Here is a 56,858-nt window from a genome sequence, read left to right on the forward strand (position 1 = left end):
CTCGTAATCCAGCGGCACGTCCAGCGCCGGGGCCGGCAGGTAGGCCCCCAGCGGGCCGCCGGCCTGCACCGCGCGCACCGGCCGCCCGGAGGCAGTGCCGCCGCCGAGCTCGTCGATGACGTGGGCCAGCGACACCCCGAACGGCACCTCGTAGAGCCCGGGGCGGCGGACGTTGCCGCACAGCTGTACGGTGAGGGTGCCGCGGGACTTGCCGTGGCCGAGGGCGGCGTAGGCCTCGGCGCCGTCGGCGAGGATCGCCGGCACGGTGGCCAGGGTAATGACGTTGTTCACCACCGTGGGTACACCGAAGGCGCCCTGCACCGCCGGCAGTGGCGGCTTGAAGCGGATCACCCCGCGCCGGCCCTCGAGGCTCTCCAGCAGCGAGGTCTCCTCGCCGCAGATGTAGGCCCCGGCACCCATGCGCAGGGCGATATCGAAGCGGCGTCCGGAGCCGAGCAGGTCCGCGCCGAGCAGGCCGTTGTCGTAGGCGATCCCGATCGCCCGCTCCAGGGCCTCGCGGGCGTGGGGGTATTCGGAGCGCAGGTAGATGTAGCCCTCCTCCGCCCCCACCGCGACGGCGGCGATGGCCATGCCCTCGATGAGGGCGAGGGGATCGCCCTCCATGAGCATGCGGTCGGCGAAGGTGCCGCTGTCGCCCTCGTCGGCGTTGCAGACCACGACCTTGCGCGGGGCGGTCGCCTCGTGGGTGGTGCGCCACTTCACGCCGGTGGGGAAGCCGGCACCGCCGCGGCCGCGCAGCCCGGAGGCGGTTACCGCCTCCACCACGTCCGCCGGCGCCATCTCCAGCGCGGCCCGCAGGCCCCGGGTACCGCCGGTGACCACGTAATCCTCCCAGGACGCCGGGTCGACGACGCCGCAGCGCCGGAAGTTGATCCGGCGCTGCCCCTGGGCGGCAAGCAGCTCCTCGATGCGGCCCAGATGGAGGGGGTGGGTACCGCCATCGGCCAGCGCGGCGACGAGCCCGGGGACGTCCGCGGGGGTGACCGGGCCGAAGCCCTCGCGCCGGCCGTCGCGCTCGATCTCGATCATGGGCTCGAGCCAGAACAGCCCGCGCGAGCCCGTGCGCACCAGCTCCAGCGGCTCACCGCGCTCCGCCGCCACCCGGGCCAGGGCACGGGCGACGGCCTCGGCACCGATGGACTGCGCGCTGCTGTCCCGGGAGAGGAAGACCTTCATGCCGGCACCTCCCCGTCCGTGCCTGCGACCAGCCGGGTCACCCGCTCGGTGTCGAGCCGCCCCAGGGTCTCGCCGTCCACCTGGCCGGCGGGACTGCAGGCGCAGTTGCCCAGGCAGTAGACCGCCTCCACCTCCACCGTACCGCCGGCGGCCTCGGCGGCGGCGACCGCGGCGCGGTAGACCTCGCGACCACCCACGGCCTGGCAGGCCTCGGCGCGGCAGACCTTCACCACCCGCGCGGGGGCCGGTTCGCGGCGGAAGTCGGTATAGAACCCCACCACCCCGTCGACCTCGGCGCGGGTGAGGTTGAGCCGTTCGGCGACGCCGGCAACGGCATCCCCCGGGATATGGCCGAGGCGCTCCTGCACCTCGTGGAGGATAGGCAGCAACGCACCGGGTGCGTCGGCATGGCGTCGGCAGATCGCATCGAGGATCGCCGCGCGTGATTCGCTGTATTCCGGCATGCATCTCCTCCACACCGTGCCCCGTCCACAGGGGCGGGCACCCTGTCTCCGGCCGGGGGCGTATAGTTTGATCAGAACGCTAGTTCCGGGGCGGATAAGCGTCAAATCGCTGATTTCAATGACTTCATCGCCGCCCCCTATGGTGCGGCGCAGCTTGGCACCGGCGAGGTTACGACCCCGCGACCGCGCCCGCCGGAAGGAACGGGCGACGGCGTTCGCCGGTCTGCCCGGAAAAGGGGGCGGACATTCACTCACGACGTGTCACGACAAGGAGAACGAATGACCTCGACAGCCGGGGACGACACACCCCAACAGAAACCCACGCGTACCAAGGCCTATACCGGTCGCGCGCATACACCGAAGACGGTCGTCGGCGGGACCATCGGCAATGTCATGGAGTGGTACGATTTCGCCCTCTACGGCTTCTTCGCGCCGGTGATCTCCCAGCTCTTCTTCCCGTCGGACAACCACCTGGCGTCGCTGATCGCGACCTTCGGCGTATTCGCCGCGGGGTTCGTGATGCGGCCCATCGGCGGCGTGGTGTTCGGCTACGTGGGCGACCGTCTCGGCCGGGCGGCGGTGCTGAAGATCTCCATCATCACGATGGGCACGGCCACCACCCTGCTCGGGCTGCTGCCCACCCATGCCAGCGCCGGGCTGTGGGCGGCGGTGCTGCTGGTCGGGGTGCGCCTGCTGCAGGGACTGTCCGTGGGCGGCGAATTCAGCGGCTCGGTGACCTACATGGTGGAGACCTCGCCGTTGCACCGGCGCGGCTTCTCCGGCAGCTGGGCGAACTTCGGCAGCCTGGCCGGGACCCTGGTGGGCTCGGGGCTGGCCGCGCTGGTGAGCACGCTACTGCCGCAGGGCGCCGTCGACGCCTGGGGCTGGCGGGTACCGTTCATCCTCGGCGGCGTGTTCGCGCTGCTGGCCTATCTCTATGTACGCGACCTCCACTCCTCGCCGCACATGACACACCATCAGGCGCAACACGAGGACGACTCGCCGCTGCACGAGGCGCTGACACAGAACCTGCGGGAGACGGTACTGGCGGTGATCTTCGCCTCGGGCTACGGCATCGTGTTCTACATCCCGCTGGTCTACCTGCCCACCTATGCCAGCGAGATCGGGGGCATCGGCAACGACGTGGCGCTGCAGGTGAACTCGCTGGGTCTGGCGCTCGCCATGCCGATCATCCCCCTGAGCGGCTGGCTCACCGACCATGTCATGCGGCGACGCACCCTGCTGGTCGGTGCGTTCGTACTGGTCGCGCTGTGCGGCTGGGCCCTGGTGGTGCTGGCCGCCCGGGGGCTGCCGGACCTGATCGCCGCGCAGGTGATCCTGGCACTGCTGATCGCGCTGCCGCTGGGCTCCGCGCCGGCGATGCTGGTGGAGCTGTTCCCGGTGGCGGACCGGCTCACCGGCTACTCCCTGGCCTACAACCTGGGGCTCGGCGTCGCCGGCGGTACCGCACCGATGATGGCGAGCTGGCTGATGTCGGCCACCGGCTACCAGGGGGCGCCGGGACTCTATCTCGTCGTCGCCGCACTCGTCGCCGCCGCTGCACTGTGGCTGATGCAGGACCGCAGCCGCGAACCCCTGCGCTGAGCCTGGCCCGGCGGGCTCACTGCCCGGCGGTGGTCGCCTCCGGTGAGAGCGCGGCGAGGATGCCGCACTGATCGATGGGGTGACGGCCGTTGCAGGCCGCCTGAAGCCGTTCCAGCCGCGCCTGCAGGGCGGTGAGCTGCTCGATGCGCTCGCGTACCGCGGCGAGCTGGCCGGCGATCTTCTCGTCCACGGCCTGGCACGGCTGGTCGTGATGCGCGGCGAGCGCCAGAAGCTCGCCGATATCGCTCAGCCCGAAGCCGAGCTCACGGGCGCGGACCACGAACGCCAGGCGCTCGACGTCCGCCCCGGTATAATAGCGGTAACCGTTCGTCCCCCGGGCCGGCTGCGGCAGCAGCCCGATACGCTCGTAGTAACGGATGGTCACGGCCGGGCACCCGGCCCGACGCCCCGCCTCGCTGATGGTGTAGTGCACGGTACGGCCTCCCGGGCTTTACCTTATAGGTACTATAAGGTCTAGGCTTTGGATTATGAACCATGCCCAGCGGCAAATCGCGACCACCTGGCGCCGGCCCCTCGCGGCGCTGGTGGCCGCGCTCGCGCTCTCACTGGCCGCACACGCCGCCGATATCGGTCCGCATCCCCCGAGCGCGGACGATCATGGCCACCCGGAGGTGGTCACCGCGACGCCGGTGTGTCACATCGCGAGCCACGTCCCCGCACTGCCGGTACGCGCCGCACCGGCGAGATCCCCGAACACCGTTCACCCACCACCGACGGACACGCCGGTACCGGTGCGTCTCGTCACCGCACCGCCCACGCCCCCACCCCGCGGCTGAGCCGGTCCGCTTGTGCGGCTCACATGCGTCAATCCATCAGCGACGGGGAACAGGCTCTGAAATGACCGACACGACCCACGATCACACGCACGACCATGACCACGGGCATGGTCACGGACACGATCACGACCACACCCCATCAAGCGGCCGGGCGTTGCTCATCGGGCTCGTGCTTACCGGCGGCTTCGCCCTGGTGGAGCTGGTCGCCGGCTGGTTGTCCGGCTCGCTGGCGCTCATCGGCGACGCCGGGCACATGGTGACGGACTCCCTCGCCCTGGGGCTCGGCGCCCTCGCCTCGCGCCTCAGCCAGCGACCACCAAGCGAGCGCCATAGTTTCGGGTTCCAGCGCGCCGAGATCGTCGGCGCCCTGGTGAACGCGGGCTTCATGCTGGTGGTGGTCGCCTGGATCGCCTACGAGGCCGTCCAGCGGCTGATCCACCCGGTCGAGGTCCAGGGCGGCATGGTCCTGGTGGTGGCGGCCATCGGGCTCGCCATGAACGTCGTGGTGCTGCGCGTGCTACACGGCGGCGAGCAGAACCTCAACACCCAGGGCGCCATCCTGCACGTGCTCGGCGACCTGCTCGGTTCCGTCGCCGCGCTGGCGAGCGGACTGGTGATCGCCCTTACCGGCTGGTTCCCCATCGACCCGCTTCTCTCGCTGGTGATCTCGGCACTGATCCTGATCTCCACCTCGCGGCTGCTGCGCGACGCGATCCACGTGGTGATGGAGGGCGTGCCGCGACACATCGACCTCGAGCGGGTCGGCCATCAGCTGCAGGCGGTGGACGGCGTCGAGAGCGTCCACGACCTGCACGTGTGGACGATCGCCTCCGGGCACTACGCCATCGCGGCCCACGTGCGCATCCGCGACCTCGAGCACTGGCCCCTGCAGCTCGACGGCATGAAGCGGCTGCTGCGCGAACGCTTCAGTATCGAACACGTCACCCTGCAACCGGAGCCGCTCTACGACGTCGCCGTGATCCCGCTCACCGGCCGCGAACGCGCCCGCGACGAGCACTAGCACGCCCCCCTGATTAAGGCCGGTGTAAGGACGGCGCCGGATACTGCCGGACAGGTCCCCGGGGGCGGGACCGCCGTCCGGGTCATCGGCCCGTGACTCCACCCCCCGGGTCAAACGGTACGGGCGGCGCCGGGGGCAGGCTCCCGGCCCGGGGAGGAGTCTGGAATGGAACGCATGCAGCTACCCGGCGTCCGGGAACGCCTCTGGCAACTGGCCTACCTGCTCAAGCACACCTTCGCTGTCGTAGGGCGCCACCCCGGGATTGTCCGGCCGTGGGTGTACATGGCGGTTTACGCGGCGGTCATGGTGTCCGTGTTCTTCGCCGGCATCGCCGCGATCGCGGTGGACCGCGGCGGGACGGGGACGCTGCTCCTCGTGCTCGCGGTCGTGCTCTTCTTCTACAAGTTCTTCTTCTACAACCGCCTGGAGATCCAGCAGAGCTGGCTGGTGGCGGAGGCGGTCCAGGGCCGGTCCCCCGAGTCCACCGAGGCCCGGGCCCATGCCCGTAGTTGCCGACACGGCTACCGCCGGCTGGCGCTGCTGGACATGGTCTTCGGCTTCGTCGCCTCCCGCCGCAACAGCAACAGCGAGAAGTCCGGGCTGATCTCGGGGCTGGTAACGGCCATGCTTGCCGGTCTCACCGAGGTCTGGGACCTGGTCAACCACTACCTGCTGCCCGCCATCGCGGTGGACGGCGTGGGCGTGCGCGAGGGTATCTCGCAGATGCGTGACCTCCGCGACCGCGTACCGGAGAGCCTGGTGGGCGTGTTCGGCATCGATCTCGCCGCGCGCGCAGCGGGCACGCTGGTGGCGCCGCTCTACCTCCTCGCCGCCGTGGTGGCCGTACTCTGGGGGCTGTGGATCGGTGACGGGATGTCCGCGTTCTACGCCGGCTCGCTGCGTGCCGCGCTGGGTGACTTCGGGGCCGGCTGGCTGCCGGATGGGCCGCTGCACTTCAACTGGCTGCCGGCGCTGGTGGCGATATGGCTGTGCAAGGGGTTCAGCGCCATGTTCGAACGCCTGGTGACGTCGGTGAAGGTGGTCTACTTCACCGTGTTCTACATGCGCATCACTCACCCCGGGGATCTCGACCCGGCGGTACGCGACGAGCTCGAGGCCTACCTCCGGCTGGAAGGCAACGGAGATTCGGCACAGCCGGCGACCGAGCCCCGGTGACCCCCTCCCCGGGGCCGGCGCGGCAACCCCCGCCGGCCCCGGCATCCCATCCGTTTTCCGGGACAGGGCGCTTGACCGTCCCCGCCGCCACGGCTATGTTGCTTCGCCAAACCGCGCTGTGAGGTAGTCGACATCCCGCAGACGCATGGTCACGCATCAGGGACGACCCATGGCCTCCGGTTACCTGCTCAGGCTCTTCATCGCCGGCCATACGCCACGCTCCCGGCGCGCGATCGCCGATCTGCGCCAGATCTGCCAGGAGGACCTGGGCGGCCGCTACGCGCTCGAGGTCATCGACGTGATCGAAAACCCGGAGGCCGCGGAGCACGAGCACGTGGTGGCGACCCCCACCCTCATCAAGGAGCTCCCGCCGCCGGTGCGCCGAATCATCGGCGATCTCTCCGATCACGACCAGGTCCTCCATAGCCTGGCCCTCATTCCCGTGGGCCGGGGACACGCGTAAGCGTGGCATAACGCACCGGCGCAGCAGGCGCCGCCGGCATCCCGGGGGCCCCCGGGAGACAGCGGAGAACAAGCAATGCCGAACTGCCAGATCCCGACAGGCCACTCACCGTCGCGGCGCCCGGTTCCCGGTCTGCCGCCGGCGCTGGGCATCGACGGGGGGCCGCCGGTCATCGCCGGCCCCGACGACGGCGGCCCGGAGCTGCTGCACCGCGTCGTCGAGCACAGCAGCGACGCGCTGGTGGTGATCGACCCCGACGGGATCATCCGCTATGCCAACCCCGCGGCGCTTCGTCTGTTCGGCCGTGGTCACAACGAACTCGTGCACTCGCCATTCGGCTTTCCCCTGACCGCCGCCCGCACGGAGATCGACGTCCTGCCGCCGGAACGGCCGCCCCGGGTCGCGGAAATGGCGGTAGCCGGCATTCCCTGGCAGGGACGGACGGGCTATCTCGCAAGCCTGCGCGACATCACCGAACGCAAACGCCTCGAGCACGACCTGCGCCTGTCGGACCGCATCTTCGAGAACGCCGCCGAGGGCCTGCTGATCACCGGCGCGGACAACCGTGTCCTGCGCGCCAACGCCGCGGTCACGGAGATCACCGGTATCGGGGCCGGCGAGCTGCTCGGCAGCGACATCCTCGGGGCCCTCGCCCCCGCACGGAGCGAAGCGCTCGCCGGCGAGGTGCACCGGGCGCTGGCAGCGGGCCGGCGCTGGCAGGGCGAGATCGCCTCGCAGCGCCCGGACGGCAGCACCTTCGTCGCCTGGGTGAATGTCATCGGCGTCCGCGACAGTGAAGCACCGAACATCCGTAACAACATCGTCACCATTACCGACGTCACCCGCTGGAAAGCCGCCGAGCAACGCCTGGATTACCTGGCACACTTCGACCCGCTCACCGGGGTACCCAACCGCGCCGCGCTGGAGGAACACCTGGCACTGAGTCTCGCTCGCCGGCGCACGGACCGGATGCTGGCGGTACTGTTCCTGGACATCGACGGCTTCAAGCGCGTGAACGACGCCTACGGTCACGACACCGGCGACCGCCTGCTCGCCCACTTCGCCACCACCCTGCGCAACACCCTGCGCGACGGGGACTTCGTCGCCCGGCTGGGCGGCGACGAGTTCACGATCGTGCTGGAGGACATCCGCGAGCTCCGGCACGCGGTGACGGTGGCCGAGAAGCTGCTCTACGCCATGGACTCCCCCGTGACAGTGAACGGCCATACCTTCCGCGTGGGCACCAGTATCGGTATCGCGCTGGCTCCCGGGGACGGCGAGGACGGGCATAACCTCATCCGTGCCGCGGACATGGCGATGTATCGCGCCAAGAGCGCCTCGGGCGACACCTACGCGATCTCGGCCCACCGCCATTGAGCCCGCTCCGGCGGGATCGCCGGTGGTGTTCAGACCGGCCTTTAAAAGGTATATTTGATACATCTTAAAACGTGTCGGTGATCCCATGCCCCGCTCCCATCTACTGGCCTATCCGTTCCGGATCTTCTTTCTCCTGACGGCGCTGTTCGCGGTCGTGGTCATCGCCGTATGGCTCGGTGTGCTCACCGGATCGATCCGGCTGCCGGCAGCGACCTCGCCACTGTGGTGGCACGCCCACGAGATGCTTTACGGGCTGGTGCCGGGCGCGGTCGCCGGCTTCCTGCTCACGGCGATGGCGAACTGGACGGGGGCTCCGCCGCCCACCGGGGCCCGGCTGCTCGGCCTCGCGGCGCTGTGGCTCGCCGGCCGGCTGGCGATGGCGCTGTACGGCGGCGTCATACCCGTGGTCCCGGCGGCCATCATCGACCTCGCCTTCCTGCCGGCCCTGGCCCTGGTGGCACTGCGCACGCTTTGGCGGCACGGCAACCGGCGCAACCTGCCGCTGGTGGCCGTGCTGGCCGTGTTCGCCCTCGGCAACCTGTGCCTGCACCTCGCCATGGCCGGGGTCGCTCCGGGACTGGCGCGCACCGGGGAGTACCTCGCTCTTGATCTCACCGCCATCCTCATGGCCGTGATCGGCGGGCGGATCATACCGGCATTCTCCGGCAACTGGCTGCGGCGTCAGGGACGGGACCCTGAGCTCATACGCCGCCAGCCCCGGCTCGACCGGGCGGCCCTGCTGGCGCTGGTCGCCGTGCTCGCTGCCGACGCCCTCGCCCCCGGCAGCCGCGTGACCGCGGTGCTCGCCCTCGTCGCAGCGGCGCTGCACGCGGCCCGGGTGATCGGCTGGCGGGGCTGGCACACCGTCGGCGATCCGCTGATGTGGATCCTCCACTTGGGCTACGCCTGGATCCCGGTGGCGCTGCTGCTCAAGGGCCTGACCCCGTTCGTCCCCGCCGTGCCGCCGGCGGCCTGGATCCACGCCCTGGGCGTCGGCGCCATCGGCACGCTCATCCTCGGGGTGATGACGCGGGTGGCCGTCGCCCACACCGCCCGGGGGCTGCTGCTGCGCCCGGGGGGACGCGCGATCTACGCGCTGATCACGCTGGCGGTGCTCGCCCGACTCACCTCCGCCGCCACTGGTGCCACCGGCGCCCTGCACCTGGCGGGGGCGGCCTGGATCGCCTCCTTCGGGATCTTCGTCGTCGCCTATGCCCCGGTGCTGAACGCGCCGCGGGCGGACGGCCAGCCGGGATAGCATGCGCCCGTATCGCCGGGTGGCAGCCGCGGGGCAACCCCGGCGGGCTAGGCGAAATCCCGGCTGCGGGTGACCAGCCGCCCGAGGAGCCGGGAGTGATCCTCGATGCGCCCGGCGACGAGGTGCATGACCTCGCCCCGGCGCTCCCAGGTGCCGATCACGCCGAGCAGCCGCCCGCCGACCACGGCGCGACGGAAACGCTCGGCGGTGGCCTGCCAGACGACGACGTTCACCACGCCGGTCTCGTCCTCCAGGGTAAGAAAGGTCACCCCACCGGCGGAGCCGGGCCGCTGGCGGGTAATGACGAGACCGGCCCCCCGCACCAGCCGGCCGTGGCCGACCTCCCGCAGCGCGGCGGCGGTGCGGAAGCGCCGCCGGGCGAGGTGCGGGCGCAGCAGGGCCAGGGGATGGCGGCCCAGGCTCACGCCGGTACTGGCGTAGTCCGCCACCAGGGTCTCGCCCTCGCCGGGGGGCGCCAGCGCCGGGGCCGGCTCCTCGATCGCCGTGCCCCGCAGCACCGGCAGCTCCGGCTCCACACCGAGGACCGCCCAGCGGGCCCGGCGGCGGTGACCGGCCAGCCCGGCCAGGGCCCCCGCCGCGGCCAGGGCCTTGAGATCCCGGCGTTCCAGCGAGGCACGCCGGGCGAGATCCGTGACGTCATCGAAGGCACACCCGCGCCGGGCCGTGAGCAGCTGCTCGATACCGCCCGCGGACAACCCCCGCACCAGGCTCAGCCCGAGTTGCAGCGCCGGCCCGTCGTCCGGCGACGGCTCCAGGGTACAGGCGGCCTCGCTGACGGCCACGTCCACCGGGCGCACGCCCACGCCGTGCTCCCGGGCGTCACGCACGAGCTGGGCGGGGCCGTAGAACCCCATGGGCTGGCTGTTGAGCAGCGCCGCGGTGAACGCCGCGGGGTAGTGGTGCTTGAGCCAGGCGGAGACATAGACCAGCAGCGCGAAGCTCGCCGCATGGCTCTCCGGGAAGCCGTACTCGCCGAAGCCCAGGATCTGCTGGAACACCCGCTCGGCGAAGTCAACGTCATACCCCCTCTCGCGCATGCCCTCCACCAGCCGCTCGCGGAACGGCCCGAGCCCACCCTTGCGGCGCCAGGCGGCCATGGACCGGCGCAGTCCGTCCGCCTCGCCGGGGGTGAAGCCGGCGGCCACCACCGCAAGCTGCATGACCTGCTCCTGGAAGATGGGCACGCCGTAGGTACGTTCGAGCACCTCGCGCACCGCCTCGCTGGGGTAGTCCACCGGCTCCAGCCCCTCGCGACGGCGCAGATAGGGATGGACCATGTCGCCCTGGATGGGACCCGGCCGGACGATGGAGATCTCCACCACCAGGTCGTAGAAGGTCTGCGGCCGCATGCGGGGGAGCATCGCCATCTGCGCCCGGGACTCCACCTGGAACACCCCCACCGTGTCCGCCCGGCCGATCATGTCGTAGACCGCCGGGTCGCCCTCCGGGATGTCGCCCAGGCCCAGGGACCGGCCGTGGTGGCGCGCGACGAGCTCGAAGCAGCGCCGGATCGCGGTGAGCATGCCCAGCGACAGGCAGTCCACCTTGAGCAGTCCCAGGGCCTCCAGGTCGTCCTTGTCCCACTGGATCACGGAGCGCCCGGCCATGGCGGCGTTCTCCGTGGGCACCAGCTCCGCCAGCGGCCCGCGGGAGATCACGAACCCGCCCACGTGCTGGGAGAGGTGACGGGGGAAACCCAGCAGCTCGCGGGCGAGCACGATCAGCCGGTGCACCACCGGGCTCTCGGGGTCCAGGCCGGCCTCGCGCACACGCTCGTCGCCGATGGTGCCCCCGTCCCACCACTGCATGGCACCGGCCAGCCGCTCGAGCTGGTCCTGGCCCAGACCGAGCGCACGGCCCACGTCGCGCAGGGCGCTGCGCGGGCGGTAGGTGATCACCGTGGCGGCCAGCGCCGCGCGCTCGCGACCGTAGCGGCGGTAGATGTACTGGATCACCTCCTCGCGGCGCTCGTGCTCGAAGTCCACGTCGATGTCCGGCGGCTCGCCCCGCTCGGGGGAGATGAAACGCTCGAATAACAGCTGCTGACGGGTGGGGTTCACGGCGGTGATGCCGAGGCAGTAGCAGACCACGGAGTTCGCCGCCGAGCCCCGCCCCTGGCAGAGGATGCCGCGGCGGCGGGCGAATTCCACCACGTCGTGGACCGTGAGGAAGTACGGCTCATAGCCCATGCCGGCGATGACCGAGAGCTCGTGCTCCACCTGCCGGCGCACCTCCCCGGGCACGCCGTCTTTCCAGTGATCCGCCAGTCCGGCCTCCACCAGCGCGCGCAGCCGTTCACCGGGCGTCGCGTATTCCCCTGTCAGCTCGTCGGGGTACTCGTAGCGCAGCTCCGTGAGCGAGAAGCGGCAGCGCGCCGCCACCCGGACCCCCTCCTCCAGCAGGGGCCGCGGGAACAGCCGCGCGAGCTCGCGGCGGGAACGCAGGTGGCGCTCGCCGTTACCGGCCAGGGCCGTGCCGAGCTCGGCCAGCGGACGGCCGAGGCGGATCGCGGTGAGCGTGTCCTGGAGGGCTCGCCGGCCACGGCGATGCATCAGCACCCCGCCGCAGGCGAGTCGCGGTACCCCGGTGGCCGCGGACAGCCGGGCGCTGACACGCAGCCGTTCGGCGTCCGAGCCGTCGCGCAGGGCCCCCACGCCGAGCCAGCCCCGGCCGGGGAAGCATCCGGCAAACCACGCCGCCGTCTCCTCCGTCAGCGCCGGGGTCACCCACAGGATGGCGAGGCAGTCCGGCAGCGCCCCGGCCAGCTCCGCGCGCCCCAGGCGGTAGGCCCCCTTCGGGGCCAGGCTCCGCGCCAGGCTGATGAGCGCGCACAGCTGGCCGTAGGCACGGCGGTCGGGGGCGAGCACCACCAGCGTGGTGCCGTCCTCGAGCACGAACTCGCTGCCGACGATCAGCGCCAGCCCCGTCTCCCGGGCGGCCATGTGCGCCCGCACCACGCCGGCGACGGAGCACTCGTCGGTCACCGCCAGGGCCGTGTACCCCAGCTCGGCGGCGCGCGTCATCAGCTCGCCGGGATGGGAGGCCCCGCGGCGGAAGCTGAAGTTGCTCAGGCAGTAGAGCTCGGCGTAGGCGGCGGTCTCGTCGTCCATCACGGGGTTTCGCGGATTGCTGTATATATTTACAGTATTCCCATGAATGCCCGGTACTCAACCGGGCTTGCCAGCCGGCGAAGATACTGTATATTTATACAGTAACCGGAGGATGCATGAACGAACTGACCCCCCGACAGGCCGAGATACTGGCGCTGATCCGCCGCTGCATCGCGGAGACGGGCTACCCGCCGACGCGCAGCGAGATCGCCCGCGCCTGCGGCTTCCGCTCGCCCAACGCCGCGGAGCAGCACCTGCGGGCACTCGCGCGCAAGGGGGTCATCGAGATGCGCCGGGGGGCCTCCCGGGGCATCCGCCTGATCGGTATGGAGACCGATGAAGGCGACGCAGGCGACGACACCGGCGAGGGCCTGCCGGTGGTCGGCCGGGTCGCCGCCGGCAGCCCGATCCTGGCGGAGGAGCACATCGAGCGGCGCTACGCGATCACCGAGGCGCTGTTCGACCGGCGTCCGGACTACCTGCTGGTGGTCCGGGGCGCGAGCATGCAGGACGCGGGGATCCTGGACGGCGATCTCCTGGCGGTGCAGCGCACCGAAGAGGCAAGGGACGGCCAGATCGTGGTGGCACGCCTGCACGACGAGGTCACGGTGAAGCGCTTCCGCCGCCGTGGCCCCCACGTGGAGCTGCTGCCCGAAAACGACGCATTCCGCCCCATCGAGGTGGATCTGCGAGTCGAATCCCTTGCCATCGAGGGCATCGGGGTGGGTGTCATCCGCCCCGCGCTCTGAGGAGAGTCAGCCATGAGCGAAGCGGTCGAGGAGCTGCTCCGTCAGCCCGGTATCTGGCGGGCCGGCGCCACGGGCGACGGGCCGGACGGGCGTCATGTCACCACCGGCCACCCGGCCCTGGACGCAGTGCTGCCCGGGGGCGGCTGGCCCCGGGGCGCGCTCACCGAGGTCCTCCACGAGCACCACGGCATCGGCGAGCTCCGGCTGCTGATGCCCGCGCTGGCGGAGATCGCGCGCCAGGGGCGCTGGGTGGCCTTCATCGCCCCGCCCTTCGTCCCCTACGCACCGGCGCTCACCGCCCAGGGACTCGATCTGGGCCGGCTGCTGCTGATCCACCCCCGCAGCGGGACCGACGCCCTGTGGGCCGTGGAACAGGCCCTGCGCGCCGGCACCTGCGGGGCCGTGCTCGCCTGGCCGCGGCAGGTGGACACCGCGAGCCTGCGCCGCCTGCAGCTCGCCGCCGAGGCCGGCGACAGCCTCGGGCTGATCTTCCGCCGCGAGAGCAACCGCAGCAGCGCCTCGCCGGCGGCCCTGCGGCTGCACCTGGACCGGGACGACCGCGGCCTGCGCATGGAGCTGCTCAAGTGCCGCGGCGGCGGCCGGCGCCGGGTCCTCTACCCGGAGACTGAGGCCGCCCCGGCGGTGCCCGCCGCGGTCAGCGCACCACCGGCGGCACGCGAGGCGGCCGGACCGGCCCCGGTACGCAATGCCGCGACACCGCGCCCGGCACCGCACCGCCGTGGCGGCGGCCGGCCGCGGGCTGCACAGATCGAGCTGGGGCTGGTGCCCCGGGGCTGAGCGCCGGATGCCGGCGGAGAATGGCCCCATGACGCTGTGGCTGTGCCTGCGGGTGCCGGAGCTGGCGCTGGAGGTCTTCCAGCGGGCCGGAGGCGACGACGATGCCCGCGTGGTCGCCGAAGGCGGTACGGTATCGGCGGCCAACCGGCCGGCCCGCCGCGCCGGGGTGGCACCGGGCCAGCGCGTCAGCGCCGCCCGGGCCCTGGTGCCCCGGCTGCTCTGCCACGAACGCGATCCGGCCGCGGAGGCTCGGGCCCTGCGTCAGCTCGCCGCCTGGTCGCTGCAGTTCACCCCGGTGGTAAGCCCCCAGCGCCCGGACGCCCTGCTGCTGGAGATCGGCGGCAGCCTGCGCTACTTCGGCGGACTGGAGCGGCTGCGCACGACGATCGCCGACGGCGTGGCGGGGCTCGGCTACCGGCCGCTGACCAGCCTCGCCCCGACCCCTACCGCCGCCTGGCTGCTTGCGCGCGCCGGCGACACGACGGCCGCGACGACGCAGACCGAGAGCGATGCGGCACTGACCCAGTTGCCCGTGGCGGTCCTCGCGCTGGAACAGCCCCGCCACCATGAAGAGCTCACCGGCCTCGGCTGCGAGACCCTGGGCGACGTCCTCGCCCTGCCCCGGGACGGCCTCGCCCGGCGCTTCGGCCATACCCTGCTGCGCCAGCTCGACCGCGCCCACGGCCGTCACGCCGACCCGCGCCACCCCTGGCAGCCCCCGCCGCGCTACCGCGCCGAGATCACCCTGCCCCGGGAAAGCGGCGACCGGGAGCTGATCGCCAGGGGCCTGGAACGACTGCTCGGCGAGCTCTGCGGCTACCTGAGCGGGCTCGGCCGGGGGGTCCAGCGCCTGGAGCTGCGGCTCCACCACGTCCCCCGCGGGGCGAGCACCGCCCGCGTCGGCCTGCTCGCCCCGAGCCGCGATGCCGCACACCTGCTCACCCTCGCCCGCGAACGCCTGGAACGCCTGGCCCTGTCCGGCCCCGTGCAGTCACTCACCCTGCTGGCCGGCGACCTCCAGCCACTGGCCCCGGAATCGCCGGCACTCCTGCCCGGCGCCCGGGAAGAGACGCCGTGGCACGGCCTGGTGGAACGGCTCTCCACGCGCCTGGGCGAGGAGACGGTCAACGGCCTGCACACCCGCAGCGAGCATCGACCCGAGCGTGCCTGGCATTACGTCGCCCCCGGCCGCGGCGGCGGGACGCCGGCCCCCAACCCCGCACGCCCGCTGTGGCTGCTGGACCCGCCCCGGGCACTGACCGTGAGCGCCGAGACGCCCGCATGGCACGGCCCCCTCACCCTCCACGACGGGCCGGAGCGCATCGAGTCCGGCTGGTGGGACGGCCAGGACGTGGCCCGCGACTACTACGTGGCCAGCAACCCCGGCGGGGAACGGCTGTGGGTCTACCGCGAAAGGGGCCATGCCCGCGGCTGGTTCCTCCACGGGCTGTTCGCCTGAGCCGCCCTATCCCGTCTCCGCGCTCTGGAAGCCACGGACCAGGTAGTCGAACAGCAGCCCGTAGGCGAGCCCCAGCGGGATCGCCACGATCGCCGTCGCCGCCATCAGCGAAGGCCAGAAGTAGACATCGCCGCGGATCAGCTCCGTGGGCACGCCGGCGCTGAGGTTGCGCGAGGCGCTCTCGCTGATGAAGGTCACGGAGTAGATATAATTCGACAGCGACAGCGAGAACGCGAACACCATGCATGCCCCGATGCCCGGCAGGGCCTGGGGCAGCACGACCTTGCGGAACGCGGTGAAGCGCGAGCAGCCGTCCAGCAGCGCCGCCTCGTCGAGCTCCCGGGGCACCGAGCGGAAGAAGCCCAGCAGCAGCCACGTACAGAAGGGCACCGTGATGGTGGGCAGGACCACCACCAGCGACCAGATGCTGTTCGCCAGCCCCAGCCACACCACGATGCGGAACAGCGGGATGAACAGCAGCGTCGGCGGGATGAGGTAGACGAGGAAAATCGCCATGCCCGAGCTCTCGCCCCAGCGCCCGGTGAGCCGCGCGAGGGCGTAGGCCGCCGGCACCGCCAGCACCACCGTGATCGCGACCACGAACACCCCGATCACCAGCGAGTTCCACAGGAAGGTGGGGAACGGCGTGCCCGTGAACAGGAACACCAGGTGCTTGAGGGTCGCGCCCTGCTCGTAGAGGAACGGGTTCGACCCCGGGTCGAAGAGCTCCGACTCCTTCTTGAAGATCGTGAGCACGGCATAGGCGATCGGCAGTATCGAGAACAGTACCAGCAGCACGACCGCCGTGTAGAACCCGGTTTTTCTCGCCTGCCTGCGCATGCCCGTCACCTCAGTCGCGGTGCAGCCGTGCGGCGAAACGCAGCGCCACGATCGCCGCCGCCGCGAGCACGGGGAAGAGAAACAGCGACACGGCGGCCCCCTGGGCGAGGTCGCCGCTCTCGATGCCCTTGAGATAGGCCCAGTAGGGCAGGATCTGGCCCGAGTGCCCCGGCCCGCCCCGGGTGAGCAGTGCCACCGTGGACATCTCGCCGATGACCAGCAGCGCAGTGAACAGGATGGCCACGATGAGCACCGGCGCCAGTGCCGGAATAATGATGCGCAGGAGCACCCGGAAGAATCCGGCGCCGTCGATCTGGGCCTGCTCCAGCCGCTCCCGGGGGATGGACAGCCGGCCGGCGAGGACAATGATCGTCGCCAGCGGCAGGGTGCGCCAGATATCGACGAACACCACCGAACCCAGCCCCAGCCACTCCCGGCCGAGGTAATAGAGGTGCTTTGCCGGCCCCAGCGGTGTGCCCGGCCCGAGCAGGCCGAGCTGTACCAGCAGCCAGTCTATCGGGCTGAACTGCGAGTCCAGCAGCCACAGCCAGGTGATGGCCGCGAGCGCCACCGGCATCGCCCAGGGCAGCATGAACAGCACCTGCACGAGCCGCCGGCCGGGGAATTCCCGCGCCAGGATCTCCACGGCGATAGTCGCCAGCACCACGATGCCCACGACGGTAGCGACGGTGACGATGATGCTGTTGCGCAGCGCGCTCATGAACGCTTCCTGCTGCATCACCGCACGGAAATTCTCCAGGCCGACAAAGCTGCTGATCGTGGGATCGCCGACGGTGGCATCGCTGAAACTCAGCGCGATGGCGATGCAGAACGGCACCGCCACGAAGGCGACGATATAGAGCACCGCCGGCGCGAGCATGACGGTGCCGAGGACCCGTGGCCGCTCCAGGGCGTCCCCCGCGCGGGCGAACCAGCCGCCCTGCGCCGCGGCACTCATGCCGCCACCCCCGACGGGGCAGACCGGCGCTCGCCGCTCTCGGCATCGAAGTAGCGCGCGTTCGCCCGGCGCACGACCAGGGTCCGGCGCTGACCGGTCTCCATGCTCGGCGGCTCCGCCTGCCGCAGCCGCGCGATCACCCGCGGACGCCGCCGCCCGGTCTCGGGGACGCCGGCGCACACGGCAGCGTAGATCAGCCACTCCGCACCGAGGAACTCCAGGTGCTCCAGCTCGACCTCGAGGCGCAGCGCCACCTCCCCGGGGTCCTCCTCGCCGTGCTCGAGAAGCAGGTGCTCCGGGCGCACACCGAGGATGACGTTGTCACCGAGATCGAGACGGTTCATGGGTGGATCACCGATAAAGCCGGCCACGAAGAGGTTGCCGGGATCCTCGTAGAGCGTTCGCGGTGTGCCCAGCTGCTGGATGCAGCCGTTGTGCACCACCGCCACCCGGTCCGCGAGCCCGAGGGCCTCGAGCTGATCGTGGGTGACGTAGAGCGTGGTGATCTGCGTACGGTCGTGGAGCTCGCGCAGCTCCCCGCGTGCCTGGCTCCGGATCTGGGCGTCCAGCGAGGACAGCGGCTCGTCGAAGACGAATAGCTCCGGGTCGCGCACCAGCGCCCGGGCCAGCGCCACCCGCTGCATCTGCCCGCCGGACAGCCGGGTGGGCCGGCGTTCGAGCAGATCGCCGATATCCAGGATACCGGTCACCCAGTCGATCTTCTCACGCTGCTCCGCGGCGGGTACCCGGCGCGCCACCAGCGGGAAACGGATGTTCTCCAGCACGCTCATGTGCGGATACAGCGCGAAGCTCTGGAAGACCATGGCGACGTTGCGCCGCTTGGGCGGGATGCCAACGATGGAGCGTCCGTCCACCAGGATGTCGCCGGCACTCGGCTCCTCGAGCCCGGCAACCATGCGCATCAGCGTGCTCTTGCCGGAGCCGGACGGTCCGAGGATGGCGAGGAGCTCGCCGTCCGTGGACGTGAGGTCGATGCCGTCCACCGCGCGGATGCGGCCGAAGTGCTTCTTGAGGCCACGAGTCTCGAGTACCGCCATGTCGCCGTTCGCCCCGTTAATACAATCATGGATCATCGCCCGCCGCACCGGAACGGGCCGGCGCAGCGGGACTCATTTCGGGGGAGCCGGCCCGCCCCGGCCGGGGGCGGGCCATGGACATCGGCGCTGCTCAGCCGCCGCCCACGTAGCCGCGTTCGCGCCACTTCTCGAAGATGGCGCGAATCTCCCCGGCAGTGTCCTCCACCGCCTGCTCCGGGGTTTTCACGCCACGGGCGACGTCTGCCATCATGCTGGAGATCAGGTGCGACTGGTACACCTCGCTGACAGCAGGGTTGGCATAGCCCGGGTAGCCCAGCCACGCGGTCCAGTCCTCGGCGGTCTTCAACAGACCGAGCTTGTCCGGGGGCTCCGCGCCCCACGGATCGTCGTTCAGCCAGCTGTCATCACCGAAGAGCTGCGGCACCTGGGAGGTAAAGGCCGGGAAATTGTAGAACTTGGAGTAGTAGCTCGCGGACGGATAGTTGTGCTCGAGATCGAGCATGAACTTCTTCGCCGCCTGGATCTTGGTCTCGTCGGTGACGTACTCCGGCATGGTGTGGATGAACCACACGTGGGCCGGCATCTTCACGTCACCCCGCGGTCCCTTCAGGCCCGGCCGGAAGCCGGTGTCTGCGGCCACGTCCGGCGAGCTCTCCTGGGCACTGCGGTAGAAGGAGATGGAGTTCTGGATATATGAGGCGGAACCGCCGATGAAAGTCTGGTTATTGGAGGCGGCGTTCCACGCGAAGACCTCCGGGGTCATCGCGTTCTCGAAGAGCTGCTTCTGGAACTTCACGGCCTCGACGACCTCCGGCGAGTCGAAGGTGACATTGCCGTTCTCGTCCTGGATCGAGCCGCCGAAGGACCAGATCAGCGCGCGGGCATAAAACTCGGAGTCGATCTCCGGCGACATCCCCACGGCAACCGGCGTGCCGGTCTTCTGGAAGATCTTGCCGCCGCCCTCGAGCAGGTCCGCGTAGGTCTGCGGGCCATCGGGGTAACCGGCGTCCTTCCACAGAGAGCGACGGTAGTCACCCGGGTCCGGCACCCAGCCGTGGCAGAAGCCGTACCACATGTCCTTCGCCGGCAGGTAACTGGAACGCTCGCAGGTGCCGGCACGCTCGCCGAACTCCGTCGCGGCGGCCTTGTTGACGTCGTTCAGCGGCTTGAGCCCGTCGATGAACGCGGTCGGCGGGGCCACCATCTCGAACAGCGTCGCCCCCTCGCCGGCGGAGATCGACGCGGACAGGGTCGAGGCCAGATCGGCGATGTTGATGAAATTCACCGTGACGTCGACGTTATGCGCGTCACCCCATTCCTGGGCGTACTGCTTGAACCACTGGTCATAGCGGGGCACGAAGTGGCTCCACTGGGTGATGCTGATGCTCGTGCCGTCGGGGAACTGCTCGGGGAAGCTCATGTCCCCGTACTGGGTCTTGGAGAAGTCGGGGGCCGGCGGTTCGCCGGCGGCCCATGCGGTGCCCGTCACCAGGCAGGCGGCGAGGAGCGCAGTGGCACAACGCCGCGGGAAAGAGGCGGATTCACGGGGATAGTTGGACATTTTTGTGTCCTCCTTCGCGAAACGAGGAGTACACTGTGAGTCTAGAATCGCGTGGTGCGCTGTCAACGAACGGCGGAGACAGCGCGAACATGCCATCCCCGGAAACCGTCTTTCCCGGCAATATGCGATGAACCAAAAAAAGGGGCCTTACGGCCCCTTTTTCGCATGTTTCAGAAACCGGCGCCCGTCAGGCGTCGGCCTCCTCCACCGCCTTGATGCTCAGCCGGATCCGGCCCTGGCGGTCCACCTCCAGGACCTTCACGCGCACCACCTGTCCCTCGGAGAGCTCGTCGGCGACGCTCTCGACACGGCGGTTGGAGATCTGGGAGATGTGCACCAGCCCGTCGCGACCCGGCAGTATGTTCACGAACGCGCCGAAGTCCATGAGCTTGATCACCCGGCCCTCGTAGATGCGGCCGACCTCGACGTCCGCGGTGAGCAGCTCGATGCGCCGGCGCGCCTCGTTGGCGGCAGCGGCGTCCGTGGAGGCCACGGTAACCACGCCGTCATCCGAGATGTCGATGCTCGTGCCGGTTTCCTCGGTGAGCTGGCGGATGGTGCTGCCGCCCTTGCCGATGACGTCACGGATCTTCTCGGGGTCGATGCGCAGGGTAAGCAGCCGCGGCGCGTGCTCGGACATCTCCTGGCGGGGCTCGGCGATCACCTCGTTCATCTTGCCGAGGATGTGCATGCGGCCTTCGCGGGCGCGCTCCAGCGCCTTCTCCATGATCTCGCGGGTGATCCCGTTGATCTTGATGTCCATCTGCAGCGCGGTGACGCCATCCTCGGAGCCGGCGACCTTGAAGTCCATGTCGCCGAGGTGATCCTCGTCGCCGAGGATATCGGTGAGCACGGCGAAGTCGTCGCCTTCCTTGATCAGACCCATGGCGATACCCGCCACCGGCGCCTTGATCGGCACGCCCGCGTCCATGAGCGAGAGGCTGGTGCCACAGACACTGGCCATGGAGCTGGAGCCATTGGACTCGGTGATCTCCGAGACCACGCGGATCACGTAGGGACACTCCTCGCTGCTCGGCATCACGGCCTGGATGCCGCGCTTGGCGAGCTTGCCGTGACCGATCTCACGGCGCTTGGGGCTGCCCATGAAGCCGGTCTCGCCCACGCAGTACGGCGGGAAGTTATAGTGGAGCATGAACGGCTCCTTGCGCTCGCCCTCGATGGCGTCCACCACCTGGGCATCGCGCCCGGTACCCAGCGTGGTGATGACCATCGCCTGGGTCTCGCCGCGCGTGAACAGCGCCGAGCCGTGGGTACGGGGCAGCGCACCGACCTCGATGGTCAGCGGCCGTACCGTGTTGTTGTCACGCCCGTCGATCCGCGGCTCGCCGCGGATGATGCGCCCGCGCACGATCTGCTTCTCGAGGGACTTGAACGCATCGGCGACCTCGCGCTCGCTCCAGCCCTCCGGATTTTCCTCGGTGGCGGTCAGCTCGGCAACGACGCGGTCACGTACGGCACCGACCGCGGCCTGGCGCTCCTGCTTGTCCACCACCTGATAGGCCTCGGCGAGCTCACCGCCCGCGAGCTCCTGCATGCGCGAGACCAGCCCCTGATCCTTGGCCGGCGCCTCCCAGTCCCAGCGGGGCTTGGCGGCCTCGGCGGCGAGCTCCTTGATCGCGCCGATCGCGGCCTGCATCTGCTCGTGACCGAAGAGCACGGCATCGAGCATGGTCTGCTCGGGGAGGCGGTCCGCCTCCGACTCGACCATCAGCACCGCTTCCTCCGTGCCCGCCACCACCAAGTCGAGGTCGGAGGCCGCGATCTGGCTGAAGGTCGGATTGAGCACGAACTGCCCATCCTGATAGCCGACACGGGCCGCACCGATGGGCCCCTCGAACGGGATGCCGGAGATCGCCAGAGCCGCCGAGGTACCGATCAGCGCCGGGATGTCGGCGTCGACCTCGGGGTTCATCGAGATAACCGTGGCGATGACCTGGACCTCGCTCGTGAAGCCCGCGGGGAACAGCGGCCGGATCGGTCGGTCGATCAGACGGCAGACCAGTGTCTCCTTCTCCGAAGGCCGTCCCTCGCGCTTGAAGAACCCGCCGGGGATCTTGCCCGCGGCATAGGTCCGCTCCTGGTAGTTGACCGTCAGCGGCAGGAAGGGACGGGGCTCGCCATCGTCCTGCTTACCCACGACGGTGACGAGCACCACCGTGTCCGACATGTTGACGAGCACCGCGCCGCTGGCCTGCCGCGCGATGCGTCCGGTCTCGAGCGTTACGGTGTGGTCGCCGTACTGGAACGTCTTCTGGACGGGAGTAGGAATCACAGGCCTATCCATTGTCTGGGCAGCTTTCGTTCGGCCTACTTGCGCAGGCCGAGGCGTTCGATGATCGTCTGATAGCGCTCACGGTTCTTGCGCTTGACGTAGTCCAGCAGCTTGCGACGCTGGTTGACCAGCTTGAGCAGCCCACGGCGGGAGTGGTGATCCTGCTTGTGGGTCTGGAAATGCTCGGTGAGGTGCTGGATGCGCGCGGTCAGCAGCGCGATCTGGACCTCCGGCGAACCCGTGTCGCCCTCGGTGCGCGCGAAATCCTTGACGATTTCGTGTTTCTGCTCGGCAGAAAGAGAAGACATCAACTGCTCCTGGTTATCTCGATGTTCCCGAAAGACGCGTATTCTATCCCCGCGGCGGCCTGAGGAACAACCAAAACCGCGGGGAAACGGATCGTTACGTCACCCACGGGCCTCACCCGGTGGCGACGAGACGCTTGGGCGCGATGCGGCCGTCGTCGAGTACCGTGCCCATGCCGAGGAAGCGCTCGCCCTCGGCGAACAGCCGTACCCAGCCCTGCCCCGGCGCCCGCGGCACCCACACCGGCTGCCCCTGGCGGACGTAGGCCGCCAGATCGCCGCTGAGGTGGATGTCCGGCCAGTCACCGAGGGCCTGCTCCATGGGGATCAGGCGCTGCTCCAGCGCGGCACGCCCCTCGTCCCCGTCGAGCGTTTCCAGCGCCGGAAGGGTGACGAGCGCCGCCTCGTCGCGAAACGGCCCGAGGGCCGTACGGCGCAGGGCGGTGACGTGCGCGCCCGGGCCGACGGCCTCGCCGATATCCTCGACCAGGGTGCGCACGTAGGTGCCCTTGCTGCACGCCACCTCGAGGGTGGCGGTATCGCCGTCGATCGCCAGCAGACGCAGCTCGTGGATCGTCACCGGGCGCGGCGGGCGCTCGACCTCGCGGCCCTCACGGGCCAGCTCGTAGAGCCGCCGTCCCTCGTGCTTGAGCGCCGAGTACATCGGCGGCACCTGCTCGATCGCCCCCTCGAAGCGCACCATCGCCGCCCCCAGGGTATCGCGGTCGAGACCGATGACCGGCCGCTCCGCCACCACCTCGCCCTCGGCGTCACCGGTGTCGGTCACGCAGCCGAACCGGGCGGTGACCCGATAGCGCTTGTCCGCATCGAGGAGAAAGGCGCTGACCTTGGTCGCCTCGCCGAAGCACAGCGGCAGCAAGCCGGTGGCGAGCGGATCGAGGCTGCCGGTGTGGCCGGCCTTGCGCGCATCGAGCAGCCGGCGTACCCGCTGCAGCGCGTGATTGGACGTCACGCCGGCGGGCTTGTCCAGCAGCATGATGCCGTGGACGTTGCGTCCCTTGCGTCTGCGACCCATCAGCTGTCCGGGTTGTCGTCGTCCGTCCCGTCGTCCCGCGCGACGGCCTCGTCAATGAGGCGCGAGACACGGGCACCGCGGTCGAAGGATTCGTCGTACTCGAACACCAGCGCCGGGACCTGGCGCAGCCGCACGCGGCGCGCGAGCTGCGAGCGCAGGAAACCGGCCGCGTGATTGAGCGCCTCGACGGCATCAGCGGAGGCCTCGGCGCTCGCCCCGAGCACGGTGACCAGCACCCGCGCGTGGGCGAAGTCACGGGTCACCGAGACCTCGGAGACCGTGACGGAACCGACGCGCGGGTCGCGCACCTCGTCGCGGATGAGCTCGGCGAGCTCGCGCTGGATCTGCTCGCCGACCCGCCTCGTCCGGGAGAAATCACGTGCCATTAACGTCCCCCGTCCCGGCGATCACAGCTCACGCCGGATCTCGACGCGCTCGTAGCACTCGATCTGGTCGCCGACCTTGACGTCATTGTAGTTCTTCACGCCGATGCCGCACTCGGTGCCGGCACGAACCTCATTGACGTCGTCCTTGTGGCGGCGCAGCGACTCCAGCGCACCCTCGAAGATCACCACGTTGTCACGCAGCACGCGGATCGGGTTGTTGCGCCGGACCACGCCCTCCTCGACCAGGCAGCCAGCGATCTGGCCGAGCTTGGAGGAGCGGAAGACGTCCATGACCGCCGCCTGACCGATGATCTCCTCGCGCACCTCCGGCTCCAGCATACCGCTGATGGCGTTGCGGAGCTGATCGATGGCGTCGTAGATCACGCTGTAGTAGTGGAGCTCGACGTCGTTTTCCTGGGCCGCCTTGCGCGCCTTGCCGTCGGCGCGGACGTTGAAGCCGATGAGCAGTGCCTCGGAGGCCAGCGCCAGGTTGACGTCGCCCTCGTTGATCGCGCCCACTCCGCTGCTGACGACCTTGATCTTGACCTCGTCGTTGGAGAGGTTCTGCAGCGACTGGCCGAGCGCCTCCACGGAGCCCTGCACGTCGCCCTTGATCACGAGGTTGACGGTCTTGACCTCGCCCTCGCCCATCTGGGAGAAGAGCTCGTCCATCTTGGCGGCCTTCTGGGCCTGCAAACGCTTGTCGCGGCTCTTCTCGCGGCGGCCCTCGGCGATCTCGCGGGCCTTGCGCTCGTCCTCGAGCACCAGGACCTCGTCGCCGGCCTCAGGCAGACCGGAGAGACCGAGCACGACCACCGGGGTCGACGGACCGGCGTCGTCGACGCGGTTGCCGCCCTCGTCGAGCATCGCGCGGACGCGCCCGTACTCCGTGCCGGAGAGGATGACGTCACCGGTGTGGAGCACGCCGTTGCGCACCAGCACGGTCGCCACCGGGCCGCGCCCCTTGTCGAGGCTGGACTCGATAACCACGCCGTTCGCCGGGCAGTCCACCACGGCCTTGAGCTCGAGGAGCTCCGACTGGAGCAGCAGCGCCTCGAGGAGCGCGTCGATGCCCTGGCCGGTCACCGCGGAGACGTTCACGAACTGGGTGTCGCCACCCCACTCCTCGGGGATGACCTCGAACTGGGTCAGCTCCTGGCGCACGCGATCCGGGTCGGCGCCGGGCTTGTCGATCTTGTTGACGGCCACGACGATCGGCACTCCGGCCGCGCGGGCGTGCTTGATCGCCTCCTGGGTCTGCGGCATGACGCCGTCGTCCGCCGAGACCACCAGGATGACCACGTCGGTGACCTGCGCACCGCGGGCACGCATGGCGGTGAAGGCCTCGTGCCCGGGGGTGTCCAGGAAGGTCACCATGCCCTGGTCGGTCTTCACGTGATATGCACCGATGTGCTGGGTGATGCCGCCGGCCTCGCCGGACGCCACCTTGGTGCGGCGGATGTGGTCGAGCAGCGAGGTCTTGCCGTGGTCGACATGGCCCATGATGGTGACCACCGGCGCCCGCGGCTCGCGCTCGCCCTCGGGCTCCTCCGCCTGGGCGAGGATCTCTTCCTCGGCGGCGTTCTCGTTGACCACCTTCGGACGGTGCCCCAGCTCCTCGACGAGCAGCACGGCGGTGTCCTGGTCGATGGCCTGGTTGATGGTGGCCATGACACCCTGCTTCATCATCTCCTTGATGAGATCCGCCGCCTTGACGCTCATGCGCTGGGCGAGATCGCCGACGGTGATGCTCTCGGGCACCTCCACCTCGCGGACCACCGGCTGAGTCGGACGCTCGAAGCCGTGCTGCAGCTGCTCGGCGGCGCCACCGGCACGACGCCCCCCCCGGCGACCGCGACCGCCGGCACCCTTGGTCTCGGCGCCCTTCTTGCGCGCCTTGCCCTTGCCCTTGGCTGCCTTGCGCGCGGCCCGCTCCTCGGCCTCACGCTCGCGCTTCGCCTCCGCCTCGAGACGCTTGCGCTCCTTCTCTTCCTCGATTTCCTTCTGGCGCTGGGCCTCGGACTCGTTGGCCTCCTCCGTCTCCTCGGCCTCGTCCGCCGCGGTGGCCTCGTCAACGGGCTCCGGTTCGGCTACGGGCTCGGCCTCCTCCGCGGGAGTCTCCTCGGCGGCGGGCGCCTCCTCGGCCTCCGGCGTCGACTGCTCGCCGGCCTCGGCCTGCTCCGGGACGGACGCCTCGCCGGCCGCTTCGGTGGAGACGGCCGTCTCCGATGCCTGCGGCTGCGGCTCCGGCTGGGCGTCCGGACGCGCCAGGGCGTCGTCGAGTGCCTCCTCGAGGACACGGGCATCGCGCTCGTGCTGCTCCGCCTCGACGACACTTCGCTTGACGTACGTGCGCTTCTTGCGAACCTCGACGTTGACGGTGCGCCCGCCGGTGCTGCCCCGGCTGCCGCGCCCACCGGCACCGCCGGGCACGCGGATCTGGCTGTGACTCTTGCGCTTGAGCGTGATCTGCTTGGGACCGGGACCGGCCTCGCTGTCACCGCGACCCGCGGCCTTGCGCAGGTGCTCGACGAGCGTGGACATGTCCTCGCGGGAGAAGGTGGAACTCGCGTTCCGCCCCTCGATGCCGGCCTCATTGAGCTGGGTCAACAGGCGGTCCACGGGGATGCCAGCGGCCTCCGCGAAATCCTTGATCGTCGTATTCGCCATAAACTTCTACCTCCGGTCCACCTGTTGCCGAGCGCCGTTTCCGAGCGGGTAGCGACGACGCCTCCCGTCGCCGCGGGCCCCGTTCAGGACTCCCCGTCCTGCTGCTCGGCGAACCAGGGCTCGCGCGCCTTCATGATGAGCGCCGCGGCACGCTCCTGGTCCATGCCCTCAACCTCGAGCAGGTCGTCCACCGACTGCTCGGCCAGGTCCTCCATGGTGGTGATGCCCTGCTGCGCCAATGCCTGGGCCAGCGTCTCGTCCATTCCTTCCATGCCGAGCAGGTCCTCCGCCGGCACCTCGCCCGCGGCCTGCGCCCGCTCGGCCTCGCGCTCGGCCAGCACATCCCGTGCCCGCGCACGGAGCGCCTCGACGATATCCTCGTCGAAATCCTCGATCTCGAGCAGCTCCGCGGCGGGCACGTAGGCGATCTCCTCGAGGCTCGAGAAGCCTTCCTCGACCAGCACCGCGGAAATGTCCTCGTCCACGTTCAGCGTGTCGACGAACATCTGCAGCAGCTCCGCGGTCTCCTGTTCGCTCTTCTCGCGGGCCTCGTCGGCGGTCATCACGTTCAGCTCCCAGCCGGTGAGCTGACTGGCGAGGCGGACGTTCTGCCCGCCGCGGCCGATGGCCTGGGAGAGCTGATCCTCCGCCACCGCGATGTCCATGCTGTGACGATCCTCGTCGACGACGATGGACTCGACCTCCGCCGGCGCCATCGCGTTGATCACGAACTGGGCCGGGTTCTCGTCCCACAGGATGATGTCGACCCGCTCGCCGGCGAGCTCGTTGGACACCGCCTGCACGCGCGAGCCACGCATGCCGACACAGGCCCCGACCGGATCGATGCGCGGATCCAGGGCATGTACCGCGATCTTCGCGCGCATGCCCGGATCACGCGCCGCCGCCGGCAGCTCCAGCAGCTCCTGGCCGACCTCGGGGACCTCGAGCTTGAACAGCTCCAGCAGGAATTCCGGCGCGGTGCGGGAGACAAAGAGCTGCGGACCCCGATTCTCGGAACGGACCTCCTTGAGGTAGCCCCGCAGGCGGTCACCGGGGCGCACCGCCTCCCGCGGGATCATCTCCTCGCGGGGGATGAAGGCCTCGGCGTTGCCGCCAAGGTCCAGGTAGATATTGCCCCGTTCGACACGCTTGACAATGCCGGTGATGAGCTCGCCCTCGCGCTCGTGATAGGCCTCGACGACCTTTGCGCGCTCGGCCTCGCGGACCTTCTGCACGATGACCTGCTTGGCCGTCTGGGCGGCGATACGACCGAACTCCACCGACTCCATCGGTTCCTCGATGGTCCCGTCGATCTCGGCCTCCGGATCGCGCTCGCGGGCCTGTTCCAGGGTGAGCTCGCGGTCCGGCTCCTCGAGGGCCTCGTCCTCGACCACCGTCCAGCGCCGGAACGTGCTGTACTCGCCGGTGCGACGGTCCACGCTCACGCGCACATCCATCTCGCCGCCATGGCGCTTGCGCGTCGCCGAGGCGAGCGCCGCCTCGATGGCCTCGAAGATGACCTCCTTGTCCACGCCCTTCTCGTTCGAGATGGCATCGACAACCAACAGGACTTCTTTGCTCATTGATTACTCCAGCTCACCGGCCTTCGGGCTCCAGCTCGAGATTGGCGCGATCGACCACTTCCAGCGGCACGAGCACCTCCTCACCGTCTTCGTCGACCGCGACGGCGTCGTCACGCAGACCGCGCAGCACGCCGCGGACACTGCGCCGGCCGTCGTGGCGGCCGCGAATACGGATACGGATCCGCTCGCCCACGAAGCGGTCGTAGTCCGCGGGCTTGAACAGGGGACGCTCGAGCCCCGGCGAGGAGATCTCGAGGTTGTATTCCGCCGGGATCGGGTCCTCGACGTCGAGCACACCGCTGACCTGATGGCTCACCGCCTCGCAGTCGTCGACGTCGATGCCCTCCGGCGTGTCGATGTAGATCCGCAGCAGCCCGCGCTTGCTGTTCGGGTGGTACTCCAGGCCAACGAACTCGTAGCCCATCGCCTCGACCACCGGCTGCAGGATCTCGGTCAGTCTCTGTGCCGCCGCCATGCCGTCTGTATCGTCCCCACAAACAAAAAATGGGCCACGTCGGCCCATTCTTCGAAAAACCGCTGCGGCGGCGCCGTGGCTGCGCCACCTACAAAAAAAGGCCGCAAGCGGCCTTTTCGAAGATGCCTGGTAGCGGGGGCAGGATTTGAACCTGCGACCTTCGGGTTATGAGCCCGACGAGCTGCCAGACTGCTCCACCCCGCATCTGACAAACAGTATTCTAACCGCGGCGTTGCGCCTTTTGCAAGCCCTCTTGCGAGGATCCCGCGGGGCGTTGACCCCGCCGCGGAGGACGTATGATACGCCTCGCGACGGGCAATGCAACCCTCCCGTGCTACCCGCCGAAGGCCGCGCGACAGACCGCGAACAGCGCACCGGGGAACAGCCCGAGACCGAGGATCGCCACGCCGTTGAGCCCGCAGACCCAGCGCACGGTCGCGGAGGCGGGAATCGCCTCGGCCTCGCCCTCGATACGCTCGAAGTACACGGCCTTGAGCACGCGCAGATAGTAGAAGGCGCTGATCACCGCGAACAGCACCGCGACCACCGCGAGCCAGACATGCCCCGTATCGATCACCGCCTTGAGCACCGCCCACTTGGAGTAGAAGCCCACGGTCCCGGGCACACCGGTCATCGAGAACATCACCACCAGCATGACCAGCGCCATACCGGTGCTGCGATCGTTGAGACCGCGCAGGTCGGCGATCTCGTCGGCCTCGTGGCCCCGGCGCGAGAGCACCATGATCATCCCGAACGCCGCCGCCGACATCAGCGCATAGCTGATCGCGTAGAACAGCGACGCGGCATAGCCCTCTTCCGTGCCGGCAATGAAACCGAGGAAGAGGAAGCCGATGTGGGCCACCGTCGAGTACGCCAGCAGCCGCTTGAAGTTGTCCTGCACCAGCGCGAACAGCGAACCCACGGCCAGCGATGCCACCGCCATGAACGTCGCCATGACCTGCCAGTCGCCGTGCAGCGCGCCGAGCCCCTCCGCGACCAGGCGCAGGAACAGCGGCACGGCGGCGACCTTGGACACGGTGCCGATGAACATCGAGGTCGGGGTCGCCGCGCCCTGGTAGACGTCCGGCACCCACATGTGGAAGGGCACCGCGCCGAACTTGAAGGCCACGCCCACCAGCGCGAAGGTCAGGCCGAAGGCGAGGAGCATGTTGTCCGGGCCGCCCGCCGCCTGCGCCGCGATCTCCGCCAGCTCCAGGCTGCCGCTGCCGCCGTAGATCATCGACATGCCGTAGAGCAGCATGCCCGAAGACAGCGCGCCCAGGACGAAGTATTTCATCGCTGCTTCGGAGGCAATACGGCTGTCCCGGTCAAAGGCCACCATCGCGTACAGCGCCAGCGACATGAGCTCGAGGCCGAGATACAGCGTGAGCATGCTGCCCGACGAGGACATGACGAACCCGCCGAGCACCGCAAACAGCCCGATCAGGTAGAACTCGCCACGCAGGAGGTTGCGCTGGCGCAGATAATCACGGCTGTAGGCGAACGCCAGGAAGGCGAAGCCGGCGATGCTCACCTTCAGCGTCGCGGCCAGACTGTCGGCGACGTAGGTACCGTTGAAGTCAACGGTATCCACGCCCCACTGGCTCTGCACGGCGAACCACATGGCGCCGAGCAGCGCGATCTGGCTGAGATAGAACGCCGGGGCGCTCTCGCGCCCGGTGGCGAACAGATCCGCGACCAGGACCACGCAGATCATGGCGAGCAGCCAGATCTCCGGGAGTGCCAGCGAGAAGTTGGGGATCACGAACGACATAGAGTACCTCGAGCCTATTCCTTTGGACGCGCCGTCCCGTTCAACCTCTGGACACTAGTTGGCCGCCATGACGATATTCGCCAGGTGCGAGAGTGTCGGCTCCATGACCTCCACGAGTGGCTGCGGCCACACGCCGAGGGCCAGCACCGCCAGCGCCAGCACGCCCAGGATCAGGAACTCGCGGCGATTGATATCACGGAGCGCCGCCACACCCTCGTTGGCGACCTCGCCGTAGACCACCCGCTTGATCATCCACAGCGTGTAGCCCGCCGCGAGCACCAGCGTAGTGGCCGCCAGGAACGCGAACCAGAAGTCCGCCTGGAAGGCCGCGAGCACCACCATGAACTCACCGACGAATCCGGATGTGCCCGGCAACCCGGCGTTCGCCATCGCGAACATGACGAAGAAGCCGGCAAACATCGGCATGCGGTTGGCCACCCCGCCGTAGTCGGCAATCCGCCGCGAATGCAGTCGGTCATAAAGCACGCCGACGCACAGGAACATCGCCGCGGAGACGAAACCGTGAGAGATCATCTGCACCGCCGCGCCCTCGAGGGCGAGCACCACGCCGGAACCCGAGACCGCCTCGGAACCGGCGATGCGGAAGATGGCGAAGAACCCCAGGGTGACGAAGCCCATGTGCGCGATGGACGAGTAGGCGATCAGCTTCTTCATGTCACTCTGGACGATCGCCACGAGGCCGATGTAGACCACCGCGATCAGCGACAGCGAGATCATCAGCCAGTCGAGCTGCACGCTCGCCACCGGGGTGATCGGCAGGCTGAACCGCAGGAAACCGTACCCGCCGATCTTGAGCATGATCGCCGCCAGGATCACGGAGCCGCCGGTGGGCGCCTCGACGTGGGCATCCGGCAGCCAGGTATGCACCGGCCACATGGGCACCTTCACCGCAAACGCGGCGAGGAATGCCAGGAAGATCATGGTCTGGATGGCCGGGTCCAGGCCCAGTCCGTAGAAGTCCGGGATCGCGAAGCTGCCCGCCTGATAGCTGAGGTAGATCAGCGCGACCAGCATCAGCACCGAGCCGAGGAACGTATACAGGAAGAACTTCAGCGTGGCGTAGATACGGTTCGGTCCGCCCCAGATACCGATGATCAGGAACATCGGGATGAGCATGGCCTCCCAGAACACGTAGAACAGGATGGCATCCAGAGCGCTGAACACGCCCACCATGATGCCCTCCATCACCAGGAAGGCGGCGAGATACTGCTGCGGCTTGTAGCGGATGACCTCCCAGCCGGCGATCACCACGAGCACCGTGGAGAACGTGGTCAGGATCACCAGGGGCATGGAGATGCCGTCGACGCCGAGGAAGTACTCAATGCCGAAGGTATCGATCCAGGTCGTGCGCTCCACGAACTGCATGGCCGCGGTGCCACTCTCGAAGCCCGCCCACAGGGCGAGACTGAGAACGAAGACCACCACACTGATCGCGAGCGCGAGCCGCCGACTGAAATCGGCCGCCCGCTCGCCAGTCATCAGCACCGCCAACCCGCCGAGAATGGGCAGCCAGATCAGCAGGCTAAGCACAGGCCAACCTTCAAACATTCGCTCATTCCTTGCCGTCGTTGTATCGAGATGCGCCGTGCAGCGCGCCGGTCGCGGCGCGCACTAGGCGAACCAGCCCTGCCAGCCGCCCACGAGCCAGGTGAGCAGGATCAGCAGGCCGATGATCATCGCGAACGCATAGTGATAGAGGTAGCCGGACTGCGCGCCACGCACCAGCGCCGCCACCCGGCCGATGGTCCGCGCCGTGCCGTTGATCAGCACGCCGTCGATGAGCCCGGCATCACCGCCGCGCCAGAGCACCCGGCCGATACCGCGCCCGAGGCCAGCGAAGCCATTGATCCACAGCGCATCGAAGCCGTACTTGCGCTCGAGGATCCCCCCGACCGGCCCGAAGGCGCGCCGCACGCCGGGCAGCAGCCCCGGGCGTGCGATATAGAGCACCCAGGTCACCGCGACACCGGCCACGGTGAGCCAGAAGGCGGGGTTGACCAGCGCGTGCACGCCGAAGGAGACCGGGCCGTGCCAGACCTCCTCCGCCATGTGATGGAGGACGTCATGCGCCTCGGCGACGTGGATGGCACCGCCGAAGTAATCGCCGTAGAGCACGGGACCGGTGGTGAACCAGCCGATGACCACCGAGGGGATCGCGAGCAGGATCAGCGGCACGGTCACCACGCGCGGGGACTCGTGCAGGTGCTCGCGGGTATGGGCGTCCATGCGCTCCTTGCCGTGGAAGACGAGGAAGAACAGCCGGAACGAGTACAGCGCCGTGACGAACACCCCGAGGAGCACACACCAGTAAGCGAACTCGGCCCCCGGCCGGCCCTCGGTGGCGGCGAGATGCACCGCCTCGATGATGGCGTCCTTGGAGTAGTAACCGGAGAAGAACGGCGTGCCGATGAGCGCGAGTGTACCGACCAGCATGGTCCAGTAGGTCACCGGCATGTACTTGCGCAGCCCGCCCATCTCGCGCATGTCCTGCTTGTGGTGCATGGCGATGATGACCGAGCCCGCGCCGAGAAAGAGCAGCGCCTTGAAGAAGGCGTGGGTCATGAGATGGAACACACCCGCCGCGTAGGCGGACGCCCCCAGGGCCACGAACATGTACCCGAGCTGCGAGAGCGTGGAGTACGCGATCACGCGCTTGATGTCGTCCTGAACCAGGCCCACCAGGCCCATGAAGAACGCCGTGATGCCGCCGATGACCAGGATCACCGACAGTGCGGTGACCGACTGCTCGTAGAGCGGCGACATGCGCGCGATCATGAAGATGCCCGCCGTGACCATGGTCGCGGCGTGGATGAGCGCGGAGATCGGCGTGGGACCTTCCATGGAATCCGGCAGCCACACGTGCAACGGCACCTGCGCGGATTTCGCCATCGCGCCAATGAGCAGCAGGATGCAGGCGACGGTCGCGACCAGCGCCTCCCCGCCGAACAGCGTCATGGTCTCGCCCGTGCTCTGCGCAGCCGTGCCGAACACCTGCGCGTAGTCCAGGCTGCCGTAGTACATGAACACCGTGGCGATGCCGAGCACGAAACCGAAGTCACCGACGCGGTTGACCAGGAACGCCTTGAGATTGGCGAAGGTGGCGCTCGGGCGATTAAGCCAGAACCCGATCAGCAGGTAGGAAACCAGGCCGACGCCTTCCCAGCCGAAGAACAGCTGCATGAAGTTGTTCGCCATCACCAGCATGAGCATGGAGAAGGTGAACAGATTGATGTAGCTGAAGAATCGCTGGTAGCTGGCGACACCGGCACCGCTGCCCGCCGGCCAATTGTGCTCGTCGTCCGCCATGTAACCGATGGTGTAGATGTGCACCATCAGCGACACGAAGGTGACGACCACCATCATCATCGCGGTAAGCCGGTCCACCAGGAAGCCGACCTCGACGGTCAGACCCTGGATCGCGGCCCAGGTATAGACCGCCCCGTTGAACGGCTCCGCCGCCCCGGAGAGCTGGCCGAACAGGGTCACGAACGACAGCGCGCAGGAGATCGCGACCGCGCCGATCGCCACCCGATGGGCCCCCACCCGGCCGAGCCGCCGGCCATAAAGGCCGGTGACCGCGGCCCCGATCAGGGGCGCCAGAACGATGAGCAGATATACCGTCTCCATTCGATCAGCCCTTCATGCTGTCAAGGTCGCCGACATTGATGGTGTCGCGGTTGCGGAACAGCACCACGAGGATCGCCAGTCCGATGGCGGACTCGGCAGCAGCCACCGTAAGGATGAAGAACACGAACACCTGTCCGTGGATATCCCCCAGGGCGCTGGAGAAGGCGATGAAGTTGAAATTCACCGCCAGCAGGATCAGCTCGATGGACATCAACAGGATCAACGCGTTCTTGCGGTTGAGAAAGATCCCGGCCACACCGAGGCTGAACAGGATCGCCCCGAGCACCAGATAATGCGACAGTTCCAGCATGCGTTCGTCCCGACCGTCTTGGGGTTTGCGAGGTCTATCTATCAGTCCCGTTTCTCGGGATTCATGCGCACCACGCGCAGCCGTTCGGCCTTCCTGGTGTGCACCTGTTTGGCGATGTCCTGATGCTTCGTGCCCGAGCGCCGGCGCAGCGTGAGCATGATCGCGGCGATAATCGCGAGCATGAGCACCACGGCGGCGACCTCGAACGGATAGACGTAGATCGTGTAGAGCACGTTGCCGATCAGGGCGGTGTTGCTCTGGGCCGTGCCCACACCGCCGAGCGCCTCACTGGCGCCGCCGGCGAGCCCGACCGCCGAGAGCTCGCCGGAGCCCAGCACGAGCAGCATCTCCAGCAGCATCGCCGCGCCCACCAGCACCCCGACGGGCAGATAGCGGGCAAAGCCCTCGCGCAGCGGTGCGACGTTGATGTCGAGCATCATCACCACGAACAGGAACAGCACCATCACCGCGCCCACGTAGACGAGCACCACGGCGATGCCGAGGAACTCCGCCTGCGCCAGCAGCCAGAGCACGCCGCTGTTGAAGAACGCCAGCACCAGGAACAGCGCCGAGTGCACCGGGTTGCGCGCAGTGATGACCATGGTGGCGGCAAAGATCAGCACCGCCGCGAATACGTAGAAGATGATCAGCTCAATCACGTCGCCTTCTTCCTCGTTGGCCTGTGACGCCCGCCGGGCTCACCGGTACACCGCGTCCGCGGCCCGGTCCCGGGCCAGCTGCGCCTCGTACTCATCACCGAACGCCAGCAGCTGCTGCTTGTTCACGATCTGCTCACCGCGCTCCTCGAAGTGGTACTCGAACTCGCGGGTCTCGACGATCGAGTCCACCGGGCAGGATTCCTCGCAGAAGCCACAGTAGATGCACTTGAACAGGTCGATGTCGTAACGCGTGGTCCGCCGCGTACCGTCCTCGCGCGGTTCGGACTCGATGGTGATCGCCAGTGCCGGACAGACCGCCTCGCAGAGCTTGCAGGCGATACAGCGCTCCTCGCCGTTGGGATAGCGGCGCAGAGCGTGCCGCCCGCGGAAACGCGGCGACTGGGGGGCGCGCTCGTCCGGGTACTCGATGGTGTACTTCGCGTCGAACAGATGCCGGCCGGTGAGCTTCAGGCCCTTGAGCAGCTCGACCAGCAGGAAGCTGTTGAAGAAGTCGCGAATCGCTTGCATGGGAGCCTCCAGCTCAGAACCAGGGGCCGAACCCGGTGAGAATGAACACCGACTCGACGACCAGCCAGACCACGGTCACCGGGATCAGCACCTTCCAGCCGAGCCGCATGATCTGGTCGTAGCGATAGCGCGGGAATGTGCCGCGGAACCAGATGTAGCAGAACAGGAAGAACGCCACCTTCAGGCAGAACCAGATCATGCCCGGGACCAGATCGAAGATCGGGCCGAGCACCGGCAGACCGTGAAACGGCGAGTACCAGCCACCGAGGAACATGATCGCCGCGAGCCCGGAGATCAGGATCATGTTGGCGTACTCGGCGAGGAAGAACACGGCGAACGCCATGCCCGAGTATTCCACGTGGAAGCCCGCAACGATCTCCGACTCGCCCTCGGCGACGTCGAACGGCAAACGGTTGGTCTCGGCAACGCCGGAGATCCAGTAGACGATGAACAGCGGCAGCAGCGGCAGCCAGAACCAGTTCCAGATCGGGCCGGCCTGGGCCTCGACGATCTCACTGATATTGAGGCTGCCCGAGGCCATGAGCACGCCCACCAGGGCGAAACCCATGGCGATCTCGTAGGAAACCACCTGGGCGCCGGCGCGCAGCGCGCCGAGAAGCGCGTACTTCGAGTTGGAGGCCCACCCGGCGACGATAACGCCGTAGACACCGAGCGAGGCCATCGCGAGGACATAGAGCAGGCCGGCGTTGACGTCCGCGATCACCAGCCCCTGGCCGACGGGCAGCACCGCCCAGGCCGCGAGCGCCGGCATGATCGAGAGCATGGGGGCGATCACGAACAGGCCGCGGTTCGCGTTCAGCGGCAGCACGATCTCCTTGAGCATGAGCTTGAGCGCGTCCGCGAACGGCTGCAGCAGTCCATAGGCCCCCACGCGGTTGGGGCCGCGGCGCAGCTGGATCCAGCCGATGACCTTGCGTTCGGCATAGGTCATGTACGCCACGGCGATCAACAGCGGCACCAGCAGCACCACGATTTTCGCCAGAATCCATACTAGCTCGAGTATTTCAGCCATGCCTGTCTCGCTTTGCCCTCGATGCAGCCGCGCATGCTCACACGCGCGTGACCGTGACCTCACCCATCAGCGGCCCCAGGGCCTCGCTGCCCTGCAGCCCGGCATCCACCCAGACGGTCTCCGCCGGGACCGCGGCGTCCACCGTCACGGTCAGACGGCTCGTCGCCTCGCCCTGGCGCACCTCAACGGTCTCGCCCTCGTTGATACCCAGCGCCGCGGCGGTCGCCGGGGCCAGCACCGCACTCGCCGGACGCGCCTGCGAGGTCCGCTGCAGGGCCTCGCCGCGGCGCACCAGCGCGTCGGTGCCATAGAGCGCGACGCCGCCGGCACGCATCAGCCCGGAGGGCGAGCGCGGTTCGAGGGTATCGTTTTCCCACGCGAGCATGTCCGGCTCGCCGCCGCGGACCCGCCCGCGCAGATCGGCGTGGATCTCGTCCGGTGCCTGGTAGTCGTAGCCGTCCAGATCCAGCAGGTTGCCGAGCACCCGCAGCAGACGCCAGGCCGGACGGGCCTCGCCCACCGGACGGCCGACGCCCGCGAAGGTCTGCCAGTCACCCTGGGCGTTGACCAGCGTTCCGGCGGTCTCGCCGAAGCTCGCCACCGGCAGGATGACGTCCGCCCAGGCCTTCATGCGCGGCGTCGCCCAGGGGCTGAGCGCCAGCGCGAACTCCGCCTCACCGAGCGCCCGCTCCGCGGCGGCGCCGTTCCAGAAATCGTGTTCCGGCTCCACGCCCAGGGTGATGAATCCGGACATGCCCTCGCGGATCATCGCCCCGGCATCCCGGCCGCGGCCCTGTCCGCCACCAACCTGACGGTGGGGCACGGCGCCCGCGAGCCAGCCGCCGGCACTGTTGCCCCCGGCCGTCAGGACACCGAAGGACGCGCCGGCAGTGCGGGCCACGTAGGCCGCCAGCGCGCGCAGCTCGGCGCCCGCCGGATGGCCCTCGACGAGCCCGCCGGTGAGCACGGCGGCATCCCCGGCATTGGCGAGCGCATCCGCAATGCGGCGGTGCTCGTCCCCGACCGTGGCACCATAGGCGGCGACCCACTGCGGCAGGGACTCGCCCCGGCTCTCTGCCAGCGCGGTCGCGACGGCCGCTGCCGCCTCGACCATGGCACCGGGATGGACCACGTGCTCCAGGGTCGGACGGAAGTTCCAGTCGTGAGCACGCGGGTTGAGGAACATGACGTCACCGCCGCGCAGGCTGGCCTGGCGGAGCCGGTGGTTGAGCAGCGGCACCTCCCAGCGGGGATAGCCACCGACCACGAATGCCGCGTCCACGCTCTCGAAGTCCGCGATGGGCCGCCCCAGCGACGGGCGCTCGGGGGCGTGATCATCGTCCCGGAAATCGGCCTGGCGCAGGCGATGATCGATGCTGTCGCTGCCCAGGTCACGGACCAGACGCGCCAGCAGGTACATCTCTTCGGTGGTGGCCGAGGGCGAGACCAGCGCGCCCAGGGCCTCGCCGCCGTGGCGCGAGACCACGGACTTGAGCGCCGAGACGGTGTGCTCCAGCGCCGTCTCCCAGTCCGTCTCGCGCCACTGGCCGTCGAGCTTGATCATCGGCCGGGCGAGTCGGTCCTCGCTGTAGACACCCTGGTAACCGAAGCGGTCGCGGTCGGCAATCCAGTTCTCGTTGACCGACTCGTTCTCCCGCGGCACGACACGCTTGATCGTCCCGCGCACGTGATGGAGGTTCAGATTGGCGCCGACGGGGTCATGGGGACTCACCGAGGGGTGACTGAGCATCTCCCAGGCACGGGCCCGGAAGCGGAAGGGCTTGTTGGTCAGCGCGCCCACCGGGCAGAGGTCGATGATGTTGCCCGAGAGCTCGGAGTGAACACCATGCCCGACCCAGGTGCCGATCTCCATGTGCTCGCCGCGGTACATGCCGCCGAGCTCCGAGGTCCCGGCGATTTCGTCGAGGAAACGCACACAACGGGTGCAATGAATGCAGCGCGTCATCTCCGTGGCAACGAGTGGGCCCAGGTCCTCGTCCTTGACCGAGCGCTTGCGCTCGACGAAGCGGGAGACACTCCGGCCGTAGCCCATGGAGACGTCCTGGAGCTCGCACTCGCCGCCCTGATCGCAGATCGGGCAGTCCAGCGGATGATTGATCAGGAGGAACTCCATCACGCCGCGCTGCGCCTTGAGCGCGCGCTCGGACTGCGTGGAGACCGTCATCCCGTCACCTACGGCGGTGGCGCAGGCGGGAAGCGGCTTGGGCGCCGGGCGCCCGTTCATCTCCACGTCCACCAGGCACATGCGGCAGTTCGCCGGCACCGAGAGCTTGCGGTGATAGCAAAAGCGCGGGATGTCGATGCCCTGCTCGTCGGCGACCTGGATGATCGTTGCGCCCTTGGGCGCGGCGACCTCGCGGCCGTCGATGGTGACGGTGACGGTGTCCGGCTTCGTTTCCTCGACCTTCGCGTTCATGCTGCCGCCTCAACCATGGAGCGCTTGTGCTCGATGTAGTACTCGAACTCGTGGCGCCAGTATTTGAGCACCCCCTGCACCGGCCACGCCGCCGCCTCGCCGAAGGCACAGATGGTATGCCCGGCGATCTGGCCCGCCGCCGCCTCGAGCAGCTCCAGGTCCTCGGCGCGACCACGACCCTCGTAGATGCGCTTGATCACCCGGTGCATCCAGCCCGTGCCCTCGCGACACGGGGTGCACTGACCGCAGGACTCGGCGTAGTAGAACCGGGAGATGCGCATCAGCATCTTGACCATGTCGGTGGTCTCGTCCATTACCACGACCGCACCCGAGCCCAGGCCGGACCCGGCCTTCTGGATGGAGTCGTAGTCCATGTTCATCTCCATCAGCACGTCGGCCGGGAGAATGGGCATGGACGAGCCTCCGGGGATCGCGGCCTTGAGCTTGCGCCCACCGCGCATGCCGCCGGCCATCTCCAGGAGGTCACTGAACGGCGTGCCCAGCGGGATCTCGAAGTTACCGGGCCGCTCCACATGCCCGGAGACCGAGAAGATCTTGGTGCCGCCGGCATTGGGGATGCCGAGATCCAGGAACCAGTCCGCACCGTTGCGGATCACGGAGGGCACGGAGGCCAGGGTCTCGGTGTTGTTGATCGTCGTCGGCCGGCCATAGACGCCGAACTGCGCCGGGAACGGCGGCTTGTTGCGGGGCTGGCCCTTCTTGCCCTCCAGCGACTCCATCAGGGCCGACTCCTCGCCGCAGATGTAGGCACCCGCGCCGAGGTGGTTGTAGAGCTCGAAGTCGAAGCCGGAACCGAGGATGTCCTCGCCCACGTAGCCCTGCTCGCGCGCCTCCGCCAGTGCCTGCTCCATGCGCTCGAACGGTTCCTTCATGAACTCGCCGCGCAGGTAGTTGTACCCATGGGTCGCGCCCATGGCGTAGCCGGCGATAACCATGCCTTCGATCAGCGCATGGGGGTTATAGCGCAGGATATCGCGATCCTTGCACGTACCCGGCTCCGACTCGTCGGAGTTGCACAGCAGGTACTTCGGCCCCGGGGCATCCTTGGGCATGAAGCTCCACTTCATCCCCGCCGGGAAGCCGGCACCGCCGCGGCCGCGCAGGGAGGACTTCTTGACCTCCTCGATGACGTCGTCCCGCGACATGCCCTCTTTGAGCACACGCTGCAGCGCCTGGTAGCCGCCGACCTTGAGGTAATTCTCGAGCGTCCACGGCTCGTCGAATTGCAGCGTCGCGTAACAGACCTCGTTAGCCATGGCTACTCCAGGTTCTCCAGGATCTCGTCCACTTTCTCCGGCGTGAGGTTCGTGTGATAGACCTCATCGACAAGCATCATGGGCGCGCCCGTGCAACCGGCGAGACACTCATCCTCGTGCTTGAGGGTGACGCGCCCGTCCGCGGTGGTCTCCCCCACCGTGATGCCGAGACGCTCCTCGATATGGGCGAGGAGCTCCTCGCCGCCGCGGAGCATGCACGAGACGTTGGTGCAGACGTTGACCTTGTGGCGGCCCACCGGCGAGGTGTCGAACATCGAGTAGAAGGTGGCGACCTCATAGACCTTGGTCGTGGGCAGCCCCAGGTACTCCGCCACCGCGTCGATGAGCTCCCGGGACAGCCAGCCGCCGTTACCCTCCTGGGCAATGTGCAGCGCCGGGATCACGGCGGAACGCCGCCCCTTGTCGTCGTCCGGGTACTTCGCGAGCCAGTGGTCGATTTCCTCGCGCTGGTGCGCGGTGAGGTACTTTTCCGCCAGTTGCTCCGAACTCACCGGTCGACCTCCCCGAATACGATATCCAGCGTGCCCATGATGGTCACGACGTCAGCGATCATGTGCCCGCTCGCGAGTTCATCCATCGCCGCCATGTGCGGGAACCCGGGGGCACGGAGTTTCACCCGGTAGGGCTTGTTCGCGCCGTCGGAGACGAGGTAGCAGCCAAACTCGCCCTTAGGGGCCTCGACCGCGGCATAGACCTCGCCCGACGGGACGCTGTAACCCTCGGTGAACAGCTTGAAGTGGTGGATGAGGGACTCCATGTCGTCCTTCATCTGCTCACGGGTCGGCGGCGTGACCTTGTGGTCCTCCAGCCGAACCGGACCGTCGTTGCGCCGCAGCCAGTCCACGCACTGCTTGATCAGGCGCACCGACTGGCGCATCTCCTCGATGCGCACCAGGTAGCGGTCATAGCAGTCGCCGTTGGTGCCCACCGGGATATCGAAATCGAGGCGGTCGTAGACCTCGTAGGGCTGCTTCTTGCGCAGGTCCCACTCGATCCCCGAGCCGCGCACCATCGGCCCGGTAAAGCCGAGCTGCAGTGCGCGCTCCGGCGAGACCACGGCAACGTCGACGAGCCGCTGCTTCCAGATCCGGTTGTCGGTGAGGAGGGTCTCGAACTCGTCGATCACCTTCGGATAGCGCTCGCAGAAGGCGTCGAGGAAGTCGAGCATCGACCCCTCGCGATCACGGTTCAGCCGCTTGAGGTCGGCCTCCGAGCGGTGTGGCGAGGGCTCGTAGCGGCTCATCTGCTGCGGCAGGTCACGGTGGACACCGCCCGGGCGGTAGTAGGTCGCGTGCATGCGTGCCCCGCTGACCGCCTCGTAGCAGTCCATGAGCTCCTCGCGCTCACGGAAGGCATAGAGAAAGACCGTCATCGCACCGACGTCCAGTCCATGGGCGCCGATCCACATGAGGTGGTTCAGGATCCGCGTGATCTCGTCGAACATCACGCGGATGTACTGGGCACGGACCGGCGGCTCGATGCCGAGCAGCTTCTCGATGGCCGACACGTATCCGTGCTCGTTGCACATCATCGAAACGTAGTCGAGCCGGTCCATGTAGCCGATACTGTGGTTGAACGGCTTGGTCTCGGCGAGCTTCTCCGTCGCACGGTGCAGCAGGCCGATATGGGGGTCGGCCCGGCGTACGACCTCGCCGTCCAGCTCGAGCACCAGACGCAGCACACCGTGTGCGGCCGGGTGCTGGGGACCGAAGTTGATCGTATAGCTGCTGATCTCAGGCATCAGCGCCACCCTCCTGCTGCGGCGCGGGCTGCGCGTAGCGATTGTCCTCGCGAACCACGCGGGGCACGGTCACCCGCGGCTCGATACTGACGGGCTCGTAGACCACGCGCCCGCGCTCCTCGTCGAAACGGACTTCGACATTGCCGATCAGCGGGAAGTCCTTGCGGAACGGGTGCCCGACAAAGCCGTAATCGGTGAGGATGCGCCGCAGGTCCGGGTGGCCGTCGAAGACGATGCCGTAGAGATCGAAGGCCTCGCGCTCGAACCAGTTCGCACAGCTCCAGATCGGAACCACGGAATCGACGACCGGGAAGTTGTCATCCGCGGCATAGCAGCGCACCCGCACGCGGTGATTGTGGCTGAGCGAGAGCAGCTGGTAGACGGCCGCGAAGCGCCGCCCGGTGCTGGAATGGATCTCCTGCACCCCATAGATGCCGGTAAGGCCGAGCCGCCCGGTGGTAAACCCGTCGACACCACGACTGAAGCCCACCGAAGTGGCCTCCTCCGTTATCCACTCGTCGTCACCGTAGGCGGCGTAATCGACGCCGGCGATGTCGATGAGCTGCTCGAAGCGCAGCGACTCGTGGTCGCGCAGCTCCAGCATCGTCGCGTAGAGATCTTCGGGGCGGACCTCGATGTCCACCTCGTCGCGATCGATAACCAGCTTCGCAATCTTCTGCCCAAGCGCCTGCTCGAGACGCCCGGCGAGCTCTTCCGCGGAAAGGGCCATGAGAACGCGCTCTCCTCAGCGGGCGATGGTGTTGGTGCGGCGGATCTTCTTCTGCAGCTGAATGATGCCGTAGAGCAGCGCCTCCGCCGTGGGGGGGCAGCCGGGCACGTAGATGTCCACGGGCACGATGCGGTCACACCCGCGCACCACCGAATAGGAGTAGTGGTAATAGCCGCCGCCATTGGCGCACGACCCCATCGAGATCACCCAGCGCGGCTCCGCCATCTGGTCGTAGACCTTGCGCAGCGCCGGCGCCATCTTGTTGACGAGGGTACCGGCCACGATCATCACGTCGGACTGGCGCGGCGACGGCCGGAAGATGACACCGAAGCGGTCCATGTCGTAGCGCGCCGCACCGGTATGCATCATTTCCACCGCGCAGCATGCCAGCCCGAAGGTCATGGGCCAGAGCGACCCCGTGCGCGCCCAGTTGATCAGCTTGTCAGCAGAGGTCGTGACGAACCCCTGCTCGAGAACGCCTTCTACTCCCATTCCAGCGCCCCCTTCTTCCACTCGTAGAGAAACCCGACCAGGAGGATGCCGACGAACAGGGCCATGGCGCCGAAGCCGAACAGGCCGACCTTGTCGAGCACGATCGCCCACGGGAAGAGAAAGGCGATCTCCAGGTCGAAGATGATGAACAGAATGGCCACGAGGTAGTAGCGCACATCGAACTTCATGCGCGAGTCCTCGAAGGCCTCGAAGCCGCACTCGTAGGGCGAGAGCTTTTCGTCGTCCGGCCGCCTGGGCCCGAGGATGAACCCGAGCACCGGCAACAGCACGCCCAGCCCTACAGCGAGCACGATAAATACGAGGATCGGTAGATACGATTCAACCATGGACCGCCTGCCCCAACACTCAAGGAAAACGCCCGCGAGGATGGATGTGGGCGCCGGCAAACCGGGAGCAGTGTAGGGCAGGAGTGACGCCGCTGTCAACTTGCGGCCTCGCCTTTTTCCCTTTAAAAACAAGGAGATAGCGCGGGGCATAGGCCCCGCGCTCAAGGCGATGGTTGGTGCGGATGGCCGGACTCGAACCGGCACGGCTTGCGCCACTGCCCCCTCAAGACAGCGTGTCTACCAGTTCCACCACATCCGCTTCAGGAAAGCGTGATCGGCTCACCAGCCGAGGAGCGGGCAATATACCAAAGAGCCCGCCCGCCGACAACGCCTATTCGGACGGTGCCGGGGCCGGCGCCGGCTCCCCGCCGCCCGCTGCGCCCGACGAGCCGGAAGACGACGTTTCGGGCTGGGCCGGGGCCTGCTCCGCCGGCGCGGCCTGGTCGGACTGCATGACGCTACCGACCTCGTCGAAACTGCCGGAGAGCATCGCCAGCACCAGGCTGGTGACGAAAAAGCCGGCCGCCAGAACGGCGGTAACCTTGCTGAGGAACGACGCCGCGCCGCGGGCGCCGAACACCGTGCCCGACGCGCCACTGCCGAAAGCGGCACCGGCGTCGGCCCCCTTGCCGTGCTGCAGCAGCACGACCCCGACCAGCGTCAGGCAGACCAGTACGTGGACGGCAAGAAGGATGCTGTATAAGGACATGCGTTGCGCCCCAAGTTAAACGGGACCCGTCCGGTCGCCCTTGACGGCGGCCCGACAGATCGAAAGAAAATCATCAGCGTTCAGCGACGCCCCGCCGATCAGCCCGCCATCGACGTCATCGAGCGAGAACAGCGCCGCCGCATTACCCGGCTTGACGCTGCCGCCATAGAGCAACCGTACGGCGGCAGTGTCCACCCCGGCCGCGGCGAGATGGCGGCGGATCCCGGCGTGAACCGCCTGGACCGATTCCGGGTCCGCGCTGCGTCCGGTACCTATCGCCCAGACCGGCTCGTAGGCGACGACACCGCGGGCCACCCCTTCGGCGCCCACGGCATCAACAACGGCGTCGATCTGACGGGCGATGACATGCGCCGTCTTACCCGCGTCCCGCTCCGCGAGAGACTCCCCCACGCACAGGATCGGTGTCACCCCGGCCGCCAGGGACGCCCGGAAACGTGCGCCGACCAGGGCGTCGGACTCCCCGTAATGCTCGCGCCGCTCGGAATGGCCTGCGAGGGCGTATCGACAACCGAACTCGGCGAGCATCGACGCGCTCACCTCACCGGTGTACGCCCCCTCGTCCGCGTCGGCGACGTTCTGGGCGCCGACGTCCACGGCAGCCCCCGAGAGAAGCCCGGACACATCGGCGATGTGCACCATCGGCGGCAGCACCGCCACCTCGACGCCCCGGGGAACACCCGCCGCGACCGCATTCGCCAGGGCCCGGGCCCCGGAGCGGTCCCCGTTCATCTTCCAGTTGCCGACCACGAGGGGCTGTCGCATGGAGCCGTCCGAAACGAGGCTGAAAGCGCGCAAGGTTACCCAGCACGCCGGTCAAAATCAATCCGCACCCAGGCGCTCGCCGGCCATCTCCTCCGCCACCCGGTCCGCCAGCCAGCGCGCCGCACGCGCGACCGAGCCGGCGTCGGGGGCCTCCACCATCACGCGAATCAGTGGCTCGGTGCCGGAAGGGCGAAGCAGCACGCGACCAGTCTCTCCCAGAGACGCCTCGACCTCCTCGATCGCCGCCACGATGCCGCCAACCCCCAGGGGGTCACGGCGCTCGGCGATACGGACGTTGACCGTCTCCTGAGGCAGGCGCTCCATGCCGCGGCGCAGCTCCGCCAGCGACCGGCCGGTGCGCACGGCGTAGCCCAGGACCTGGAGCGCGGACACGACGCCGTCCCCCGTGGTGGTCCGGTCGAGGCAGACGATGTGCCCGGAGGACTCGCCGCCCAGGATCCCGCCCGCCTCGAGCAGCCGTTCCAGGACATACCGGTCACCGACCCGGGCACGTTCGAAGGCCACCCCGCGGTCACGCAGCGCCAGCTCCAGCCCCAGGTTGGACATCAGCGTACCCACCACCGGGCCACGGAGCTCGTCCCGCTCCTGGCGCTCGCGGGCGATGATCCAGAGCAGGTCATCACCGTCGAGGAGCTCCCCCTCACCGTCGACCATAATCACCCGGTCACCGTCGCCATCCAGCGCAATACCGGCGTCGGCACCGCGCTCGCGCACCTCGCGGCAGAGCGTTCCGGGGTGCAGCGAGCCGCAGTCGACATTGATGTTCAGCCCGTCCGGCTCGGCACCCAGCGCAGTGACCTCGGCACCGAGCTCCCGGAACACCGCCGGCGCCACTTGATAGCCCGCACCGTTGGCGCAGTCCACTACCAGGCGCAACCCGGAAAGGTCGCGATCCGCGCGCAGGGTGTGCTTGCAGAATTCGATATAGCGCCCGGGCGCGTCGACCAGCCGGTAGGCCTTGCCAAGACCCGCCGAGTCCACCGTCTCCAGAGGACGCTCCAGGTAGTCCTCGATGCGCGCCTCGGTGGCGTCGTCGAGCTTGCGCCCCTCTGCGGAGAAGAACTTGATGCCATTGTCGTAGTGCGGGTTGTGGGAGGCACTAATGACGATGCCCGCGTTCGCCTGCAACGTACGCGTTAGGTAGGCGATCGCCGGTGTCGGCATCGGGCCGAGGAGCTGGATGTTCACGCCCGCCGCCGACAGGCCCGCCTCCAGGGCCGATTCGAACATATAGTTCGACAACCGGGTGTCCTTGCCGATGACCACCTGGTTGTTCGCGCCGCGCCCGGCAAGCACACGCCCGGCCGCCCAGCCCAGCTTGAGCATGAAGTCCGCGGTAATGGGATATTCACCGACACGGCCCCGGATGCCGTCGGTCCCGAAGTAACGCCTGCTGTCCTCGCTCATGGGAGCACGCCCTCCGTAGGGTTCACCGCGCGGCCCTACCCGGCCGCCCTGAACGACGCGCCCCGCGACGCCGGATCAGCCATTCGCCGCCTCCGGCACCCCATCATCCGGAGCGGCGACACTGTTGACCACCTTAAGCGCGTCCACCGTGGCTGCGACGTCGTGGACACGAATGATGCGCGCGCCGGCAGCGGCGGCCAGCACCGCAGCGGCGATACTGCCGGCAACCCGCTCCTTGGGCGGGCGGTCGACGAGCTCGCCGATGAAGGACTTGCGCGAGAGACCGACAAGCACCGGGAGGTCCCCGCCGGTCAGCTCCGCGAGACGACGCAGCAGCCCGGCGTTGTGCTCATGGCGTTTACCGAACCCGAACCCGGGATCCAGGATCAGCCGCTCCCGCGGCACACCGCCGGCCACGCACCCGTCGACGCGCTCGCGCAGGAACCGGGCGACGTCGTCGACGATGTCGTCATAGTGGGGATCGCGCTGCATGTTCCGCGGCGTGCCCTGCATGTGCATCAGGCATACCGGCAACCCGGTGTCCGCGGCGGCCACCACTGCGCCGGGCCGCTGCAACGCCATCACGTCGTTGATCAATCCGGCGCCGGCGCCAGCCACGGCGCGCATGACCTCCGGCTTGGTCGTATCCACCGACAGCGGCACCGGCAGCTCGCCGGCCAGCGCCTCGACCACCGGGACGACCCGGGCCAGCTCCTCGTCCACCGGCACGTCCTCGGCCCCAGGGCGCGTGGACTCGCCGCCGATATCGATAATGTCGGCGCCCTCGGCGACCATCGCCCGCGCCCGGGCGAGCGCGTCGTCCCGGGCAACGAAATCACCCCCGTCCGAGAACGAATCGGGGGTGATATTGAGAATCCCCATGACCGCCGGCCGGGAGATATCCAGCGGCCGGCCGCCACAGTCGATGACCCGTCGTGTCATGTCCGTAGTTGCAATCCCCTTGGTGCGAACCACGGCACCGGGCGCGCTCGCCCGGTGCCGCCTACTGCTTCAGTGCTCGCTGGCCGGGCGCCCGACCTTGCCGGAGTCGGACTCCGACTCGCCGGCGCCCTCGCCGCCCGTGCTCGGCTGCGCCGGCCCCTGGGTATCCTCCGGGGGCCGCGGCGGGCGACCGTTCATGATGTCCTGGATCTGCTCATGGTCGATGGTCTCGTACTTCATGAGCGCATCGGCCATCGCGTGCAGCTTCTCCATGTTCTGCTCGAGCAGGTTCTTGGCGTGACGGTAGTTCTCGTCGATGATCCGTCGCACCTCCTCGTCGATCGCATGGGTCGTCTCGTCGGAGACCTGCTTGTGCTGCGTGACCTGATGGCCGAGGAAGACCTCGCCCTCGTCCTCGCCGTAGGACTGCGGCCCCATGCGGTCCGACAGACCCCACTTGGTCACCATGTTCCGGGAGATCTCCGTCGCGCGCTGGATGTCGTTCTGGGCGCCCGTGGTCACCCGGTCCGCGCCGAAGATGATCTCCTCGGCCAGCCGGCCGCCGAACAGGCTGGCGATCTGGCTGTTGAGACGGCGCTTGGTGTAGCTGTAACGGTCCTCCTCGGGGAGGAACATGGTCACGCCGAGCGCCCGCCCGCGCGGGATGATGGTGACCTTGTGCACCGGATCGTGCTCCGGGGAGAGCAGGCCCACGATGGCGTGGCCGGACTCGTGATAGGCGGTCAGGCGCTTCTCGTCCTCGGTCATGACCATCGACTTGCGCTCCGCGCCCATCATGATCTTGTCCTTGGCGTCCTCGAAATCGTGCTGGTCCACCACCCGCTTGTTGCGGCGCGCGGCGAACAGCGACGCCTCGTTGACGAGGTTCGCCAGGTCGGCACCGGAGAAACCGGGCGTGCCCCGGGCGATGATCCGCGCGTCCACGTCGTCGGCCACCGGCACCTTGCTGATGTGCACCTTGAGGATGTGCTCGCGACCGCGCACATCGGGCAGCGGCACCACCACCTGACGGTCGAAGCGGCCCGGGCGCAGCAGCGCCGGATCGAGCACGTCCGGACGGTTGGTGGCGGCGATGACGATCACGCCCTCATTGCCCTCGAAGCCGTCCATCTCGACGAGCATCTGATTGAGCGTCTGCTCGCGCTCGTCGTGACCGCCGCCGAGGCCCGCGCCGCGCTGGCGGCCCACCGCGTCGAGCTCGTCGATGAAGATGATGCACGGCGCGTGCTTTTTGGCCTGGGCGAACATGTCGCGCACGCGGGAGGCACCGACGCCGACGAACATCTCGACGAAGTCCGACCCGGAGATGCTGAAGAACGGCACCCGGGCCTCACCGGCGATGGCCTTGGCGAGCAGCGTCTTGCCCGTGCCGGGCGGACCGACCATGAGCACGCCGCGCGGGATCTGGCCGCCCAGGCGCTGGAACTTGGAGGGATCACGCAGGAACTCCACAAGCTCCATGACGTCCTGCTTGGCCTCCTCGACGCCGGCGACGTCGGCGAACGTGACCTTCACCTGTTCCTCGGACATCATACGCGCCCGGCTCTTGCCGAACGACATGGCACCGCGGCCACCGCCGCCGCCCTGCATCTGGCGCATGAAATAGATCCACACGCCGATGAGCAGCAGGAACGGGAACCAGGAGATGAGGATCTGCAGCAGGATGCTGCGCCCCTCCTGCGGCTCGGCGTTCACGGTCACGCCGTTGTCGAGCAGCGTACCGATCAGCGCCCCGTTATCCGTCTCCGGGCTGTACGTGGTGAACTGCTGACCGTTGCCCTGCTGACCGCGGATGACGGGGCCCTTGATGGTTACCCGCTCGATGTTCCCCTGCTTCACGTCGGAGAGGAACTGGGAGTACGGGATCTCCCCCGGGCTCATGCTGTTGCCCTGGAAATTGCTGAACACGGACATCAGCACAATGGCGATGACCACCCAGAGGATTAGATTTTTCGCCATGTCGTTCAAGGCTCGTCACCTCGATCTGGTGCCATGCGCATGCCGCGCAAGGCACAAAATGTCTGCCACCGGCCCGCACGCCGGGCCGCCTTCGGCGTTGCCGCAACGTTACTACGAGTGTAACTGACGCGCCAACAGAAAGACCTCCCGGCTGCGCCCCCTGGAGGCGCCGGGCTTACGTGTCGCCACGCTCGAGAAGGAGCGCCGCAGCTCACCGAGGAAGGCATCGAACCCCTCCCCCTGGAAGGTCTTGACCAGGAAGTCGCCACCCGGTTCCAGATTGTCCGTCGCGAACGCCAGCGCCAGCTCCGCGAGGTACATCGCCCGGGGCTGGTCCACGGCCTTCTGCCCGGAGATATTGGGGGCCATATCCGAGAGCACAAGGGAGACCGGTTCGCCGGCCAGTGCCTCATCCAGTGCCGCGAGGGCCTCGTCCTCGGTGAAATCCGCCTGGATGAAGGTGACATCCGGCAGCGGATCCATCGGCAGGATGTCCAGCGCGACCACCCGGCCGCGCCCCCGGAGGCGATGGGCGCAGTACTGTGCCCAGCCGCCGGGCGCCGCCCCCAGGTCGACGATATTCCGTCCGGGCCGCACCAGGCGGTCCCTGCCGTCGATCTCGGCGAGCTTGAACGCCGCCCGCGAGCGCCAGCCCTCCTTCTGGGCTCGCTGCACGTAGGCGTCGTCGAAATGCTCGCGCAGCCAGCGCCGGCTACTCTTGGTGCGTGCCATCGCCCGTCTCCGCCTGTTCGTCGGCCAGCGCCCGCTGCTCCGCGAGCCGAACCCGCACGGCGATCCAGCCCCCGGCGCCGAACCCCACCACGGCGAGCAGGACCAGCTCGACCCAGCGCCCGAGGTCCAGACCGACGATCAGCAGCGCCGCCACGACACCAAAGATCATGACCACGCCCAGCTCGTAGCGCAGACCGGCGAACGCCGCCGGTCGGCGATCGCCGTCGTCGCGTGCTACCATCTCGTCACCGCGCTTTCCGGACATCGGGATCAATCACCAGCATGCAGTCTCTTACCGAAACCCAGCGCCGCTATCTGCGCCGCATGGGCCATGACCTCAAACCCGTCGTTCGCACCGGCAGCGCCGGACTGACCGAGGGTGTGCTTACCGAGCTCGAGCGCGCCCTGCACGACCACGAGCTGGTCAAGGTCAAGCTCGTCGCCGACGACCGCGCCCAGCGTCGTGCGTTCATCGAGCGCATCGTCGAGGCCACCGGCGCCGTCGAGGTTCAGGCCATCGGCCACGTCGCGCTGTTCTACCGCCGCAACCCCGAGCGGCGCGAGCCCATCGCGCTGCCCTGAGGCGGCGGCCCCGCCGCCGCGGGGCGGCGTCCGCTCACTCGTAGCGCACCGCCACGATCTCGTAGCTGCGGGTCCCGCCCGGGGCCTGCACCTCGGCGATGTCGCCCTCCTCCTTGCCGATCAGGGCGCGGGCGATCGGCGACTGGATGGAGATCAGGCCCTGCTTGATGTCGGCCTCGTCCTCGCCGACGATCTGATAGGTCTTCTCCTCGCCGGTGTCCTCGTCGGCGAGATCGACGGTCACGCCGAAGACCACCTTCCCGTTGGCCGGCAGGCTCGCGACGTCGATCACCTGGGCGTTGGCGAGCTTGCCCTCGATATCGGCGATCCGGCCCTCGATGAAACCCTGCTGTTCGCGGGCGGCATGGTACTCGGCGTTCTCCTTGAGATCGCCGTGCTCGCGCGCTTCCGCGATGGCCTGGATGACCCGCGGGCGATCCTCGTGCTTGAGGCGGTCGAGCTCGGCGCGGAGCTTCTCCGCGCCCTTGACCGTCAGCGGCGTCTTGCTCATGCGCTCGCCTCCTTATAGAGGTCCTGAAGGGCGTTCACGTCGCCGTGCTCGGAGTAGCCCAGTGCCTGGACGGTGGCGCGGGCACCCGACAGGGTCGTGGTGTAGCAGACCTTGTGGTGCAGCGCCTCGCGCCGGATCGAGAACGAATCGGCGATGGCCTGACGCCCCTCGGTGGTATTGATGATCAGCGCGATCTCGTCGTTCTTGATCGCATCGACAATGTGCGGCCGACCTTCCGTGACCTTGTTGATCACCTCACAGTCGATCCCGGCCTCCCGGAGCACCCCGGCGGTGCCCTGGGTGGCGACGATGGTGAAGTCGCGGCGGAGCAGATCGCGGGCCACCGCGACCACGGCCCCCTTGTCCGCATCGCGGACGCTGACGAACGCCTTGCCCCCGTCGCGGGGCAGCACCACGCCGGCGCCGACCTGGGACTTCGCGTAGGCCTCGCCGAAATCCCGGCCCACGCCCATGACCTCGCCGGTGGACTTCATCTCGGGGCCGAGGATCGGGTCGACCCCCGGGAACTTGATGAACGGGAAGACCGCTTCCTTCACGCTATAGTAGGCCGGAACCGCCTCCCGCGTGTAGCCCTGCTCCGCCAGGCCGCGGCCGGCCATGCAGCGCGCGGCGATCTTCGCCAGCGGCACGCCCGTCGCCTTGGAGACGAACGGCACGGTGCGCGAGGCCCGCGGATTGACCTCCAGGACGAAGATCTCCGGCCCCTTGATTGCGAACTGCGTGTTCATCAGCCCGACCACGCCGAGCGCCCGGGCCATCGCCCGGATCTGCTCGCGCAGGCGGTCGATGGTCTCCGGCGCCAGCGTGTACGGCGGCAGCGAGCATGCGGAGTCGCCGGAGTGCACGCCGGCCTGCTCGATGTGCTCCATGATGCCGCCGATGAGCACGTCCTCGCCGTCACAGATGGCGTCGACGTCCACCTCGACGGCATCGTCGAGGAAGCGGTCGAGCAGCACCGGCGACTCGTTGGAGACCTTTACCGCCTCGTTCATGTACTGCACGAGCTCGGACTCTTCGTAAACGATCTCCATGGCCCGGCCACCGAGCACGTAGGAGGGCCGCACCACCAGCGGATAGCCGATCTCGGCGGCCAGCCGCAGGGCCTCGTCGGCGCTGCGGGCGGTGCGGTTCGGCGGCTGCTGCAACCCGAGCTCGCCAATCATGCGCTGGAAGCGCTCGCGGTCCTCGGCGAGGTCGATGGAGTCCGGCGTCGTGCCGATGATGGGTGCCCCGAAACGCTCCAGGTCACGGGCGAGCTTGAGCGGCGTCTGCCCACCGTACTGGATGATGATGCCCTCCGGGCGCTCCGTCTCCACGATCTCGAGCACGTCCTCGAGGGTCAGCGGCTCGAAGTACAGCCGGTCGGAGGTGTCGTAGTCGGTGGACACCGTCTCCGGGTTGCAGTTGACCATGATGGTCTCATAGCCATCGTCGCGCATGGCGAGTGCGGCGTGGACGCAGCAGTAGTCGAACTCGATGCCCTGGCCGATGCGGTTGGGACCGCCGCCGAGCACCATGATCTTGGCCCGGTCCGACGGCGCGGCCTCGTCCTCCTCCTCGTAAGTGGAGTACATGTAGGCCGTGGCCGTAGCGAACTCGGCGGCACAGGAGTCGACCCGCTTGTAGACCGGGCGGATGCCCAGCCGGCGGCGGTGGGCTCGCACCTCGTGCTCGTTCCAGCCCACCAGGCGCGCGATCCGCGCATCGGAGAAACCTCGGCGCTTGAGCTGGAACAGCCGCCGGGCATCGAGGGCGTCGGCGCCCTGCTCGGCGATATGCCCCTCCCAGGCCATCAGCTCCTCGAGCTGGGCCAGGAACCAGCGATCCACCCAGGTGTGCTGGTAGACCGCCTCCAGCTCGAAGCCGGCGCGGAAGGCGTCGGCGAGCCAGAGCATGCGCTCGGGCCCGGGCAGGCGCAGCTCCTGGGTAATGCGCTGGGCGGCGTCGTCGCGGCCCGCCTCGATGCGCGGGTCGAGCCCCTCCAGGCCGTTCTCCAAGCCGCGCATCGCCTTCTGCAGCGATTCCTGGAAGGTCCGGCCGATGGCCATGACCTCGCCCACCGACTTCATCTGGGTGGTGAGCACCGGCTTGGTCCGGATGAACTTCTCGAACGTGAACCGCGGGATCTTGGTGACCACGTAGTCGATGCTCGGCTCGAACGAGGCCGGCGTCCGGCCGCCGGTGATCTCGTTGCGCAGCTCGTCGAGGGTATACCCCACCGCGAGCTTGGCCGCGACCTTGGCGATCGGGAAGCCGGTGGCCTTGGAGGCCAGCGCGGAGGAACGCGACACCCGCGGGTTCATCTCGATGACCACCATGCGCCCGGTCTCCGGGTCGATGGCGAACTGCACGTTGGAGCCACCGGTCTCGACGCCGATCTCGCGCAGCACCGCCAGCGAGGCGTCGCGCATGATCTGGTACTCCTTGTCCGTGAGCGTCTGCGCCGGCGCCACGGTGATGGAGTCGCCGGTGTGCACGCCCATGGGATCGACGTTCTCGATCGCGCAGACGATGATGCAGTTATCCGCCTTGTCGCGGACGACCTCCATCTCGAACTCCTTCCACCCCAGAACCGACTCCTCGATGAGCAGCTCGTTGGTGGGCGAGAGGTCGAGGCCGCGCTCGCAGATGTCGACGAACTCCTCCTTGTTGTAGGCGATGCCGCCCCCGGAGCCGCCGAGGGTGAACGAGGGCCGGATGATCGTCGGGAAGCCGATCTCCGCCTGCACCTCCAGCGCCTCCTCCATGCTGTGGGCGATGCGCGCGGTGGCCGTGGCCAGGCCGATGTTCTCCATCGCGGCCCGGAAGGCCTCCCGGTCCTCGGCCTTGTCGATGGCGGACTTGGTGGCGCCGATCATCTCCACGCCGTGACGCTCGAGCACGCCGTAGCGGTCGAGGTCGAGGGCGCAGTTCAGCGCGGTCTGCCCGCCCATGGTGGGCAGCACCGCGTCCGGGCGCTCCTGCTCGATGATCCGCTCGACGGTTCGCCAGTTCACCGGCTCGATGTAGACACGATCGGCCATCTCGGGATCGGTCATGATGGTCGCCGGATTGGAGTTCACCAGGATGACCCGGTAACCCTCCTCGCGCAGGGCCTTGCACGCCTGCGCGCCGGAGTAGTCGAACTCGCAGGCCTGGCCGATCACGATCGGGCCGGCGCCGAGGATAAGGATGCTCTGGATATCGGTACGCTTGGGCATCGTCGCTCTCTGCTGTGCCGGCGGGCCGCCTCAGGCGGTCTCGCCGCGATAGGCGCGAATGAGGTCCACGAAGTGCTGGAACAGCGGTGCCACGTCACGGGGCCCGGGACTCGCCTCGGGGTGGCCCTGGAAGCTGAACGCGGGCCGGTCACTCAGCTCGATCCCCTGCAGGGTCTCGTCGAACAGCGAGCGATGGGTGACGCGCACGTTCGCCGGCAGCGTGGTCTCGTCGATGGCAAAACCGTGGTTCTGGCTGGAGATCATGACCCGGCCCGTATCGACGTCGAGGACCGGGTGGTTCGCGCCGTGATGGCCGAACTTCATCTTCTCCGAGCGCGCGCCCACGGCAAGGCCCAGGATCTGATGGCCCAGGCAGATGCCGAACACCGGCACGCCGGCATCCAGGAACGCCCGGGTCGCCTCGATGGCATAATCACAGGGCTCCGGGTCACCGGGCCCGTTGGACAGGAACACCCCGTCCGGCGCCATCGCCATGACCTCGGCGGCCGGCGTGGTCGCCGGCACCACCGTAACGCGGCAGCCGTAGTCGACCAGCAGCCGCAGGATGTTGCGCTTGATGCCGAAATCATAGGCGACGACGTGCCAGGAGAGCTCGTCGTCGCCACGGGGGCTGACCTCCACCTCGCCGTCGTCCAGCGACCAGGTGCCGAGGCGCCACTCGTAGGGCCGGGCCGCCGAGACCTCGCGCGCGAGGTCCATGCCCTTGAGACCGGGGAAGCCCCGTGCACGGGTCACCGCCGTCTCGTGATCGGCATCGCCGGTGATGATGCAGCCGTTCTGCGCGCCCTTCTCGCGGAGCAGCCGCGTCAGGCGGCGGGTATCCACACCGGCGATCGCGACGATCCCCTGTCGCGCGAGGTAGGCCGGCAGGTCCTCGCGGGAGCGCCAGTTGCTCACCCGCGGCGGCAGGTCACGGATGATCAGCCCGGCGAGCTGAACACCGTCGGCCTCCTCGTCCAGCGGGGTCGTGCCCGTGTTGCCGATGTGCGGATAGGTCAGGGTCACGAGCTGGCGGCTGTACGACGGATCCGTGCAGATCTCCTGGTAACCGGACATCGCGGTGTTGAAGCAGACCTCGCCGACGGTCTCACCGTCCGCGCCGATCGCCTCTCCCTCGAAGACCGATCCGTCCTCCAGTGCCAGAATGGCAGGCGTGTTCAAGGGGGATCCTCCACTGCTCGCAAAAACGGGAGGGATCCGCCGTCAGATCGCCTCCCGTTGGCACAGGTTTGGCATTAGCGCCGATTCGGAGTGTAACGCCGTAATTTTACGGGGACACCGCCGAGGTGTCCATCCTGCCGGCCGCCCGCCTCCCGGGGCGGGCAAGTAGCCTTCTACCGGTCGGATGCCGTATGATCGCCGCTCATTGGCATTCCCCGCGGGCGTCCGCCACGTCCGTGCGGTGATGCCCATGCCCCGCACCCGAAACCCACTCATCTCGACCCCGGGACATCACGCATGAAGGCGCTATCGCTGCGTCAGCTCAACAAGACCTATGCCGGCGGCGTGGTCGCGCTGCGCGACGTCAACCTCGACGTCGAGCCCGGCGACTTCTTCGGCCTGCTCGGCCCCAACGGCGCCGGCAAATCGACCATCATCGGCATCATCAGCTCGCTGGTACGCAAGACCAGCGGCGAGGTGGAGGTCTTCGGCCACGCCATCGACCGCGACCCCTGGGGGGCGAAGACCAATATCGGCCTCGTGCCCCAGGAGTTCAATTTCAATCACTTCGAGACCGTCAGCCAGATCGTGCTCAACCAAGCCGGCTACTACGGTATTCCGCGGAAGGTGGCGCGTGAACGCGCCGGGCGCTACCTGCGCGAGCTCGGCCTGTGGGGCCGGCGCAACGTGGTCTCGCGGACCCTGTCAGGCGGCATGAAGCGGCGCCTGATGATCGCCCGCGCGCTGATCCACGAGCCGCAGGTGCTGATCCTCGACGAGCCCACCGCGGGCGTGGATATCGAGCTGCGCCGCTCGATGTGGGAGTTTCTGCGCAAGATCAACAGCGAGGGCACCACCATCGTGCTGACGACCCACTACCTCGAGGAGGCGGAGTCGCTGTGCCGCAACATCGCGATCATCGATGACGGGCGCATCATCGAGAACACCAACGTGCGCGCGCTGCTGCGCCGGCTGTCCACGCAGAGCTACATCCTCGACATCGACTGCCCGATCGAGCAGGTACCGAGCATCGAGGGCTACCGTGTGTTGCCGCTCGACGACGGCACCCTGGAGGTGGAGGTCCACGTAGAGCAGGGGCTCAACCCGCTGTTCCGCGCCCTGGACGCCGCC

51 protein-coding genes and 2 tRNA genes (1 of these 53 running past the window's edge) are annotated in these 56,858 nt (G+C 68.5%); 12 read left to right on the top strand and 41 right to left on the bottom strand.

Features of this window, described 5'->3' with window-relative positions; all coding sequences use genetic code 11:
* Both ACEZHJ_RS02945 and ACEZHJ_RS02950 read right to left on the bottom strand, forming a co-directional pair.
* On the bottom strand, window positions 1-1,197 hold a 1,197-nt coding region (locus ACEZHJ_RS02945), incomplete at its 3' end, for a formate dehydrogenase beta subunit (RefSeq protein ID WP_375036227.1).
* A complete protein-coding gene (locus tag ACEZHJ_RS02950) occupies window positions 1,194-1,661 on the bottom strand; it encodes an NAD(P)H-dependent oxidoreductase subunit E (RefSeq protein WP_375036228.1) in 468 nt (155 codons plus the stop codon). The genes ACEZHJ_RS02950 and ACEZHJ_RS02945, both read right to left, overlap by 4 nt.
* A 279-nt stretch (window positions 1,662-1,940) precedes the next feature.
* Between ACEZHJ_RS02950 and ACEZHJ_RS02955 the strand changes: the two genes are divergently transcribed.
* Window positions 1,941-3,266 carry an MFS transporter gene (locus ACEZHJ_RS02955; protein WP_259202016.1) on the top strand — a complete coding sequence of 442 codons (1,326 nt, stop codon included), beginning with the start codon at window positions 1,941-1,943 and terminating at the stop codon, window positions 3,264-3,266.
* Between the two features lie 16 nt (window positions 3,267-3,282).
* On the opposite strand, the gene ACEZHJ_RS02960 is transcribed toward ACEZHJ_RS02955, so the two are convergent.
* On the bottom strand, window positions 3,283-3,699 hold the full coding sequence (locus ACEZHJ_RS02960; RefSeq protein WP_018717721.1) for a MerR family transcriptional regulator: 417 nt from the start codon (window positions 3,697-3,699) through the stop codon (window positions 3,283-3,285).
* A gap of 55 nt (window positions 3,700-3,754) precedes the next feature.
* Between ACEZHJ_RS02960 and ACEZHJ_RS02965 the strand changes: the two genes are divergently transcribed.
* From ACEZHJ_RS02965 to ACEZHJ_RS02990, 6 genes are all read left to right on the top strand, one after another.
* Entirely contained in the window at window positions 3,755-4,063 is a 309-nt protein-coding gene (locus tag ACEZHJ_RS02965) for a hypothetical protein (protein ID WP_259202017.1), read from the top strand.
* 61 nt (window positions 4,064-4,124) lie between these two features.
* On the top strand, window positions 4,125-5,084 hold the full coding sequence (locus ACEZHJ_RS02970) for a cation diffusion facilitator family transporter (RefSeq protein ID WP_375036229.1): 960 nt from the start codon (window positions 4,125-4,127) through the stop codon (window positions 5,082-5,084).
* A 165-nt stretch (window positions 5,085-5,249) separates the two neighbouring features.
* Window positions 5,250-6,260, top strand: a complete 1,011-nt coding sequence (locus ACEZHJ_RS02975) for a hypothetical protein (protein WP_018717719.1) — start codon at window positions 5,250-5,252, stop codon at window positions 6,258-6,260.
* Between the two features lie 169 nt (window positions 6,261-6,429).
* Window positions 6,430-6,723 (top strand): circadian clock KaiB family protein, encoded by a 294-nt coding sequence (locus ACEZHJ_RS02980; protein ID WP_018717718.1) that lies wholly within the window; start codon window positions 6,430-6,432, stop codon window positions 6,721-6,723.
* Window positions 6,724-6,798: 75 nt separating this feature from the next.
* Complete coding sequence (locus ACEZHJ_RS02985; RefSeq protein WP_018717717.1) at window positions 6,799-8,100, top strand: diguanylate cyclase domain-containing protein; 1,302 nt, start codon at window positions 6,799-6,801, stop codon at window positions 8,098-8,100.
* 85 nt (window positions 8,101-8,185) lie between these two features.
* Window positions 8,186-9,358 carry an NnrS family protein gene (locus ACEZHJ_RS02990; RefSeq protein WP_018717716.1) on the top strand — a complete coding sequence of 391 codons (1,173 nt, stop codon included), beginning with the start codon at window positions 8,186-8,188 and terminating at the stop codon, window positions 9,356-9,358.
* Window positions 9,359-9,405: 47 nt separating this feature from the next.
* Here the strand turns inward: ACEZHJ_RS02990 and ACEZHJ_RS02995 are convergent, their stop codons facing one another.
* On the bottom strand, window positions 9,406-12,489 hold the full coding sequence (locus tag ACEZHJ_RS02995) for an error-prone DNA polymerase (RefSeq protein ID WP_375036230.1): 3,084 nt from the start codon (window positions 12,487-12,489) through the stop codon (window positions 9,406-9,408).
* Window positions 12,490-12,605: 116 nt separating this feature from the next.
* Between ACEZHJ_RS02995 and lexA the strand changes: the two genes are divergently transcribed.
* From lexA to ACEZHJ_RS03010, 3 genes are read left to right on the top strand one after another with little or no spacing between them, the layout of a single operon-like run.
* On the top strand, window positions 12,606-13,238 hold the full coding sequence (gene lexA / locus ACEZHJ_RS03000) for a transcriptional repressor LexA (protein ID WP_026321010.1): 633 nt from the start codon (window positions 12,606-12,608) through the stop codon (window positions 13,236-13,238).
* Between the two features lie 12 nt (window positions 13,239-13,250).
* On the top strand, window positions 13,251-14,036 hold the full coding sequence (imuA, locus tag ACEZHJ_RS03005; protein ID WP_163138687.1) for a translesion DNA synthesis-associated protein ImuA: 786 nt from the start codon (window positions 13,251-13,253) through the stop codon (window positions 14,034-14,036).
* Between the two features lie 28 nt (window positions 14,037-14,064).
* Window positions 14,065-15,495, top strand: a complete 1,431-nt coding sequence (locus ACEZHJ_RS03010) for a DNA polymerase Y family protein (protein WP_163138686.1) — start codon at window positions 14,065-14,067, stop codon at window positions 15,493-15,495.
* 6 nt (window positions 15,496-15,501) lie between these two features.
* Here the strand turns inward: ACEZHJ_RS03010 and ACEZHJ_RS03015 are convergent, their stop codons facing one another.
* The 34 genes from ACEZHJ_RS03015 to ACEZHJ_RS03180 form a co-directional block, all read right to left on the bottom strand.
* Window positions 15,502-16,335: a carbohydrate ABC transporter permease gene (locus ACEZHJ_RS03015; RefSeq protein WP_018717712.1), complete on the bottom strand. Its 834-nt coding sequence runs from the start codon at window positions 16,333-16,335 to the stop codon at window positions 15,502-15,504.
* A 10-nt stretch (window positions 16,336-16,345) separates the two neighbouring features.
* A complete protein-coding gene (locus tag ACEZHJ_RS03020; protein ID WP_018717711.1) occupies window positions 16,346-17,293 on the bottom strand; it encodes a carbohydrate ABC transporter permease in 948 nt (315 codons plus the stop codon).
* Window positions 17,290-18,351 carry an ABC transporter ATP-binding protein gene (locus tag ACEZHJ_RS03025; RefSeq protein WP_026321008.1) on the bottom strand — a complete coding sequence of 354 codons (1,062 nt, stop codon included), beginning with the start codon at window positions 18,349-18,351 and terminating at the stop codon, window positions 17,290-17,292. Before ACEZHJ_RS03025 ends, ACEZHJ_RS03020 begins: the two co-directional genes overlap by 4 nt.
* Before the next feature lie 130 nt (window positions 18,352-18,481).
* Complete coding sequence (locus tag ACEZHJ_RS03030; RefSeq protein WP_018717709.1) at window positions 18,482-19,912, bottom strand: ABC transporter substrate-binding protein; 1,431 nt, start codon at window positions 19,910-19,912, stop codon at window positions 18,482-18,484.
* Between the two features lie 187 nt (window positions 19,913-20,099).
* On the bottom strand, window positions 20,100-22,217 hold the full coding sequence (pnp, locus tag ACEZHJ_RS03035; RefSeq protein WP_040409327.1) for a polyribonucleotide nucleotidyltransferase: 2,118 nt from the start codon (window positions 22,215-22,217) through the stop codon (window positions 20,100-20,102).
* A 23-nt stretch (window positions 22,218-22,240) separates the two neighbouring features.
* Window positions 22,241-22,513 carry a 30S ribosomal protein S15 gene (gene rpsO, locus ACEZHJ_RS03040; protein ID WP_018717707.1) on the bottom strand — a complete coding sequence of 91 codons (273 nt, stop codon included), beginning with the start codon at window positions 22,511-22,513 and terminating at the stop codon, window positions 22,241-22,243.
* 112 nt (window positions 22,514-22,625) lie between these two features.
* Complete coding sequence (truB, locus tag ACEZHJ_RS03045; RefSeq protein WP_018717706.1) at window positions 22,626-23,546, bottom strand: tRNA pseudouridine(55) synthase TruB; 921 nt, start codon at window positions 23,544-23,546, stop codon at window positions 22,626-22,628.
* Entirely contained in the window at window positions 23,546-23,932 is a 387-nt protein-coding gene (gene rbfA / locus ACEZHJ_RS03050; RefSeq protein ID WP_018717705.1) for a 30S ribosome-binding factor RbfA, read from the bottom strand. Before rbfA ends, truB begins: the two co-directional genes overlap by 1 nt.
* Window positions 23,933-23,953: 21 nt before the next feature.
* Window positions 23,954-26,602, bottom strand: a complete 2,649-nt coding sequence (infB, locus tag ACEZHJ_RS03055) for a translation initiation factor IF-2 (protein WP_163138685.1) — start codon at window positions 26,600-26,602, stop codon at window positions 23,954-23,956.
* An 83-nt stretch (window positions 26,603-26,685) separates the two neighbouring features.
* Window positions 26,686-28,185, bottom strand: coding sequence for a transcription termination factor NusA (gene nusA / locus ACEZHJ_RS03060; protein WP_018717703.1), 1,500 nt, complete (start codon window positions 28,183-28,185; stop codon window positions 26,686-26,688).
* 13 nt (window positions 28,186-28,198) lie between these two features.
* Window positions 28,199-28,660, bottom strand: a complete 462-nt coding sequence (gene rimP / locus ACEZHJ_RS03065; protein ID WP_018717702.1) for a ribosome maturation factor RimP — start codon at window positions 28,658-28,660, stop codon at window positions 28,199-28,201.
* Between the two features lie 127 nt (window positions 28,661-28,787).
* Window positions 28,788-28,864: transfer RNA gene (locus tag ACEZHJ_RS03070), tRNA-Met, on the bottom strand.
* A gap of 130 nt (window positions 28,865-28,994) precedes the next feature.
* Window positions 28,995-30,434: an NADH-quinone oxidoreductase subunit NuoN gene (gene nuoN, locus ACEZHJ_RS03075; RefSeq protein ID WP_018717701.1), complete on the bottom strand. Its 1,440-nt coding sequence runs from the start codon at window positions 30,432-30,434 to the stop codon at window positions 28,995-28,997.
* A gap of 54 nt (window positions 30,435-30,488) precedes the next feature.
* A complete protein-coding gene (locus tag ACEZHJ_RS03080) occupies window positions 30,489-32,003 on the bottom strand; it encodes an NADH-quinone oxidoreductase subunit M (RefSeq protein ID WP_026321007.1) in 1,515 nt (504 codons plus the stop codon).
* A 63-nt stretch (window positions 32,004-32,066) separates the two neighbouring features.
* Window positions 32,067-34,082, bottom strand: coding sequence for an NADH-quinone oxidoreductase subunit L (gene nuoL / locus ACEZHJ_RS03085; RefSeq protein ID WP_018717699.1), 2,016 nt, complete (start codon window positions 34,080-34,082; stop codon window positions 32,067-32,069).
* A 4-nt stretch (window positions 34,083-34,086) separates the two neighbouring features.
* Window positions 34,087-34,392 (bottom strand): NADH-quinone oxidoreductase subunit NuoK, encoded by a 306-nt coding sequence (gene nuoK / locus ACEZHJ_RS03090; protein ID WP_018717698.1) that lies wholly within the window; start codon window positions 34,390-34,392, stop codon window positions 34,087-34,089.
* A 41-nt stretch (window positions 34,393-34,433) separates the two neighbouring features.
* Window positions 34,434-35,048, bottom strand: a complete 615-nt coding sequence (locus ACEZHJ_RS03095; RefSeq protein WP_026321006.1) for an NADH-quinone oxidoreductase subunit J — start codon at window positions 35,046-35,048, stop codon at window positions 34,434-34,436.
* 42 nt (window positions 35,049-35,090) lie between these two features.
* A complete protein-coding gene (nuoI, locus tag ACEZHJ_RS03100) occupies window positions 35,091-35,579 on the bottom strand; it encodes an NADH-quinone oxidoreductase subunit NuoI (protein WP_018717696.1) in 489 nt (162 codons plus the stop codon).
* 13 nt (window positions 35,580-35,592) lie between these two features.
* Window positions 35,593-36,612 carry an NADH-quinone oxidoreductase subunit NuoH gene (nuoH, locus tag ACEZHJ_RS03105; protein ID WP_026321005.1) on the bottom strand — a complete coding sequence of 340 codons (1,020 nt, stop codon included), beginning with the start codon at window positions 36,610-36,612 and terminating at the stop codon, window positions 35,593-35,595.
* Window positions 36,613-36,649: 37 nt separating this feature from the next.
* Entirely contained in the window at window positions 36,650-39,049 is a 2,400-nt protein-coding gene (gene nuoG / locus ACEZHJ_RS03110; protein ID WP_018717694.1) for an NADH-quinone oxidoreductase subunit NuoG, read from the bottom strand.
* Window positions 39,046-40,326: an NADH-quinone oxidoreductase subunit NuoF gene (gene nuoF / locus ACEZHJ_RS03115; protein WP_018717693.1), complete on the bottom strand. Its 1,281-nt coding sequence runs from the start codon at window positions 40,324-40,326 to the stop codon at window positions 39,046-39,048. The genes nuoG and nuoF overlap by 4 nt, the downstream gene beginning before the upstream one ends.
* Before the next feature lie 2 nt (window positions 40,327-40,328).
* Complete coding sequence (gene nuoE, locus ACEZHJ_RS03120) at window positions 40,329-40,838, bottom strand: NADH-quinone oxidoreductase subunit NuoE (RefSeq protein WP_018717692.1); 510 nt, start codon at window positions 40,836-40,838, stop codon at window positions 40,329-40,331.
* Window positions 40,835-42,088: an NADH-quinone oxidoreductase subunit D gene (locus tag ACEZHJ_RS03125; protein WP_018717691.1), complete on the bottom strand. Its 1,254-nt coding sequence runs from the start codon at window positions 42,086-42,088 to the stop codon at window positions 40,835-40,837. The genes nuoE and ACEZHJ_RS03125 overlap by 4 nt, the downstream gene beginning before the upstream one ends.
* The gene (locus ACEZHJ_RS03130; protein WP_018717690.1) at window positions 42,081-42,818 is read right to left on the bottom strand and encodes an NADH-quinone oxidoreductase subunit C; all 738 of its coding nucleotides are present in this window, start codon (window positions 42,816-42,818) and stop codon (window positions 42,081-42,083) included. The genes ACEZHJ_RS03125 and ACEZHJ_RS03130 overlap by 8 nt, the downstream gene beginning before the upstream one ends.
* A gap of 15 nt (window positions 42,819-42,833) precedes the next feature.
* Window positions 42,834-43,310, bottom strand: a complete 477-nt coding sequence (locus ACEZHJ_RS03135) for an NADH-quinone oxidoreductase subunit B family protein (RefSeq protein ID WP_018717689.1) — start codon at window positions 43,308-43,310, stop codon at window positions 42,834-42,836.
* A complete protein-coding gene (locus ACEZHJ_RS03140) occupies window positions 43,301-43,657 on the bottom strand; it encodes an NADH-quinone oxidoreductase subunit A (RefSeq protein WP_018717688.1) in 357 nt (118 codons plus the stop codon). Before ACEZHJ_RS03140 ends, ACEZHJ_RS03135 begins: the two co-directional genes overlap by 10 nt.
* A gap of 174 nt (window positions 43,658-43,831) precedes the next feature.
* A tRNA-Leu gene (locus ACEZHJ_RS03145) sits at window positions 43,832-43,916 on the bottom strand.
* 72 nt (window positions 43,917-43,988) lie between these two features.
* Window positions 43,989-44,366 carry a preprotein translocase subunit SecG gene (gene secG, locus ACEZHJ_RS03150; protein ID WP_018717687.1) on the bottom strand — a complete coding sequence of 126 codons (378 nt, stop codon included), beginning with the start codon at window positions 44,364-44,366 and terminating at the stop codon, window positions 43,989-43,991.
* A 15-nt stretch (window positions 44,367-44,381) separates the two neighbouring features.
* On the bottom strand, window positions 44,382-45,149 hold the full coding sequence (tpiA, locus tag ACEZHJ_RS03155) for a triose-phosphate isomerase (protein WP_018717686.1): 768 nt from the start codon (window positions 45,147-45,149) through the stop codon (window positions 44,382-44,384).
* Between the two features lie 57 nt (window positions 45,150-45,206).
* Window positions 45,207-46,577 carry a phosphoglucosamine mutase gene (glmM, locus tag ACEZHJ_RS03160; protein ID WP_018717685.1) on the bottom strand — a complete coding sequence of 457 codons (1,371 nt, stop codon included), beginning with the start codon at window positions 46,575-46,577 and terminating at the stop codon, window positions 45,207-45,209.
* Between the two features lie 75 nt (window positions 46,578-46,652).
* The gene (gene folP / locus ACEZHJ_RS03165) at window positions 46,653-47,519 is read right to left on the bottom strand and encodes a dihydropteroate synthase (RefSeq protein WP_163138684.1); all 867 of its coding nucleotides are present in this window, start codon (window positions 47,517-47,519) and stop codon (window positions 46,653-46,655) included.
* 69 nt (window positions 47,520-47,588) lie between these two features.
* On the bottom strand, window positions 47,589-49,499 hold the full coding sequence (gene ftsH, locus ACEZHJ_RS03170; RefSeq protein WP_156831160.1) for an ATP-dependent zinc metalloprotease FtsH: 1,911 nt from the start codon (window positions 49,497-49,499) through the stop codon (window positions 47,589-47,591).
* 111 nt (window positions 49,500-49,610) lie between these two features.
* A complete protein-coding gene (rlmE, locus tag ACEZHJ_RS03175) occupies window positions 49,611-50,231 on the bottom strand; it encodes a 23S rRNA (uridine(2552)-2'-O)-methyltransferase RlmE (protein ID WP_018717682.1) in 621 nt (206 codons plus the stop codon).
* The gene (locus ACEZHJ_RS03180) at window positions 50,212-50,472 is read right to left on the bottom strand and encodes a hypothetical protein (protein ID WP_156831159.1); all 261 of its coding nucleotides are present in this window, start codon (window positions 50,470-50,472) and stop codon (window positions 50,212-50,214) included. The genes rlmE and ACEZHJ_RS03180 overlap by 20 nt, the downstream gene beginning before the upstream one ends.
* 41 nt (window positions 50,473-50,513) lie before the next feature.
* On the opposite strand from ACEZHJ_RS03180, the gene yhbY reads away from it, so the two are divergent.
* Window positions 50,514-50,813 carry a ribosome assembly RNA-binding protein YhbY gene (yhbY, locus tag ACEZHJ_RS03185; RefSeq protein WP_018717680.1) on the top strand — a complete coding sequence of 100 codons (300 nt, stop codon included), beginning with the start codon at window positions 50,514-50,516 and terminating at the stop codon, window positions 50,811-50,813.
* Window positions 50,814-50,847: 34 nt separating this feature from the next.
* Here yhbY and greA read toward each other — a convergent pair whose 3' ends face one another.
* The 3 genes from greA to carA are packed head-to-tail and all read right to left on the bottom strand — an operon-like array spanning window position 50,848 to window position 55,727.
* The gene (greA, locus tag ACEZHJ_RS03190; protein ID WP_018717679.1) at window positions 50,848-51,324 is read right to left on the bottom strand and encodes a transcription elongation factor GreA; all 477 of its coding nucleotides are present in this window, start codon (window positions 51,322-51,324) and stop codon (window positions 50,848-50,850) included.
* Window positions 51,321-54,545 (bottom strand): carbamoyl-phosphate synthase large subunit, encoded by a 3,225-nt coding sequence (gene carB / locus ACEZHJ_RS03195; RefSeq protein WP_163138683.1) that lies wholly within the window; start codon window positions 54,543-54,545, stop codon window positions 51,321-51,323. Before carB ends, greA begins: the two co-directional genes overlap by 4 nt.
* 30 nt (window positions 54,546-54,575) lie before the next feature.
* Window positions 54,576-55,727, bottom strand: a complete 1,152-nt coding sequence (carA, locus tag ACEZHJ_RS03200) for a glutamine-hydrolyzing carbamoyl-phosphate synthase small subunit (RefSeq protein WP_018717677.1) — start codon at window positions 55,725-55,727, stop codon at window positions 54,576-54,578.
* A 297-nt stretch (window positions 55,728-56,024) separates the two neighbouring features.
* Here carA and ACEZHJ_RS03205 point away from each other — a divergent pair, with 297 nt between their 5' ends.
* On the top strand, window positions 56,025-56,858 hold the 5' portion of the coding sequence (locus ACEZHJ_RS03205; protein WP_018717676.1) for an ABC transporter ATP-binding protein. It continues 117 nt past the right edge of the window; the window shows 834 of its 951 coding nt (coding positions 1-834); the start codon lies at window positions 56,025-56,027; its stop codon lies off the right edge, out of view.

It is taken from the genome of Arhodomonas sp. KWT2 (assembly GCF_041949875.1).
GTDB lineage: Bacteria > Pseudomonadota > Gammaproteobacteria > Nitrococcales > Nitrococcaceae > Arhodomonas > Arhodomonas aquaeolei.

Excerpts from the sequence above, each read along its gene's own strand:
- ACEZHJ_RS02950 (WP_375036228.1), bottom strand. The coding sequence starts at position 1,661 with ATGCCGGAATACAGCGAATCACGCGCGGCGATCCTCGATGCGATCTGC.
- ACEZHJ_RS02955 (WP_259202016.1), top strand. The coding sequence starts at position 1,941 with ATGACCTCGACAGCCGGGGACGACACACCCCAACAGAAACCCACGCGT.
- ACEZHJ_RS02965 (WP_259202017.1), top strand. The coding sequence starts at position 3,755 with ATGAACCATGCCCAGCGGCAAATCGCGACCACCTGGCGCCGGCCCCTC.
- ACEZHJ_RS02970 (WP_375036229.1), top strand. The coding sequence starts at position 4,125 with ATGACCGACACGACCCACGATCACACGCACGACCATGACCACGGGCAT.
- ACEZHJ_RS02975 (WP_018717719.1), top strand. The coding sequence starts at position 5,250 with ATGGAACGCATGCAGCTACCCGGCGTCCGGGAACGCCTCTGGCAACTG.
- ACEZHJ_RS02980 (WP_018717718.1), top strand. The coding sequence starts at position 6,430 with ATGGCCTCCGGTTACCTGCTCAGGCTCTTCATCGCCGGCCATACGCCA.
- ACEZHJ_RS02985 (WP_018717717.1), top strand. The coding sequence starts at position 6,799 with ATGCCGAACTGCCAGATCCCGACAGGCCACTCACCGTCGCGGCGCCCG.
- ACEZHJ_RS02990 (WP_018717716.1), top strand. The coding sequence starts at position 8,186 with ATGCCCCGCTCCCATCTACTGGCCTATCCGTTCCGGATCTTCTTTCTC.
- ACEZHJ_RS02995 (WP_375036230.1), bottom strand. The coding sequence starts at position 12,489 with ATGGACGACGAGACCGCCGCCTACGCCGAGCTCTACTGCCTGAGCAAC.
- lexA (WP_026321010.1), top strand. The coding sequence starts at position 12,606 with ATGAACGAACTGACCCCCCGACAGGCCGAGATACTGGCGCTGATCCGC.
- imuA (WP_163138687.1), top strand. The coding sequence starts at position 13,251 with ATGAGCGAAGCGGTCGAGGAGCTGCTCCGTCAGCCCGGTATCTGGCGG.
- ACEZHJ_RS03010 (WP_163138686.1), top strand. The coding sequence starts at position 14,065 with ATGACGCTGTGGCTGTGCCTGCGGGTGCCGGAGCTGGCGCTGGAGGTC.
- ACEZHJ_RS03015 (WP_018717712.1), bottom strand. The coding sequence starts at position 16,335 with ATGCGCAGGCAGGCGAGAAAAACCGGGTTCTACACGGCGGTCGTGCTG.
- ACEZHJ_RS03020 (WP_018717711.1), bottom strand. The coding sequence starts at position 17,293 with ATGAGTGCCGCGGCGCAGGGCGGCTGGTTCGCCCGCGCGGGGGACGCC.
- ACEZHJ_RS03025 (WP_026321008.1), bottom strand. The coding sequence starts at position 18,351 with ATGGCGGTACTCGAGACTCGTGGCCTCAAGAAGCACTTCGGCCGCATC.
- ACEZHJ_RS03030 (WP_018717709.1), bottom strand. The coding sequence starts at position 19,912 with ATGTCCAACTATCCCCGTGAATCCGCCTCTTTCCCGCGGCGTTGTGCC.
- pnp (WP_040409327.1), bottom strand. The coding sequence starts at position 22,217 with ATGGATAGGCCTGTGATTCCTACTCCCGTCCAGAAGACGTTCCAGTAC.
- rpsO (WP_018717707.1), bottom strand. The coding sequence starts at position 22,513 with ATGTCTTCTCTTTCTGCCGAGCAGAAACACGAAATCGTCAAGGATTTC.
- truB (WP_018717706.1), bottom strand. The coding sequence starts at position 23,546 with ATGGGTCGCAGACGCAAGGGACGCAACGTCCACGGCATCATGCTGCTG.
- rbfA (WP_018717705.1), bottom strand. The coding sequence starts at position 23,932 with ATGGCACGTGATTTCTCCCGGACGAGGCGGGTCGGCGAGCAGATCCAG.
- infB (WP_163138685.1), bottom strand. The coding sequence starts at position 26,602 with ATGGCGAATACGACGATCAAGGATTTCGCGGAGGCCGCTGGCATCCCC.
- nusA (WP_018717703.1), bottom strand. The coding sequence starts at position 28,185 with ATGAGCAAAGAAGTCCTGTTGGTTGTCGATGCCATCTCGAACGAGAAG.
- rimP (WP_018717702.1), bottom strand. The coding sequence starts at position 28,660 with ATGGCGGCGGCACAGAGACTGACCGAGATCCTGCAGCCGGTGGTCGAG.
- nuoN (WP_018717701.1), bottom strand. The coding sequence starts at position 30,434 with ATGTCGTTCGTGATCCCCAACTTCTCGCTGGCACTCCCGGAGATCTGG.
- ACEZHJ_RS03080 (WP_026321007.1), bottom strand. The coding sequence starts at position 32,003 with ATGTTTGAAGGTTGGCCTGTGCTTAGCCTGCTGATCTGGCTGCCCATT.
- nuoL (WP_018717699.1), bottom strand. The coding sequence starts at position 34,082 with ATGGAGACGGTATATCTGCTCATCGTTCTGGCGCCCCTGATCGGGGCC.
- nuoK (WP_018717698.1), bottom strand. The coding sequence starts at position 34,392 with ATGCTGGAACTGTCGCATTATCTGGTGCTCGGGGCGATCCTGTTCAGC.
- nuoI (WP_018717696.1), bottom strand. The coding sequence starts at position 35,579 with ATGCAAGCGATTCGCGACTTCTTCAACAGCTTCCTGCTGGTCGAGCTG.
- nuoH (WP_026321005.1), bottom strand. The coding sequence starts at position 36,612 with ATGGCTGAAATACTCGAGCTAGTATGGATTCTGGCGAAAATCGTGGTG.
- nuoG (WP_018717694.1), bottom strand. The coding sequence starts at position 39,049 with ATGAACGCGAAGGTCGAGGAAACGAAGCCGGACACCGTCACCGTCACC.
- nuoF (WP_018717693.1), bottom strand. The coding sequence starts at position 40,326 with ATGGCTAACGAGGTCTGTTACGCGACGCTGCAATTCGACGAGCCGTGG.
- ACEZHJ_RS03125 (WP_018717691.1), bottom strand. The coding sequence starts at position 42,088 with ATGCCTGAGATCAGCAGCTATACGATCAACTTCGGTCCCCAGCACCCG.
- ACEZHJ_RS03130 (WP_018717690.1), bottom strand. The coding sequence starts at position 42,818 with ATGGCCCTTTCCGCGGAAGAGCTCGCCGGGCGTCTCGAGCAGGCGCTT.
- ACEZHJ_RS03135 (WP_018717689.1), bottom strand. The coding sequence starts at position 43,310 with ATGGGAGTAGAAGGCGTTCTCGAGCAGGGGTTCGTCACGACCTCTGCT.
- ACEZHJ_RS03140 (WP_018717688.1), bottom strand. The coding sequence starts at position 43,657 with ATGGTTGAATCGTATCTACCGATCCTCGTATTTATCGTGCTCGCTGTA.
- secG (WP_018717687.1), bottom strand. The coding sequence starts at position 44,366 with ATGTCCTTATACAGCATCCTTCTTGCCGTCCACGTACTGGTCTGCCTG.
- tpiA (WP_018717686.1), bottom strand. The coding sequence starts at position 45,149 with ATGCGACAGCCCCTCGTGGTCGGCAACTGGAAGATGAACGGGGACCGC.
- glmM (WP_018717685.1), bottom strand. The coding sequence starts at position 46,577 with ATGAGCGAGGACAGCAGGCGTTACTTCGGGACCGACGGCATCCGGGGC.
- folP (WP_163138684.1), bottom strand. The coding sequence starts at position 47,519 with ATGACACGACGGGTCATCGACTGTGGCGGCCGGCCGCTGGATATCTCC.
- ftsH (WP_156831160.1), bottom strand. The coding sequence starts at position 49,499 with ATGGCGAAAAATCTAATCCTCTGGGTGGTCATCGCCATTGTGCTGATG.
- rlmE (WP_018717682.1), bottom strand. The coding sequence starts at position 50,231 with ATGGCACGCACCAAGAGTAGCCGGCGCTGGCTGCGCGAGCATTTCGAC.
- ACEZHJ_RS03180 (WP_156831159.1), bottom strand. The coding sequence starts at position 50,472 with ATGGTAGCACGCGACGACGGCGATCGCCGACCGGCGGCGTTCGCCGGT.
- yhbY (WP_018717680.1), top strand. The coding sequence starts at position 50,514 with ATGCAGTCTCTTACCGAAACCCAGCGCCGCTATCTGCGCCGCATGGGC.
- greA (WP_018717679.1), bottom strand. The coding sequence starts at position 51,324 with ATGAGCAAGACGCCGCTGACGGTCAAGGGCGCGGAGAAGCTCCGCGCC.
- carB (WP_163138683.1), bottom strand. The coding sequence starts at position 54,545 with ATGCCCAAGCGTACCGATATCCAGAGCATCCTTATCCTCGGCGCCGGC.